Below are 56,354 nucleotides of genomic sequence, written 5' to 3'. Positions count from 1 at the left end.
GCCGCGAGCCCGCTCGGCATCGACGTGTCGGCCGCCCCGGAACCCACCGCCGCGCTGGTGGAGGCGCGCCGCACCGGGCAGCCCACGGTGTCCGCCGCGTACGTGCTGCTGCGGGACCGGGCCATCCCGGCGGCCCGGCAGCAGCTGTCGTTCCTGTTCGTCTCGCCGATCTTCGCCGTGGCCGCGGCTCCCGGCGCGACGCCGGTGTTCCGCGGCTGGCTCGCCCTCGGACTGCACGGCAGGGACTTCCTCGGCGGCGTGCTCAGCACCGCCAGCCAGGGGCTCATCGACGGCGAGCTGTACGCGACCGACGGCACGGGCCGCCGCGTCGAGGTGGCCGCGTACGACGCCCGCGGCTCCCGGGAGCTGACCCGCCGCGCCACCTTCCCGGTCGCCGACCGCCAGTGGACGCTGGTGACCGGGGCCGACTCGCGGTATCTGCCTGGGGCCCGTACGGCCACCCCCACCGCCGTGCTGATCGGCGGCATCGGCATCACGGTCATGCTGGCCCTGCTCGTGTGGGTGCTCGCCACCAGCCGCTCGCGGGCCCATGAGCAGGTGCTCGCCGCGACCGCCGGCCTGCGGACCGCCGAGGCGGAGAGCCGGCGCCAGGCGGGCCTGCTGAGCGCGATCATGGCCAGCCTCGGCGACGGCGTCGGCGTGGTCGACGAGAACGGCGCCTTCCTGCTGCACAACCCGGCGGCGAAGGCGCTGCTCGGGGTCGCCGACGACGTCGACGGGCCGGACGGCTGGCAGCAGCACTACGGGCTGTACCGCCCCGACGGGCAGACGCCGTTCCCGATCGACGAGATGCCGCTGGTGCGGGCGCTGCGCGGGGAAGCGTCCGACGGCGTGGAGATGGTCATCCGCAACGAGGGCCGCCCGGACGGGATCCTGGTCAGCGTCGACGGCCGGCCGCTCGACCCCAGCGCCGGCCAGCACGGCGCCGTCGCGGTCTTCCACGACATCACCGAGCTGCGCCGCTACGAGACGGACCTGGCGGTCTTCGCCGGCGTGGTCGCCCACGACCTGAAGGCGCCGCTGGCGGTGATCCGCGGGCACTGCGAGACCGCCGTCGACGAGCTCGAGGGCGTGCCCGGCGAGGCCGAGCTGGCCGAGGTGCGGGGGTCGCTGCACCGGATCGCCGGCGCGGTGGACCGGATGGCCGCCATGATCGACACGCTGCTGGCGTACACCACCGCCCGGGACGCGCCGCTCAAGCTGCGGCCGGTCCCGCTCGGTCCGCTGGTCGCGGACGTGATCGAGCAGCGTACGCAGCAGCCGCGCGCGCCCGGTGCGCCGCCGCCGGAGATCTACGTCGGCCCGCTGCCCGTGGTCCGGGCGGATCCCGCGATGCTGCGGCACGTGCTGGACAACCTCGTCGGCAACGCCCTGAAGTACGTCGCGTCGGGCCGGGCGGCCCGGATCGACGTCACCGCCGGGCCGGCCGAGGAGGGCTGGGCGCGGATCGAGGTCGCCGACCGGGGCATCGGCATCCCGGCCGACGACCAGCCGGTCATCTTCGAGTCGTTCCACCGGGCCCGGACCGCCGCCGGGTACGCCGGCACCGGCCTCGGCCTGGCCATCTGCCGCCGGATCGTGGAGCGGCACGGCGGCGCGATCGGCGTGTCCGACAACCCCGGGGGCGGCACCCGGTTCACCTTCACCCTGCCGCTGGCCACCGCCGAGCCGGACCCGGGCGGCCCGGGCCGGGAGGCCCTCGACCGGGAGGCCCTCGACCGGGCCCTGCTCGAGCGGGCGCTCGCCCGCCGGGCGGCGATCTCGCCGGACGGCGACGGGCACGCGGTCAGGCCGGCGGAGGCGGCATCAGCTCCGCCACGCAGGCCAGCAGCTGGGCCGGCAGGAACGGCTTGAGCAGCGTGGCGTTCGCGCCCACCTCGGCCGCCCGGGCGTCGCCGGGCAGCATCGACCCGCTGGCCAGCACCACCGGGATGTGCCGCAGGCCCTCGTCGGCGCGGATCGCCCGGCACAGCTCCAGCCCGCTCATCCGCGGCATGTCGACGTCGGTCACCACGACGTCCGGCCGGTGCTCGCGGACGGCCTCCAGCGCCGCGGCGCCGTCGGTGGTGGCGACGACCTGATGGCCTGCGCGCTCGAGGGCGCGCTGCAGCACGAACAGGATGTCCTCGTGGTCCTCTGCGACGACGATCATGCGTGCTCCGGATCTCTTCACTCGGCGATGTCGCAGGCATAAAGACCCGGACCGCCCGGCGGACACGGGCGGCGGGAAATTTGTTGCGGGGCGGCAATGATGTGGCCGGAGCAAGATGGAGGCATGACCCTTCCCTCCGTGTCCCTCGGCGGCCCGCTCGCCATGCCCCTGCTGGGCTTCGGCACCTGGCAACTGCGCGGTGACGCCGCGTACGAGGCCGTCCGGGAGGCCCTGGAAGCCGGCTACCGGCATCTCGACACCGCCACCATGTACGGCAACGAGGCCGAGGTCGGCCGGGCGATCGCCGACAGCGGTGTGCCCCGCGACGAGGTCTTCGTCACCACCAAGCTGCCGCCGGAGCGGGCCGGCCGGGAGCGGGAGACCCTCGACGCCAGCCTGGCCGCGCTCGGTCTCGACGCCGTCGACCTGTGGCTGATCCACTGGCCGCCGCGCCGGGGCGGATCGGTGGCCGTGTGGCGCGAGTTCCTGGTCGCCCGCGACGAGGGCCGCGCGCACGCTGTCGGCGTCAGCAACTACGACCTCGACGACCTCGACGAGCTGGTCGCCGCGACCGGCGAGAGGCCGGCCGTCAACCAGATCCGCTGGGGGCCGAAGCTGTACGACGCCAAGCTCGTCGCCGGGCACCGCGAGCGCGGCGTCGTGGTCGAGGGCTACTCGCCGTTCAAGACCACGAACCTGCACGACCCGGTGCTCACCCGGATCGCCACCGCGCACGGCGTCGATCCGGCCCGGGTGGTGCTGCGCTGGCACGTACAGCACGGGTTCGTCGTCATCCCCAAGAGCGGCACCCCCGAGCGCATCGCCCGCAACGCGCAGATCGGCGGCTTCGTGCTCTCGGACGAGGAGATGGGGCAGATCGACGGGCTCTCCCGCCTCGGCTGAGCCGGGGGCGGCGATAATCACCGGGCATTCCGGGCCGGGTGTGCCTATTGTTGACGCGCCATGTCTGTAACGCCCGTAAGCGAGGACCTCGTCGAGCTCCGCCGCAGAATGTCCGACCTGCTCCCTCGCGACGAGCGCCGGCTCCAGCGGCGGCTCGAGGGCACCCGCAAGATCCGCGACGAGGCCGCGCGGGCCGCGGTGCTCGCCGAGATCACCGGCGACGTGACCCGGGCCGAGGAGCGCCGCGACGCGCGGCTGGCGAGCGTGCCCCGGGTCTCCTATCCGCCGGAGCTGCCGGTCAGCGCCCGCAAGGACGACATCCTGGCCGCGATCCGCGACCACCAGGTGGTGATCGTCGCGGGCGAGACCGGCTCCGGCAAGACCACGCAGATCCCCAAGATCTGCGTGGAGCTGGGGCGCGGCGTGCGCGGCCAGATCGGGCACACCCAGCCGCGGCGGATCGCCGCCCGCACGGTGGCCGAGCGGATCGCCGAGGAGCTCGGCACCCCGCTGGGCGCGACGGTCGGCTACAAGGTCCGCTTCACCGACCAGGTGTCCGACCAGACCATGATCAAGGTGATGACGGACGGCATCCTGCTGGCGGAGATCCAGCACGACCGGATGCTGCGCCGCTACGACACCCTGATCATCGACGAGGCGCACGAGCGCAGCCTCAACATCGACTTCATCCTCGGCTACCTGAAGCAGCTGCTGCCGCAGCGCCCCGACCTCAAGCTCATCATCACCTCGGCGACCATCGAGACGCAGCGTTTCGCCGAGCACTTCGCGCAGTTCGTAGTTCCGGGTTCTCCGCGCCGTCCGGAGGACCAGGCGTCGGAAGCGGCCCAGCCCGCGCCGGTGATCGAGGTGTCGGGGCGGACCTATCCGGTCGAGGTGCGCTACCGGCCGCTGGTCGAGGAGACCGAGGAGGAGCGCGAGGAACCGGTCGACCTGATCGACGGCATCGCCGCCGCGGTCGACGAGCTCGGCCGCGAGAGCCGCGGCGACATCCTGGTGTTCCTCAGCGGCGAGCGGGAGATCCGCGACGCCGCCGACGCGCTGAACCGCCGCGACCTGCGTGACACCGAGATCGTCCCGCTGTACGGCCGGCTCTCCGCCGCCGAGCAGCACCGGGTCTTCGAGCGGCACACCGGCCGGCGGGTCGTGCTCGCCACCAACGTCGCCGAGACCTCGCTGACCGTGCCCGGCATCCGCTACGTCATCGACCCCGGCACCGCGCGCATCTCCCGGTACAGCAACCGGCTCAAGGTGCAGCGGCTGCCCATCGAGCCGGTCTCGCAGGCCAGCGCCAACCAGCGCAAGGGCCGCTGCGGGCGGACCAGCGACGGCATCTGCATCCGGCTGTACTCCGAGGAGGACTTCGAGGGCCGCCCCGAGTTCACCGAGCCGGAGATCCTGCGGACCAACCTCGCCTCGGTCATCCTCCAGATGACCAACATCGGGCTGGGCGACCTGGCCGCCTTCCCGTTCATCGACCCGCCGGACCGGCGCAACGTCACCGACGGCATCAAGCTCCTCGAGGAGCTGGGCGCGCTCGGCAACCGCAAGCTGACCCCGATGGGCCGCCAGCTCGCGCAGCTTCCGGTCGACCCGCGGCTGGCCCGGATGGTGATCGAGGCCGGGCGGCAGGACTGCGTGGCCGAGGTCATGGTGGTCGCCGCGGCGCTGTCGATCCAGGACCCGCGCGAGCGCCCCTCCGACCGGCAGCAGCAGGCGGACGAGAAGCACGCCCGGTTCACCGACAAGGAATCGGACTTCTTCAGCTACCTCAACCTGTGGCGCTACCTGCGGGAGAAGCAGCGCGAGCTCTCCGGCAACCAGTTCCGCCGGCTGTGCCGCGCGGAGTTCCTCAACTACCTGCGCGTCCGCGAATGGCAGGACATCTACGCCCAGCTGCGGCAGGTCGCCCGCAACCTCGGCCTGGAGTTCACCGAGGACGACGAGCGGATACCGGACGGCCAGCGCTTCCACACCGCCCTGCTGGCCGGCCTGCTCAGCCACATCGGACTGAAGGACGTCGACAAGCGGGAGTACCTCGGCGCGCGCGGGGCCAAGTTCGCGCTGTTCCCGGGCTCGGCGTTGTTCAAGAAGCAGCCGCGGTGGGTCATGTCGGCCGAGCTGGTGGAGACCTCGCGGCTGTGGGCCCGGGTCAACGCGCGGATCGAGCCCGAGTGGGCCGAGAAGCTGGCGCCGCACCTGGTCAAACGCAGCTACAGCGAGCCGCACTGGGAGAAGAAGCAGGGCGCCGTCATGGCGTACGAGAAGGTGACCCTCTACGGGCTGCCGATCGTGCCCCGGCGCAAGACCGGCTACGCGAAGGTCGACCCGGAGCTGTGCCGCGAGCTGTTCATCCGCAGCGCGCTCGTCGAGGGCGACTGGGACACCCACCACGGCTTCCTCGCCGAGAACGCGCGCCTGCTCGAGCGGATCGAGGAGATCGAGAACCGGGCCCGGCGGCGCGACATCAAGGTCGACGACGAGACGGTCTTCGCCCTGTACGACGCGCGCATCCCCGCCGACGTCGTCTCCGCCCGGCACTTCGACGCCTGGTGGAAGAAGGAGCGCCGGGAGAACCCGCAGCTGCTCACCTTCACCCGGGAGATGCTGGTCAACGCGGATCGCGACGCGGTCGACCCGGCCGCGTACCCGGACGCGTGGCTGGCCGGCGGCGTACGCCTCCCGCTCTCGTACCAGTTCGAACCCGGCACCGCCGCCGACGGGGTGACCGTCCGCGTGCCCCTGGCGCTGCTCAACAAGATCGACGCGGACGACTTCGGCTGGAACGTTCCCGGCCTGCGGCGCGACATCGTCGTGGCGCTGATCCGGGCGCTGCCCAAGCACCTGCGGACGAGCTTCGTGCCGGTGCCCGACTGGGCCGACGCCGTGCTGGCCCGCGTGCCGGTGCGCCGCGGTGCGCTCAGCGACGCGGTCGGCGACGAGCTGCGCCGGCTGACCGGCACGGTGGTGCCGCGCGACGCCTGGCGGCCCGGCCAGGTCCCCGACCACCTGCGGATGAACTTCCAGGTGATCAACGAGGACGGCGACGTGGTGGGCGAGGGCCGCGACCTCGAGGTGCTGCGCACCGCCCTGGCCCCGAAGGTCCAGGCCACGATCTCCGCGGCGGCCGGCGACATCGAGCGGCGCGGCCTCACCACCAACGACTTCGGTACGCTGCCCCGCACGATCCAGCAGGTCCGCGGCGGCTACGAGGTCACCGTCCACCCGGCCCTGGCCGACGACGGCGACAGCGTGGCGGTCCGCGTGTTCGAGACCGAGGCGGAGCAGCGGGAGGCGATGCGCGCCGGCACCCGCAGGCTGCTGTTGCTGACGCTCCCGCCGGCCGCGCGCTACCTTCAGGGGCGGCTGGACAACCGGGCGAAGCTGGAGTTGTCGCGGGGCAACCCGTACCGCTCGATCGCCGACCTGCTGGACGACTGCGCGGGCGCGGCCGTGGACCGGCTGGTGCAGGACGCGGGCGGGCCGGTCTGGTCGACGGAGGAGTTCACCCGGCTGCGCGAGGAGGTCCGGGCCGACCTGGTCGACGCCACCGCCACGGTGGTCACCCAGGTGCGGGCGGTGCTCGCGACCGCGTACGAGATCGGCCAGCGGCTGGGCACCACCCGCGACCCGGCGATGGTGCCGGCCCTCGCCGACATCCGGGCGCAGCTCAAGGCGCTGGTGTATCCGGGCTTCGTGACCGACACGGGCTGGCGCCAGCTGCACCACCTGCCCCGCTACCTGAAGGGGATCGCGTACCGCCTCGACCGCCTCGGCGGCAACCTGGCGCGGGATCGGCAGCTGATGGCGCAGCTCCAGGAGATCGAGGGCGAGTACAGGGAGCTGCGCGACGAACTGCCGCGGGGCGGCCCGGCCGACGAGGGCCTGCGCGAGATCCGCTGGATGATCGAGGAGCTGCGGATCAACTTCTTCGCGCAGTCTCTGGGTACGGCGTACCCGGTCTCCGACAAGCGCATCTACCGCGCCATGGACCAGCTGCCGGCCTGACCGGGCGGCCGGGCGCACCCGGCGGCATCTGCCGGCTGCGGGCGACACCGGTCGGCGTCGGGTGGGCACCGGTCGGCTTCGGCGGGCACCGGCCGGCCCCGGGCGGCGGCCGGCCCCGGGCATCGGCCGGCTCTGGGCGGCGGCCGGTGGTGTCGGCGGTGGCGGAGGTGCGCTGTGGGGAGCGGTCGGGTGCCGTTCGGTTACCCGCCTGTCGGCGGCGGCCCGGAGGCCCTAGCGTCCTTCCCATGACGAACGAATTCCTCGCCTTCGCCCCGATTTCCGCCGCTCCCGCCGTCGACCCGGCCCGCGCGCTGCTGGACGAGATGATGGCGCGGGTGGGCGTCGACGGCCTCGCCGCGGCCCTCGGCGACGCCGGCCTGCTCGCCCAGGTCGACCAGCACGCCGCCGCAGTGCGCGACGCCCTGCACCACGCCGGCCGCGAGGTCGACGCCGAGGGGCTGGCCGCGTACGCCAAGTCCGTCGCCGCCGCCGCCCAGCGGATGGGCCGGCCGTTGCCGCAGCCCGGCCACGCGTACCTGTCGGGTTCCGCCTGGCTCGCCGCCGAGTGGCACCTGATGCGCCTGGTGGCCGTCTGCATGATTGCGGAGTCGGCCGGTCTGCTCTGAGCCCCGGCCGGTCTGCCGCCGAGCCTCGGCCGGTCTGCCGTGAGCGTCGGCCGGTCTGCTCCGAGGCCTGCCCGAAACACCGAGTTCGGGCACTTCGCGGTGTTTCGTGCTGAAAGTACCTTCTGCTCATGCACCTCTCCGTCAGAATCGCCACGACTGTCCTGACTCTGCCCCTCCTGACCGCGGGCCTCGCCGCCACCGCCGCCCCCGCGAGCGCCGCTGCCCCCTCCGCGAGCGCCGCCACCGCCGCCAGCGCCTTCTCCGCGAGGGCCGCCGCGGGAGCACCCGCGCCGGTCACCGTCGCGCGGTACACCTTCGACACGGGAACCGTCGCGGGCGGCCGGGTCGCCGATCGTTCCGGGCGTGGCAGCGCGCTCACCGTCCGCACCGCCGACCGGGGACGGATCAACTTCAACGGCACCACCGCCGACAAGTACGCCGCCTTCCCCGTACCCTGCGCCGCGAAGGCCTCCGCCTGCCCGCGCGCCCTGCTGGAGGGGACCGACGACCCCGACCTCGACCCGGGCACCCGCCTGTTCCGCTGGGGCGCCACCCTGCGCCTCACCAAGGCCCAGGTGACCGGCTCCTCGAACGTCGTGCAGAAGGGCGTCGTCGACACCGAGAGCCAGTGGAAGCTGCAGATCGGCGCCAACCAGGCCAAGGCGCACTGCGTCGTCGTCGGCCAGGGCTCGGCAACCCCCTACCTGGTCCGCTCGAAGGCCGGGGTGGCCGACAACAAGTGGCACGACGTCATGTGCCAGCGCTCGGGCACCCGGCTCACCGTCTACGTCGACGGCAGGGACAGCGGCAGCATCGCGATCCCGGCCGAGCTGTCCATCGGCAACAACCTGCCGCTGCGCATCGGGGGCCCGAACTTCAACACCCGCAGCGACATGTACCACGGGCTGCTCGACGACGTGTACGCGCGCCTCGGCTGAGCCCCGGACCGCCGCCGTCCACTCATCGGCCCGGCCCGGCGGAGGTCCGGACAACGGAAGGCCGGGACCCCGGCAAGGGTCCCGGCCTTCCAACCCGATCTATCCCGATCAGCCGCGCCGATCAGCCGCGCCGATGCGCCGTGCCGTTCAGCCGCGCCGATGCGCCGGTCCGTCGTGAGGCCGGCAGCGTCGATCAGCGGTGCCGATCGCTGTGCGGATCAGCGGTGCCGGACGGTCGCGTCCGATCAGCGGTGCCGCTTGGCCGGGCCGGACGGTCGCGGCGGATCGGCGGGGCCGGTCAGCTGCGGCGGAAGGCGTAGGAACGGCCGGTGCCGGCCGCCGCGGCGCGGCCGGAGCGGGCCCGGCCGGAGCGTTCCCGGGCGGCCTGGCGGTCGTCGCCGGCGCCGTGCCGGGCCGCGCGGCCGGGGCGGGTGTCCGTGCGGCCGGTGGCCGGTGGCACGTCCACCGCCGCGGTCAGGTCGGCGCGGGCGAGATCGTCCGGATCGACGTGGACGGAGAAGGGCTGGGCAGGCATGGTGGTGCCTCCTCGCAATGTCGAGGGGGAGTGCCGTGGAGAGAAAGAGCGCGATGAGCCCCGGGCGCCGGTTGCGGCGGACCCACGGCGGACGTACGCCGCCGGAACTACCCGGTGCCGGAATGCGGCAGAGGCAGCGTCTCAGGAGATCATGCGCCCCACGGTAGTCCGGCCCCGCGCGTCGCGCCAGCCGTTTATCCGGCGATCCGGGTCAGCCCCGCGTCGAGGGTGGCCGTCGCCGCCGGGAAGTCGCGGAGCTGGTCGCGTACCAGCCGGAGGCCGGCCACCAGGGCGGTCGCCGGCACGCCGCGGGCCTCGAGCACCGCGGCCGTCCAGGCGGCGAAGTCGGTGAACACCTCCGGGTCGCCGACGTACAGCGCGGCGGCGAGGAAGTCCACCACGTGGCCCAGGTCCTCCAGCGTCGAGTCGAGCCGGCGCTGGTCGTACGCGGCGACCGGCGGGTACTCGGCCACGAGCCGCGCCATCGCGCCGTGCACCAGATCGCCGCGGTGGCGCGCCACGTACGTGTACTCGTCGTCGCCGAGGAAGCCGTTGCCGTACGGGTCCCCGACCACCGGCGGCCAGTCCCGCGCCAGCCGGACCACCGCCTCCTGCGCGCCGGCGGCCCACGCGTCCGCGCCGAGCCGGTGCGCCCAGCGCCCGTCGGGGCCGAACCCGCGCCCGCCCGCGATCACCGGGACCCCGGCCGAGCGGCACGCCGTGATCGCCGCGTGCGCCCGCGGCAACCGGGTCGCGATCATGCAGCTGAGCGCCACCGCGTCCGGGCCGGTCTGGTGCAGGTGGGTGACCAGGTGCGGGCCCGGCACGCTGGCCCCGAGGAAGTCGACCCGCCAGCCGTCCAGCCGCAGCATCTCGCCGAGGATCCGTACGGGCAGGGCATGCCATTCGCCGTCGACGCAGGCCACCGTCACCCGGCCGCGGGTGGGCCGGGCGGCCGACCGGGCGGACACCGCCGCCAGGGCGCGCTCGCTGATCGCGGTCGCCGCGTGCTCGCGGGCGATCGACCACTCGTTGGCCGCCCACAGCTCGCCGACCCGGCCCTGGGTGGGCGCGATGAGGTCGAGCATGATCCGCGGGGCCGGCACGCCCGCGTCGAGCAGGCCGTTGACGACCTCGATCGCGCCGTACTCGTCGCCGTCGCCGACCAGGCGCAGATATTCCGCGGCGACCTCCGGGTCGTCGAGCGAGCCCGGGGGAGTGCTGGTGAAGGCGGTCATCAGCGGGCGCGGTTCCTCCGCTCGCCCCGGCGGGCGTCGATCGCGAACGGCGACCCGGCCGGGCCCGTGTCCATCAGGCTGAGCTTGGTCCGGGCCGGCGCGCGCACGGCCAGCATGGCGATGTCGTCGCGCACCCCGCCGTGCACCCAGTCGGAGACGAGCTGCCGGATCCGCTCGACGGCCGCGTCGACGGGCATGCCGCGGCAGCTCGCCAGGGCGTCGTGCAGCCGGGCCTCGCCGTACTGTTCCTGGCCGGAGGGGCCGCCACGCGCCTCGGTGAGGCCGTCGCTGTAGAGCAGGCACAGCTCGCCCGGTGCCAGCTCGACCGTGCCGGGGTGCACGGAGATCTCGGGGACGACGCCGACCAGGGTGCCCCGGATCGGGGCCGCCTCGACCGTGCCGTCGGCGCGCAGCACGAGCGGCACCGGATGCCCGCCGGTGGCCAGGTCGATCCGGACCCGGCCGTGCTCGGCGCGGGTGATCGTGCCGACGACCAGCGTGACGAACCGGTGCTGGCGCCCGGCGCTGAGCAGGGCCCGGTTCAGCACCCGGACCATGACGGCGGGGTCGCGTTCGACCAGGGACAACGCCCGCAGCGTCTGCCGGATCTTGCCGGTCAGCACGGCCGCCTCCGGCCCCTTGCCGCACACGTCGCCGAGCGCGATCACCGTCTCGCCGCCCGGGCCCGCCTCCGGACCCCCGGCCTGGCCGGCTGTCGTGGTGGGCCCGCCGAAGCCGCCGGCCTGACCGGCCGTCGTGGTGGGCCCGCCGAAGCCGCCGGCCGGGGCGGTCTCGAAGACGTCGAAGAAGTCGCCGCCGATCCGCAGCGCGTCGCGGGCGGCCTGGTACGAGCCGGCCAGCTCGACGCCGTCCGGCCGGGGCAGCTGGGGTGGCAGCAGGTCCGCCTGGAGGATCGCCGTCGTGTCGACCTGCTCGCGGTAGAGCGCGGCCGCCGAGATCGCCGCGCCTGCGCGGGCGGCGAAGATGCGCGCGAGCATCTCGTCGTCGGGGGCGAACGTCGCGCCGGCGCCGCGCCGGGCGAGGATCAGCGCGCCGGCCGGCTCCGCGTTGCCGGGCAGCGGCGTCACGAGCAGCGCGCCGACCGGTCCGAAGTCGCCGGGCAGCAGCCAGCCGGGCACCTGGGAGGCGTCCAGCCAGCGGCTGGGGATGGGCGGGAAGCCGGCGAGCGCGTCCTCGAGGCTCGGCACCTCGGCGAGCACCTGCTCCCGCAGCGTGCCCTCCTCCACCCGGCCGCCGGTGACCAGCCGGACCCACTCGCTCTGCCGGCGGTCGGCGGGCAGCACGACCACGGCGGCGTCGGCCAGGTGCGACACCGCCAGCTCGACCGTCGTACGCAGGCAGCGCCGCCGATGCAGCGACGCGGACAACCGCCGCCCCGCCTCGGCGAGGAACTCCGTGCGCGCCCGCTCGGCCCGCGACTGCTCGGCCCGGAGCAACTCCTCGGTGCAGTCGCGCAGATACCACGCGTAGTGATCCTCGTCGAGCGGACGCCGGCGGCCGTGGACCTGCCGGCCCGCGACGACGTCGGTGAACGTCTCGGCGCCCGGGGCGAGGGTCGCGCGGGAGCCGGGCGCCAGCGCCGGGACGAGCTCGGCGGCGGCCGCGTTGACCAGCACGACCGTGTCGTCCGCGGCGGCGCACACGACGATCGCCTCGGCCGAGGCGTCGAGGACCGCGCGGAGCAGGGCGGGGGGCGCGAGGGACGGACCGCTCGCGTGCCGGTCGCCCTGCAGCGGAAGCTGGGCTGTCATCGCGGTCCCTCCTCTCGGTCGCGTCCACCCACCCTACGCGCCGGGTAGGCGCTGGTCGCGGGCGCCGAAGCCGGACTGCGGATCGGTGTCGACCACGATCGGCGCGTGATCGGAGGGTCCCTTGCCCTTGCGGGCCTCCCGGTCGACCACGGCGTCGCGGACCGCCGCGGCCACGTCCGCGGTGGCGTACACGAGATCGATGCGCATGCCCTTGTTCTGGTGGAACATCCCGGCCCGGTAGTCCCAGTAGGTGTACGGCCGGTCGCCCTTCAGCGGGCGCGGGACGACATCGGTGAACCCCAGGTCCCGAAGGGCGGCGAGGGCGTCGCGCTCGGGCGGGGTGACGTGCGTGGAACCGGCGAAGACCCGGACGTCCCACACGTCCTCGTCGGCCGGCGCGACGTTGAAGTCGCCCGCCAGCACGGCCGGGCCCTTCTGCTCGGCGAGGGCGGACCGCAGGGCGGCGAACCAGGCCAGCTTGTACGCATAGTGCGGGTCGTCCGGCGTACGGCCGTTGGGCACGTAGAGCGAGGTGAAGCGGATCCCGCCGCAGGTGGCGCTGATCGCGCGTGCCTCGGGCTCGGGGTACCCGGGTTCGCCGTCGAAGCCGCGCCGGACGTCGTCGAGGCCGACGCGGGAGAGCAGGGCGACGCCGTTCCAGCGGCCCTGGCCGTACGCCGCGGTCTCGTAACCCAGCTCGGCCACCTCGGCGGCCGGGAAGGCGTCGGCGCCGACCTTGGTCTCCTGCAGGCACAGCACGTCGGGCCGGGTCCCGTCCAGCCAGTCCAGCAGGCGCGGGAGGCGGGCCTTGACGGAGTTCACGTTCCAGGTGGCGAAGCGCATGCCCCCAGCCTGCCGCATCAGGCGGCGGGGTGCCGGTCAGCGCTCCGGCGAGCGGTGCTCGACGCGCATCGGGGTGCCGTTGGCGCGGCTGGCGGCCAGCAGGGCGGCGGCCAGTCCGGAGGCCAGCACCACCAGCACGGCCACGAGCCAGATCACCGAACCGTCGGCCTCGAGCAAAGTCGTCATGAATGTCGCCTCCCTGTCCCGTTAGCGGCAGCTGACCCGTTGATCGGCAGCGCGGGTCCCGATGCGAGAAACCCGGGCGAGCGAATAATGCCCGACTCGCCCGTGGTGCGCCAGTGGGAGGGGAGACGTTTGTCACGTCCCGGGAATAAACCAGCCGTCAGGGGTTCCCGGCCGCCAGCGGTGCCGGGCCGGGTGCGTGCCGGTCCGCGGCCCAGTGCAGCGCGAAGTCCTCGGGTGCCACGCCGGGACCCCAGAGCCAGCCCTGCGCCTGGGTGACGCCGACGGCGGCGAGCGCGTCGCGCTGGACCCGGGTCTCCACCCCCTCGGCGACGATGCTCAGCCCCAGCGCCCGGCTCATCGCCACCACGGCCCGGACGATCTCCTCGTCCTCGGCGCTCTCCCCGAGCCCGGAGACGAACGACCGGTCGATCTTCACCCCGGTCACCGGGAACCGGCGCAGGTAGCCCAGCGCCGAGAAGCCGGTGCCGAAGTCGTCGACGAGCAGGCGCAGGCCCAGCTGGCGCAGCTCGTACAGGACCCGGGCGGCGATGCCGCCGCCGTCGGCCATCACCGACTCGGTCATCTCGACCGCCACGGCCGAGGCCGGCACGCCGTACCGGCGCAGCTCCCCGGCGACGATCACCGGCAGCCGGGGATCCTCGAGCTGGCGCGGCGAGGCGTTGATCGACAGGTAGAAGTCGCCGTCCACGGTGCCGTCGGCACGCCAGCGGGCCAGCTGGCTCAGCGCCTCGTTGCGCACCCAGGTGCCGAGGGCGTCGATCAGCCCGGCGTCCTCGGCGACCGGGATGAACGTCATCGGCGGGATCGGGCCGCGCTCGGGGTGGGTCCAGCGCACCAGCGCCTCCGCGCCGGTGGGCCGGCCGCTGTCGAGCCGCACGATCGGCTGGTAGACGACGGTCAGCCTGTTCTCGGCGAGCGCCGTACGCAGCGCGCCCTCCAGCTCGATGCGCTCGCGCACCCGGTCGTGCATCGACGCGTCGAAGATCGTGCTCCGGCCGGGCCCCTCGCCCTTGGAGCGGTACATGGCCGTGTCCGCGTCGCGCAGCAGGGCCTCGGCGACCGCCGCCGCGTCGCCGCCGCCCGGCGCGTGGGCCAGGCCGATCGACGCGCTGATCACGACCTCGGTGTCGCGGACGGGCACCGGCGTGGCGAAGCAGCCCTGGATGTCGTCGACGAGCCGCAGCGCCCCGGTCTCCTCACCGACGTACGCGACCAGGAACTCGTCCCCGCCGACCCGGGCGAGCAGGGTCCCGGACGGCACCGCGGCGCGCAGCCGGGCGGCCACCTCGATGACGAGCTGGTCGCCGGTGTCGTGCCCCCACGAGTCGTTGACCCACTTGAAGCCGTCGAGGTCGAGCAGGCCTGCCCAGACCCGGGCCGGACCCGGCGGCAGGCCCGCGACCAGCCGTTCCACCTCGGCGGTGATCATCCTGCGGTTGGGCAGGCCGGTCAGCGGGTCGTGCATCGACTGGTACTCCGAGTGCAGCTGCGCGGCCACGTGGGCCTGCACGGCGGACACGGCGCGCAGCATGAGCAGGGCCACGATCGCCAGGCCGCAGGCGCCGATCAGCGCGCGGTACTCGGACGAGCGGTCGCCGACGGTCATCAGCAGCACGAACGGGGTGGCGACCGCGGGCACCAGCAGCGTCATGCGCTGCCACGACCACGCCTGCACCGGGTGCCGGTCGGCACGGCCCAGCTCCGCCACCGAGGGGTGCAGGGCACTGACCCCGAGCAGCGTGTACGAGAGCAGGAACGGCACGTCCAGCAGGGGCGACGCGTAGGTGCGCCCGGACACCCCGATGATCGCGTACGCGAGGTCGCCGACCACCATCAGCCCGGTGCCGGTGACCAGGGCGATGAGGCTCGGCGGCCACGTACGCGCGGTGAAGGTCAGGTTGATGCCCAGCGCGAGCAGCACCACGTCGAACAGCGGGTAGAGCCCGGCGAGCACGGAGACGACCAGCGGGCGGTCGGTGATGGCGGCGGCCGGCGCGGCGAGCAGCAGGGCGCTGGCCAGCCCGCCGGCCAGGCAGACGATCAGCCCGTCGAGGATCGCGTGCCGCTCGACGCTGCCCCGGGCCCGCAGCAGGACCGCGAAGAAGATGGCGAGCAGCACGTACCCGGGGACGGTCGCGGCGTCGGCCAGCAGCGGCTGGGCGGTGACCGACGGCCGGACGATCAGGCCGATCAGGAACAGCACGGCGGCGGCGCCCATGAACGGCCACGCGTACCGGGAGCGGGCGGTGAACCGGCGCGGCGCGGAGAAGCACGCGGCGATGGTGCCGACGGCGATGGCGATGAAGCAGGCGGAGTTGACCGCGGCGGACAGGTCGAGCGAATACACCACCGTCGCGGCCACGCCGGCCACGCCGAACACCTGCCACCAGCGGCGCACAGGGCGGCGCCCAGCCGTGGATCGCACGCCGCATCGCCCCCTGGCCGTCAGCTCGTCAGCGCCCCCGCCGTTCGCACCGTACCGTTCCCGGGGCCCTTCCCGGCAGCCGTCCGGTTTCCCGGACCGGCGGCCGTACCGTCTCCCGGGCCCTGCCCGGCGGTCGTGCCGTGGACGAACAGGGTCGGGCAGGCGCAGTGACGCAGCAGCTCGCCCGCCACGACGCCCAGCAGGGAGCTGCCGTCGGTGCCACGTGGGCCCACGATCATCATGCGCGCCCGGCGGGAAGCGCGTACGAGAGTTGGCGCAGGATCTCCCACCAGCAGCCGGGTCCGCGCCCCGGTGAGTCCGGGCACCCCGGCGATCGCGTTCTCCAGCAGCCGCCGCCCGGCCGGCTCCTGCTCGGGCCGGCCGACCACGTGGGCCACCTCCAGGGCCAGCTCGCGCCGGCCGGCCTCGCCCGCGGCCAGCCGCAGCGCCTGCAACGAGGCGGGGGAGCCGTCGACGGCGACCAGCAGCGGCCCGGACGGCGGGCGGACGCCGCGGGCGACCACCACCGGGCAGCGGGCGCGGGCGACCGCCTGGACCGCGACCGAGTCCGGCGGCAGCCCCGGGGCGGTGGTGAGGTCGTCGTCGCCGAGCACGAGCAGCTCGGCCGTGCGGCTGCGACGCAGCAGCTCACGCACCGGCTGGCCGTCGACCAGCACGCCCTCGACCCGGACACCGGGCACCGAACGGCTCGCGGTGGCCACGGCCTCGCGCACGATGAGATCGGCTTCCCGCCGCGCCGAGCAATAATCAGGAGGATCATCGGAGTAGTGCCGGCCGGGCCAGGCGAAGACGTGCACGATCCGCAGCGGTCTCCCGCGCGCCATCGCCTCGCGGGCGCCGAGCCGCGTGGCGGCCAGGCCGGCGGCCGTTCCGCTGACGCCCACGACGACAGGAGCAGGTGCCGGAATCTGCATCGGTTCACCACCTCCGCACCGCGCCGACGCGGTCCACCGACCATTATCTATGGTTGAGGCGGGATCGGCAGTCGTGATCAATGCCTCAGCGGTCGACCGACTGATGACCCGTTCAGCTTGAGGGTTTACGGTGAACGGCAGGTTATTGGCGACATCTGCCGGTGAAGTGAGGGAAATACATGACGGATGTCAAGCTCGACCACCCCGGTGGCCAGTTGTCCCTGCCGGTTCGCCCGGCGGTCGAGGGCCCGGGCGGGATCGAGATCAGCGCCCTCCTCAAGGAGACCGGCTACGTGACCCTGGACCAGGGTTTCGTCAACACGGCCTCGTGCGCGTCGGCGATCACCTACATCGACGGCGACGCGGGCATCCTGCGTTACCGGGGCTTCCCGATCGAACAGCTCGCGGGCAAGGCCTCCTTCCTGGAGGTCTCCTACCTGCTGATCCACGATGCCCTGCCGACGCCGGCACAGCTCGCGGAGTTCGCGGACAAGATCCGCGTGCACACGCTGCTGCAGGAGGAGATGCGCACCTTCTTCTCCGGCTTCCCGCGTGACGCGCACCCGATGGCGGTGCTGTCCTCGGCGGTGACCGCCCTGTCGACGTTCTACCAGGACGCGCTGGACCCGACCGACCCCGAGCAGGTCGAGATCTCCGGCATCCGGCTGATGGCGAAACTGCCCACGATCGCGGCGTACGCGTACAAGAAGTCGATCGGGCACCCGCTGCCGTACCCGGACAACTCGCTCGACTACGTCGAGAACTTCCTGCGCATGACCTTCGGGCTGCCGACGGTCACGTACGAGATCGACCCGAAGATCGCCAAGATCCTCGACATGCTGTTCGTGCTGCACGCCGACCACGAGCAGAACTGTTCCACCTCCACGGTGCGCCTGGTCGGTTCCGCCCAGGCCAACCTGTTCGCCTCGGTGGCGGCGGGCATCAACGCGCTGTCCGGCCCGCTGCACGGCGGCGCCAACTCGGCGGTGCTGGAGATGCTCGAGCAGATCCGCGCCGACGGCGGCGACGTCCAGTCCTTCGTCCGCCGGGTCAAGGCGAAGGAGAAGGGCGTCAAGCTGATGGGCTTCGGCCACCGGGTCTACAAGAATTACGACCCGCGCGCCGCGATCGTCAAGAAGGCGGCCCAGGACGTGCTGGCCACGCTGGACCGGCCCGACCCGCTGCTGGAGATCGCGTTCCAGCTCGAGGAGATCGCGCTGGCCGACGACTACTTCGTCTCCCGCAAGCTCTACCCCAACGTGGACTTCTACACGGGCCTGATCTACAAGGCCCTGGGCTTCCCCACGAAGATGTTCACGGTCCTCTTCGCGCTCGGCCGGCTCCCCGGCTGGATCGCGCAGTGGGCGGAGATGATGTCCGACCCGACCACGAAGATCGGCCGCCCGCGCCAGCTCTACACGGGCGAGGCCGAGCGGCAGTTCGTGCCGATCAGCGAGCGCTGACCCGCTTCCGCCTCCCGGCCGTCCCGGCTCTCCGGGGCGGCCGGCGGCGTCTCCGCCGCGCGCTGCCCGGCTTCTCGCGCACGGCCCGGCTTCCCGCACACGGCCCGGCTTCCCGCACACGGCCCGGCTTCCCGCACACGGCCCGGCTTCCCGCACACGGCCCGGCTTCCCCCACACGGCCCGGCTTCCCGCGTGCTGCCCGGCTTCTTCCGGGCACGGGCGAGGGCGATCGTCGCCGTCACGTCGTGCGGGGTCAGGGCCCGGCCGTCGTGCGGGGTGGGGGCCCGGCCGTCGTCCGGGGCGAGGGCCCGGCGCCGGGCCGGGCCGCTGTCGCCCGGCGGGCCGCTGTCGCCCGGCTGGCGGCTTCTCCGAGTTCCGCGAGCCACTCGATGATCCGGGCGGCGCCGTCCTCGCGCGCCAGGTCCGCGGCGAGGGCGGCGGCTCGTGCGCGCATCCGGGGGTCCGTCGTGGCCTCGGTCAGCGCCGCCGCGAGCCGGTCCGCGGTCAGCCGGGAGAACGGGAGCGGCCGCGGGCTCACCCCCAGGGCGTGCAGCCGCCAAGCCCAGAACGGCTGATCCGCGAGCACCGGCACGGCCACCGCCGGCACCCCCGCCCGCAGCCCCGCCGCCGTCGTCCCGGCCCCCGCATGGTGCACAACTGCCGCCATCCGCGGAAACAGCCAGTCGTGCGGCAGGGCGCCCACGCTCAGCACGCCGGGCTCGTCGCCGGCCCGCAGCCCCGACCAGCCGGCCTGCACCACCGCGCGGACCCCGGCGGCCCGCACCGCCGCCAGCACCGGCCCGGCCAGGCGCCCGCCGTGCCCGGGCGCCATGCTGCCGAACCCCACGAAGACCGGCGGCGGCCCGGCCGCGAGAAACGCCTCGACCTCGGCGACCGGCGTCCCGGATCCGGAAAGCGCCGGCGGCCCGGCGACCGGCGCCCCGGGTCCGGGGACCGGTTGCGGATCGGCCGGCGGCGGGGCCACGGGCGTCCCGGACTGGGGAAGCGGTTGCGGACCGACCGGCGGCGCGGTGGCTGGCGGCACGGTGGCCGGCGGCGCGGCGACCGGCGGCCCGGCGACCGGCGGCGCGGTGGCCGGCGGCGCGGTGGCCGGGGTCCCGGGTCCGGGGAGCGTGTGCCGATCGGGCGGCGACGGCCGGCCGGGTGGGTGGGCGGGCCACCAGTAGCCGACGATCTCCTGGGACGCCGGCCAGTCCGTGGGGCGGGGCACCACCGACGGGCTGAAGCCGTGGAAGGTGGGCCAGCGGTGCTGCTGCTCGCGCTGGAGGCGCCGGGTGCCGACCCGGGGGAGGCCCAGCTCCGCGCGCAGGCCGCGGATCGGCGCGCGGTAGAGCGGGCGGGCGGCGGCCTCGGTGATCCGGCCCATCAGGCGGTTGGCGGTGCGGCCCGCCGAGCGGCCGCCCACCAGCACCGGTCCGAAGTCGCCGGTCGGGTACAGCGGCTGGAGGAACACCCCGGCCCAGGGGATGCCCGCGGCCTCGGCGACCTGATAGCCGAGCGGCGCGACCAGCGTGGACAGCAGCAGAACCTCGGGGTGGGTCTCGCGTACGGCGGCAGCCACGCCCCCGGCCAGCTCGGCGATCAGCGGGCGGGCGATGCGCCGCAGGCGGGCGAGGGCCCACGGGCTCGTCCCCGAACCCGTGCCGTCCTGCCCGCGCGCCCGGGGCAGGATCCGGCGCAGGTCGCCGGGGAGCGGCACGAACGGCAGCGCGATCCGGTCGCGGAACGGCTCGTGGGTGGCGAGGGTGACGTCGTGGCCGGCGGCCCGGAGCCGTTCGCCGAGGCCCGTGTACGGCGCCACGTCGCCGGTGGATCCGGAGGTCACGATCAGCACCCGCACCCGGCCATCATCGCACCGCTTTCATGCCTTGACGGTTATATAACCCGAGTGGAATAGTCGCTCGCGTGCCCGTCGATGCCATCTCCGTGCTGGCCGAGCCCACCCGGCGCCGCATCCTCGACGAGTTGCGGCTCGCCGAACGCAGCGTCGGTGACCTGGTCGGCGTCCTCGCCCTGAGCCAGCCCGCGGTGTCCAAGCACCTCAAGGTGCTGCGCGAGGCGGGGTTCGTGTCGAGCCGCACCGCCGCCCAGCAACGGATCTACCGCCTCGAGCCCGGGCCGTTCCGTGCGCTCGAGGCGTGGCTCACGCCGTACCGGAGGATCTGGTCGGGTTAGGGTTTCGGCAGGCCGCTCGCGGCCGCCGCTTGAGCGGGCGCCGCAGCGGGCATGTTCGTCGCCGGGTGCCGGGTGCCGGCCGCGAACTCGGGAGGGTGCATGGACGTCGTCATCGGGATCGACACCGGAACCACCGCCACCAAGGCGATCGCCGCGGGGCTCGACGGCGAGGTGCGCGCGATGACCAGCGTGCACTACCCGCTGTCCGTGCCCGGTCCGGGGCGGGCCGAGCTCGACCCCGTCCGGCTGCGCGACGCCGCCACCGAGGCGCTGGTCACCGTCGCGCGGGAGTGCCGGGAGCGCGGTGACCGGGTGCTCGCCGTCAGCCTCAGCGCGTTCCTGCACGGCCTGGTGCCGATGGACGCCGGCGGCAACCCCACCGGCCCGCTCATCACCTGGGCGGACAACCGGTCCTCGGCGCAGAGCGACGAGCTCGCCGCCGCCGGCCGGGCCAAGCCGCTCCAGGCGCGGACCGGCACCCCGGTGCACCCGATGGCACCACTCGCCAAGCTCGCCTGGTGGCGCGCCGAGGACCCGGCGATGCTGCGTGACACGCCGCGCTGGGGCGGCGTCAAGGAGGTCGTGCTCAGCGGGCTCGCCCGGGACGCCTTCGTGGTCGATCTCTCCGTCGCCTCCGGCACCGGGTTGTACGACATCCACGAGCGCCGCTGGGACCCCGAGGCGCTCGACATCGCCGGCATCGACGCGGGGCGGCTCGCGGAGGTCGTGCCGACCACCACCGCGCTCAAGCTGCACGCCGAGGTGGCCGCGGCGGCGGGACTGCCGGCGGACACCCCGCTGATCATCGGCGCGGCCGACGGACCGCTCGCCAACCTCGGCGTCGGCGCCACGCCGGCCGGCGTGGCCGCGGTGTCCCTGGGCACCAGCGGCGCGCTGCGCACGGTGGTGAACGCGCCGATCGCGGACAAGGCCGGCCGGCTGTTCTGCTACGCGCTGACCGAGGACCGGTGGGTGCTCGGCGGCGCCGTCAACAACGCCGGCTCGGTGGTGCGCTGGGCCGGGCAGACCATGGCCGAGGGCTTCGACCGCCCGCCCGCCGAGGGGGAGGACGCCGACGTCCGCGACGCCGCGCTGCTGGTCGAGGCGGCCACGGTCGCGGCCGGCAGCGACGGGCTGATCTGCCTACCGTACCTGCTGGGCGAGCGGGCGCCCTGGTGGCGCGGCGGGATGCGCGGTGCGTACCTCGGGCTCCGGCGCGAGCACGGCCGGGCGCATCTGGTCCGGGCGGCGGTCGAGGGGGTGTGCCAGCAGCTGGCGCTGGTGCGGGACACCTTCGCCGCCGAGGGCGTGCCGATGACCGAGGTGCGCGCCACCGGCGGGGCGGTCGCGTCGGAGCTGTGGGTCGGGGTGCTGGCGTCGGCGCTGGACCTGCCGGTGGCGATCGCGAACACGCCCGAGGGGACGGCGCTCGGCGCGTGCCTGCTCGGGCTGCACGCGATCGGCGAGCTGCCCGACCTGGACCGGGCCGCGGCGCTGGTGGAGATCACCGCGCACACCCGGCCGGACGAGGCGGACGCCGCGCTCTACAAGCGGTTGCGGCCGCTGGTGGAGAAGTCGGCGCTCGCGGTCACCGACGTGCTGACCGAGTTGGACAGGCTGGCGCCGTCGCCGCTGCCCGGCACGGAGAAGGCGGTCGGGACCCCGGTTCGCGGGTGAGGATGGCCACGGCGGTCCGCGTTGACGGGGTGGGCGGCGGTGCGACAGAGTGACCCGCGAGCGGTAAGCGGAGGAACCCGGTGCGAATCCGGGACGGTCCCGCCACTGTGACCGGGCGGCCGGCGGCTGCCCGGGAGTCAGGAGACTCCGGCCGCTCGCTCCCTCTGCACGCGGGCGTGGACACCCGCGGAAAGGACCGTGGCGTGACGCCGTATCCGTTCTCCGCCGTCGTCGGCCTTGACGATCTGCGCCTCGCCCTCCTGCTCACGGCGGTGTCACCGGCCGTCGGCGGGGTGCTCGTCCGGGGGGAGAAGGGCACCGCCAAGAGCACCGTGGTGCGCGCCCTCGCCACCCTGCTGCCCGAGGTCGACGTGGTGCGCGGCTGCCGCTTCGCGTGCGATCCCGGCGCGCCCGACCCCGGTTGCCCCGACGGCCCGCACGAGCCCGGCGCGCCGCACGGGCACCGGCCGGCCACGCTGGTCGAGCTGCCGGTCGGCGCCACCGAGGACCGGGTCGTCGGCACCCTCGACATCCAGCGGGCGCTCGCCGACGGCGTGAAGGCGTACGAGCCGGGCCTGCTGGCGGCGGCCCACCGCGGCGCGCTGTACGTCGACGAGGTCAACCTGCTGCCCGACCACCTCGTCGACCTGCTGCTGGACGCGGCGGCGATGGGGCGCGCGCACGTGGAACGCGACGGCGTCTCGGTCAAGCACGCGGCCCGCTTCCTGCTGGTCGGCACGATGAACCCCGAGGAGGGCGAGCCGCGGCCCCAGCTCGTCGACCGGTTCGGGCTGGTGGTGACGGTGTCCGCGCCGCGGGAGGCGGTGCAGCGGGCCGAGGTGGTGCGGCGGCGGCTCGCGTACGAGGCGGACCCGGACGGTTTCGCGGCCCGGTTCGCCGCCGCCGAGACCTCGCTGGCCGCCCGGATCGCGACGGCCCGGGCCGCGGTGCCGGCGGTCCTGCTGCCGGACGCGGAGCTGGACCGGATCGCCCGGATCTGCCTGGCGTACGGGGTGGACGGCATGCGCGCCGACCTCGTGGTGGCGAGGTGCGCGGTGGCGCTGGCCGCCTGGCACGGCCGGGAGCGGGTGACGGCGGGGGACGTGCGCGACGCGGCGCGGCTGGCGTTGCCGCACCGGCGCCGCAAGGACCCGCTGGATCCGCCCGGCACCGACGAGCAGCGGCTCGAGGAGGCGCTGCGGGAGGCGGGCGGCGACGACCCGGACGAGCCGCCACCGCCGCCGGACGCGGGCGGGCCCGGCCCCGGCGACACCGGTCCGGACACCGGGGATCCGGGCAGCAGCGGATCGGACAGCAACGGACCGGGCAGCGGCGGGCCGGACGGCACCGGGCCGGGCAGCGGCGGGCCGGGCAGCAGCGGGTGGGACAGCGGCGCGCCGGACAGCGGCGGTCCGGACGGTGGGGGGCCGGGCGGGCCGGGAGGCGGCAGTGACGGCTCGGAGGAGCGGGGAACCGCTTCGCACGAAGCCGGTCCGGAAGAGGGCGGCGGCCGGAACGGCCCGGCGGGGCGGAAGGGCGCGGCGGCCGGGGCGGCGTACCGGCCGCGGACGCTGCGGATCGCCGCGCGGGGCGAGGGCGGGCATGCCGGGCGCCGGTCGCCTGCCTTCGCGCGGCGGGGGCGGGTCGTCGGATCGCGGGTGCCACGCGGCAGGCTCAGCGGCGCGCCGCACCTTCCGGCGACCCTGCGGGCGGCGCTGCACCGCGGCGGGGCCGGGGTCCGGCCCGGTGACCTGCGCGAGTCCGTGCACGTCGGCCGGGAGGCCAACCTCGTGCTGTTCGTCGTGGACGCGTCCGGGTCGATGGCGGCCCGCAAGCGGATGACCGTGGTGAAGACCGCGGTGCTGTCGCTGCTGCGCGACGCCTACCAGCGGCGGGACCGGATCGGCATGATCACGTTCCGGGGGTCGTCGGCCGAGCAGGTGCTGCCCCCCACCTCCAGCCACGAGGTCGGCGTGCTGCGGCTCGCGAGCCTGCGCACCGGCGGGCGCACCCCGCTGGCGGCCGGCCTGCGGGCCGCCGCCGCCACGATCGCCACCGAGCGCCGCCGTGACCCGCGCCGCCGCCCGCTGCTGGTCGTGGTCACCGACGGGCGCGCGACCAGCGGCGCCGACCCGGTGCTGCTGGCCCCGGTGCTGGCCGGCGTCGCCACGGTCGTCGTCGACTGCGAGTCCGGGCCGGTGCGGCTCGGCCTCGCCCGGCGGCTCGCGACCGCGCTGGACGCCGACGTCCTGCCGCTGGAGGCCCTGGCCGCCGACGGAGCGACCCACCACCGGCCGGGACCGGCCGGCGTGCACCCCGGGAGGGCTGCCTGATGCCGCAGGGACAGGTCACCAGCGTGCCCGACGACGGGCTCACCACGCGGCAGCGCCGCCGCCAGGCCGTGCTCGCCGTCCACACCGGACACGGCAAGGGGAAGTCGACCGCCGCCTTCGGGATGGCGTTGCGGGCCTGGAACGCGGGGTGGCCCGTCGGCGTGTTCCAGTTCGTCAAGAGCGAGAAGTGGCGGGTCGGCGAGGAGGCCGCGCTCAAGGCGCTCGGCCAGGTGCCCGGCGGGGCGCCCGTCGCCTGGCACAAGATGGGCGAGGGCTGGTCGTGGATCCAGCGGGCCGGCACCGAGCGGGACCACGCCGCCGAGGCCGCCGAGGGGTGGGCGCAGATCAAGCGGGATCTCGCCGCCGAGACGCACACCTTCTACGTGCTCGACGAGTTCACCTACCCGATGAAGTGGGGGTGGGTGGACGTCGCGGACGTGGTGGCCACCCTGCGGGAGCGGCCCGGGGTGCAACACGTCGTCATCACCGGGCGCGACGCCCACCCCGAGCTGCTGGCCGCCGCGGACCTGGTCACCGAGATGACCAAGGTGAAGCACCCGATGGACGCGGGCCGCAAGGGACAGCGGGGCATCGAGTGGTGAGCATCCCGCGGATCGTCATCGCCGCGCCGGCGTCCGGGCACGGCAAGACCACCGTGGCGACGGGCCTGCTGGCGGCGTGCGCGGGAAGGGGTCTGTCGGTCTCGCCCTTCAAGGTGGGGCCGGACTACATCGATCCGGGCTATCACGCGCTCGCCGCCGGGCGGCCGGGGCGCAACCTCGACCCGGTCATGGTCGGCGAGGAGCTGATCGGGCCGCTCTTCGCGCACGGCTCGGCGGGCACCGACCTGGCCGTCGTCGAGGGTGTCATGGGGCTCTACGACGGCCGGACCGGCGCCGGTGACACCGGCTCGACCGCGCACGTGGCGGCCCTGCTCGACGCGCCGGTGGTGCTGGTCGTGAACGCGGCCGCGCAGGGGCGGTCCGTCGCCGCGCTGGTGCACGGCTTCCGCAGCTTCGGCACGGTGCGGCTGGGCGGGGTGATCCTCAACCAGGTCGGCTCGGACCGGCACGAGGCGCTGCTGCGGGAGGCGTGCGAGGAGGTGGGCACGCCGGTGCTCGGGGCGCTGCGCCGGGCCGCCGCCGTGGAGGCGCCGTCGCGGCATCTCGGCCTGGTGCCGGCCGCCGAGCGCCGGGCCGAGGCGCTGGCCTCCGTCGACGCCCTGGCCACGCTCGTGGAGTCGGCGGTGGACCTCGACGCGGTCCTGGCGCTGGCCCGCTCCGCACCCCCGCTGACGGCGACGCCCTGGAGCCCGGCCACCGCCGAGCCGGTGCCGGGCCGTCCCGTGGTCGCGCTCGCCGGCGGCCCGGCCTTCACCTTCGCGTACGCCGAGACGGCCGAACTTCTCACCGGCGCGGGCGCCGACGTCGTGGTGGTCGACCCGCTGCGGGACGAGACCCTGCCCGAGGGCACCCGCGCGCTGGTCGTCGGCGGCGGCTTTCCCGAGGTGTACGCCTCCGAGCTGTCCGCCAACGAACCCCTGCGCCTGGCCGTGGCGTCGATGGCGGCCGTACGCATGCCGATCGTCGCCGAATGCGCGGGCCTGCTCTGGCTCTGCCGCACCCTCGACGGCGCCCCGATGTGCGGCGTCCTCGACGCGGACGCGGCGATGACCCCGTCGCTGACCCTCGGCTACCGCGACGCGGTGGCGCTGGCGGACAGCCCCCTGCTGCCGGCGGGCTCGCGCATCACCGGCCACGAGTTCCACCGGACCACCGTCCACCCCCGCTCGGGCCTGCTGCTCGAACCCGCCGGGGGAGCGGCCTGGGCGTGGCGCGGCGCGGACCCGGAGGGTTTCGCGGCCCCCGCCCTGCACGCGTCCTACCTGCACCTGCACTGGGCGGCCGACCCGGCGATGGCCCGCCGCGTGGTGACGGCCGCGGCGGCCGTGCCCGCCCCGGCATGAGCCTGACGCTCGGCGTCGGGGTCCGCGCCGCGGTGACGCCCGGACAGCTCGGCGCGGCCGTGGACGCCTCGCTCTCCCGGGCGGGCGTGCCCGGCTCGGCCGTCTCCGCGGTCGCGACCCTCGATCGTCGCGCCCCGGTCCTCGCACCCTTCGCGCGGGCCCGGGGATGGCCGCTCGTGCCGGTGCCGCCGGAGCTGCTCGCGGCCGTCGTGCCGGCCCGGCCCTCGCCGCGGGTCGCCGCCCTGGCCGGGGTGCCGAGCGTCGCCGAGGCGGCCGCCCTGGCCGCCGCCGGTCCCGGAGCCGCGCTGATCCTGCCGAAACAGGTCTTCCCCGGCGTCACCGTGGCGATCGCGCGGGCGGCCTGACCACGTCCCAGCAAAAGCGGCCCGGGCGGCCCGTCAGTTCAGCGGCCACTCGTGGACCGGGACGTTCTCGTGCATCGGCGGCAGGTAGCGGCGCAGCATCTCGTGCAGGGCCGCCTGCCGGTCCAGGCCGTCGCCCTCCAGGGCGTGCAGCGTCTCCACCTGCCACGTCGCGCCGTTGCGGCCGGTCAGGCAGCGTTGCTCGATGATGCCGAGCAGGCGGTCGCGTTCGCCGCGGGACACGCCCCACTTCGCCAGGCCCTCGTGGGCCAGCGGGAGCAGGCGGCGCAGCACCAGCTCGGTGACGGGCACGTAGCCGAGGCCGGGCCAGAAGACCGACGCCGCCAGCCCGTGCCGGGCGCACGAGTGGAAATTCTCCTCGGCGGCGCTGAACGACATCTGGGTCCAGATCGGCCGCTCGGCCTCGGCGAGCATCCGGACCAGGCCGTAGTAGAAGGCGCCGTTGGCCACCGTGTCCACGACGGTCGGGCCGGCCGGCAGCACCCTGTTCTCCACTCGCAGGTGGGGGCGGTCCCTGACCACCGCGTAGATCGGGCGGTTCCAGCGGTAGACGGTGCCGTTGTGCAGCCGCAGCTCGCTCAGCTGCGGGATGTCGCCGCTCTCCAGGATCTGCTCGGGGTCCTCGTCGTCGCAGATCGGCAGCAGCGCCGGGAAGTAGCGGACGTTCTCCTCGAACAGGTCGAAGACCGAGGTGATCCAGCGCTCGCCGAACCATACCCGCGGGCGTACGCCCTGGGCCCGGATCTCCTCCGACCGGGTGTCGGTCGCCTGCTCGAACAGGGGGATCCGGGTCTCGCGCCACAGCTCCCGGCCGAAGAGCAGCGGCGAGTTCGCCCCGAGCGCCACCTGCACGCCCGCGATCACCTGGGCGGCGTTCCAGTACGCGGCGAACTGCGCGGGACTCACCTGAAGGTGGAACTGGGTGCTGGTGCAGGCCGCCTCGGGCGCGATGCTGTCGGTGGTGACGGCGAGCCGGTCGATGCCGTCGATGCGGATGTCGAGGTCCTCGCCACGGGCCGCGAAGATCTGCTCGTTGAGCAGCGCGTACCGGGGGTTGGTGGAGAGCGCGTCGGTGGTCAGGTGCTCCTTGCGCAGCGTCGGCAGGATGCCGATCATCACCATGTGCGCGCCGGCCTGGCGGGCGTGCTCCTCGGCGTTGTTGAGGCTGGCCCGCAGCTCGCGTTCCAGGTCGGCGTTCTCCTCGCCGGCCAGCCGCCGCGGCGCCACGTTGATCTCGATGTTGAACTGGCCGAGCTCGGTCTGGTAGTCGGGGTCCTCCAGCGCCGCGAGCACCTCGGCGTTGCGCATCGCCGGGTCGGCGTTGCCGTCGACCAGGTTCAGCTCGATCTCCATGCCGGTCAGCGGGCGCTCGAACTCGAAGCGCGCCTCGCGCAGCATCGAGGCGAACACGTCGAGACTGCGGCGGATCTTGTGCCGGTACTTCGTCCGGTCCTCGCGGCTGAATTCCCGACGCTCGACCTCTTCGCCCACCGCGCACCGCCCTTCCCGAGAGCCAACCCCTATGATCTGCCAGTCCGCCCTCCGGCGCACCATCCCACGCGCCGGACATTCCGTTGGAGGCTCCGGCGTGCGCCGCATACCTGCCCTTTTCGTGGCCGTCGCAATCGCGGAGGCGGTGAGCTGGGCGCTGCTCCTGACCGGAATGTTCTTCAAGTACGTGGTCGTGCACGACGAGATCGGGGTGAAGATCGCCGGTCCGCTGCACGGCGCGCTGTTCATGGCGTACCTGGCGGTGACCGTGGTGCAGGCCCGGGCCGCCGGCTGGCGGTGGTGGGTGACGCTGGTGGCGCTGGCCTGCTCGGTGCCGCCGTTCGCGACCGTCGTCTTCGAGCGGTGGGCGCGGTCGCGCGGTCTGGTCGGCGACGGCGCGTCCCGGCCTTTACAGATGACGGGTACGCATCGAGACTGATCGTTGTCCTGAACCCGGCTGGGGAGGCAACGATGCGCAGGATCACCCGGATCGCGGCAGTGTCCACGCTGCTGCTGGCCATGGTCGCGGCCCCGGCCGAGGCGGAGCGGCGCGGGCCCGCGTGGACCACGGCGTGGGCGACCGCGCCGGCCGCGGCGGTCTCCGGCGTGGAGCAGGGCTACGCCGGCTTCACCATCCGCAACGTCGTGCACACCACGACCGGCGGCAGCACCGTACGGATCCACCTCTCCAACCGTTTCGGCACCCAGCCGGTGCTGATGGGCCACGTGACCGTCGCGATCTCGGCGCACACCGGTGGCCGCCGCGACGGCACCGTCGACCGCAGTGACGGCTCGGCCCGGCCCGGCACCGTCCGCGACGTGCTCTTCGCCGGGCGCGCGTCGATCACCGTCCCGGCGCGGGCCGAGGTCGTCAGCGATCCCGTACGCCTCTCCGTGCCGGCCGATCAGGACCTGCTGGTGAGCACCTGGACGCCGCAGCCGTCCGGCACCGTGACCTACCACCCGGCGGCGATGCAGGACTCCTTCTTCAGCCGGGGTCCCGCCGACCACGCGGGTGAGGAGGCCTCCACCGCGTTCGGCGAGACGACCCGGGTGTGGCACTACGTCAACGGCGTCGACGTCTCGGGCGGGCCGGGCACGGTGGTGGCCCTCGGCGACTCCATCACCGACGGCGTCACGTCGACCTGGGGTGCCAACCGGCGCTGGACGGACTATCTCGCGGCGCGGCTCGCGAGCAGCCCCGTGCCCGACTACGGGATCGCCAACTCCGGGATCAGCGGCAACCGCGTCCTGCTGGACAGCAACGCGCCGAATTACACGATCTACGACACCTTCGGCCCGAGCGCGCTGACCCGGTTGAACTGGGACGTCCTCGAGCGGGCGGGTGCCCGTACGGTGATCGTGTTCGAGGGGATCAACGACATTCAGCAGACGCCGCACCAGGCCGACCCGGAGCAGATCATTGCGGGCCTGGCGCAGATCGCCGCGCAGGCGCGGGCCCGCGGCCTGCGGGTCGTCGGCGCGACGATCATGGCGTGGAAGGGCTGGGGCTCGTGGACGCCGGAGCTGGAGCGGACCCGGGTCGCCGTCAACGAGTGGATCCGCGCGGGCGGCGACGGCGCGCTGGACGGGCTCGCCGACTTCGACGCCGCCACCCGCGACCCGGCGGACCCGCAGCGGATGCTGCCCGCCTTCGACAGCGGTGACCACCTTCACCCGAACGACGCCGGCGACCGTGCGATGGCCGCGGTGGTCCCGCTGGCCCGCCTCTGAGCGCCTCAGCTGATCCAGGCCACGGCGAGCGCGCCGGCCACGAGCAGGCCGAGCACGGCCTGGATCAGCAGGCCCGGACCCAGGTGCGACCACATCGTCGGGATCCGTGGCGTGTACGGCTGCAGCGTCTCCAGATTCAGCACCTGGTGCAGCTTCACGGGCAGGTCGGGGTCCTTCTGCGGCACGGTGCGCACCTGCACGAGGTCGCCGCGGTGCAGCGCCGACTGGGGGAGCTGCCCGTGCATCTCGACCTCGTACGTCTGCCCGAGGTCGTCGCGCAGCCGGACCGGCGTGACCAGGTACTCGGGGCCCTTCTTGAGATCCTTGAACCGTCGCCGGGCGCCTCCGCCGGAGCGGATGAGGGCCAGCAGCGCCTGGGCGATGGACGCCGTCACGAAGACGACGATGAGCAGCGGCTGCCCGACCCGGACCTCGCGGGTGTACGAGGTCCGGAAGCCGAGGAACCGCCCGGTGATGACCGGACCGGCATGCCGGAGGATCCGCTCGCGGTACAGCTCGGTGTCATCCATGGGGATCACCTCCTGGGGGTTCCCTCATGGTACGGAGAGCGATGTTTCGACCACAGTGAGTGAATTGGCAACTCACGTAGCTCGTGCGGAAGGCGCGAAACAAGGCGTGATCGTTTGGGGGAGGGCGGACCGGGAACTCCTCCGTTCCGTTCTCCTGCGTCAGGAAGTCGCCCCATGAAGCTTCCCTCGTCCCGCGGCCCCGTGTCGGACGCCGTCATCACCGCGCTCTCCCAGGGCCCGCACGACTTCACCGCCGGCGACCCCGACTCGGACGACGACCTGCACCTCGCCCTGTTCGTCCTCTACGAACTGCACTACCGCGGCTGGGACGGGGTCGACGACACGTGGGAGTGGCACCCGGGCCTGCTCGGCCTGCGGGCCCGGCTGGAGGCGGCGTTCGAGGCGGAGCTGCGGCGGCTGCCCGTACCCGGGGACACCGGTGACGTGCCCCACCAGCTGATCGCGATGACCCGGGAGCCGGGCGGGCCGTCGCTCTCCGGCTATCTGCGCGGGCGGGCCGGCTACGAGCAGTTCCGCGAGTTCGCCACCCACCGGTCCGTCTACCACCTGCGCGAGGCGGACCCGCACACCTTCGCGATCCCCCGGCTGAGCGGTGCGGCCAAGGCCGCCCTCATCGAGGTCCAGATCGACGAGTACGGCGGAGGCACCGCGGCCCGCATGCACCAGGAGATGTTCAAGGAGACGATGACGGCGCTCGGGCTCGACACCACGTACGGGGCGTACGTGGAGGTGGTGCCGTGGCAGACCCTCGCCAACAACAACCTCATGTCGCTGTTCGGGCTGCACCGCCGGCTGCGGGGGGCGTTGCTGGGGCATCTGGCCGCGTACGAGATGACGTCGACCGGGCCGAACCGGGCGTACGGCAACGGGCTGCGCCGGCTCGGCGGCGACGAGAACGCCACCCGCTTCTACGACGAGCACGTCGAGGCGGACGCGGTGCACGAGCAGATCGCGGCGTTCGACATGTGCGGGTCGTTCTGCGCGGCCGAGCCGGAGCTGGCGGCGGACGTGCTGTTCGGGGCCCGCTGCGTGCTGACCCTGGAGGACCGCTGGGCCGGGTACGTGCTGTCCCGCTGGGAGCAGGGCGAGTCCTCGCTGCGGATCTAGCGTCGGGCCGCGGGTCCGCTCAGCCGGGCGTGGGTCCGCTGCCGCTGTCGCGGGGTGCCGCACTGTCGCCGGATGCCGTGGTCTCTCGGGGTGCCGTGGTCTCGCGGGTTGCCGTGATCTCGCGGGGTGCCGGGGTGTCGCGGCCGGTGCCGGCGCGGAAGCCGATGGCCTTGTGCGTACCGTCGCAGAAGGGTTTGATCGCCGATTTCCCGCACCGGCAGAGCGCGACCGTGCCCCGCCCCGGCTCGATGATCTCGCCGTCCGGGGTGCGCAGGGTGAACCGGCCGCGCAGCAGCAGCGGCCCGTCCTCGTACGGGACCACGACCGCGCCCTGCTCGTCCGCCTGACCGCTCATGCCGCAGCGATGCCCGCGGTCCACCCCGGGGAAACCCGCGCGGACCCGTCCGTCTACCGATTGTGCGAAAGCGGCCCGGAGCTGCGCCGTTCACGGTGAACTTGACCGTGAACGCCTGTCACGGGCGAGCTACGGGGGTAGAACACATGGCGAGCGGGACGAACTACGTCAACCCGGACAGCATTCTGGCGCGTACGGCCTGGGAGATGGTCCGGTCCCACGCGGGCGGTGTCGGCCCGCACGAGGGCATGACGACCTGCCCGGCCTGCGGTGAACCCCTGCCGTGCCCGGTCGGCCGCGCCGCTGCGGAGGTCGTCCAGGCGGCGGGCCTGGCGGAGTCGTCCGGCCTGATCGAGGCGGCCCGCGGAGGTCTCGGGGCCTCGCCGCTCGGCCTGCCCACCACGGCCACCCAGCAGGCGACCGTCCCGCTGCCGGCGCCGGCCTCCGCACCCGTCTCCCCGCCGGCGTCGCCGCTGACCTTCTCCGCCCCGTTCGAATCCGCCCCGCCGGAATCCGCCGCGTGGGAATCCGCTCCGCCCGCCTCCGGGCCGGCCGCTCCGACGCCTTCCTTCTCCGTGGCCCCTCCGGCGGCGCCGACGTCCTGGCCGCCGATGTCCGGCCCGGCCTCGCCGATGTCCGGTCCCACCGCGCCGATGCCGGGTCCGGCCTCGCCCGCCGCGGAGCCGCGGCCGGAGCCGGCATCCACGATCGACCCGGTCCCGGTGGCCCCGCCGTCCTTCGACATCCCGCGCGAACCGATCGCCCCGCCCACGTTCCAGGAGTCCCGCGACCGCCCGGAGCCCGCCTCCTTACCGGACGGCCCCCCGTCCCCGGCCGGCGCCTCCCCGGCGTTTCCTGCCCCGGAGTTTCCGTCCCGGGCCCTGCCGTCCCAGGTCTCACCTTCCGCGGGTGGCCCGCCTGCCCCGGACGCGCCGCCCGCCTTCGCCGGATTCGGAACCTCGCCGGCGGAACACCCACCCGCAGAAGCGCAGGCCGCGCCGGAACCCCAGGCCCCGCCTGCCCCGCCTGCCTCGCCTACCTCGCCTGCCTCGCCTGCGCCGCCGCCCGCCCGCGAGATGCCGGACGTCGACCCGCTGCTGCTCGGCCCGCCGGTGTTCACCCAGCAGAACCGCCCCCTGGACGCGCCACGCTTCACCCCGTCGGCCCGCCCGTCGGAGCCGCTCGTCTCGCCCTACCACCCGGGCGAGGCGCCGCCCGTCACCCCGTTCGAGCCGATGAGCCTGGACGCCCCGCCCCGGACGCCCGAACCGCCCGCGGCCGAGCCCACGCCCGAGCCCGGCGCTCCGGCCGCGCCGCTCGGCGACACCCTGCAATCCGCCTTCGCCGACCGGGCCGCCAAGCCGGGCCCCGCGTCCCCGAACGGCACACACCCGCCGGCCACCGCCGTGCAGCCACCCTCGGGCCTGACCGCACCGCCGGCACCCGCCACGCCGTCCGGCCTCACGCCCCCGCAACCACCGGCCCCGACCCCGCCGCCGCAGGGCGCCTCCCCGGCCGCCACGCCGCAGGCCCCGGCACTCACCCCGCCCGCGCAGCCTCCGGCGCCCGGCGCCGCACCGCAGGCCCCGGCACTCACCCCGCCCGGGCAGACTCCGGCGTCGGGCGCCGCGCCGCAGGCCCCGGCCGGCCCGGCGAGCGCCGACAGCGCGTTCCGCCCGGTCGACCCAGCGTCGCGGATGACCCGGCCGCCGCTGGAACCGCCGCGGATGGGCCAGCTGAACCCGCAGCCCGGCGGCGGCAACCCGTCCGCCCTCCAGGACGCACCGCAGGCCATCGCCCAGCCCGCCGGCCCCACCCTGCCCGGCCTGAGCCAGCCGGGCCTGAGCCAGCCGGGCCTGAACCAGCCGGGCGCGGACTCCCCGTTCGCGCGTCCCCAGCCGCCCGCGGACGCACCCTTCGGGCCCGCAGCGGAAAGCCCGTTCGCCCGTCCGCAGCAGGAGCCGCAGCCGCAGGCCCCCGGCGCCCAGCCGGCCCCGGGCGAGCCGTCCGCCTACCCGGCACCCTCGGCGTTCGCGCAGCCCGCCGCCCCGGAGGCCCGGCAGCAGCCCTCGGCGTTTGCGCAGCCCGCGACCCCGGAGGCCCGGCAGCAGCCCTCGGCGTTCGCGCAGCCCGCCGCCCCGGAGGCCCGGCAGCAGCCCTCGGCGTTCGCGCAGTCCGCCGTCCCGGAGGCCCGGCAGCAGCCGCCGGCGCCCCGGCCGAACCGCCCGCCGCTCGAGCCGCCGCAGATGGGCCAGCTCAACCGGCCGCTGGAGCCCGCGCCGGGTGACGCCGGAGCGCCGTCCGGTCTGCCGCAGCGCCCGTCGCCCGCCGCGCAGCCGCCCCGGCCGGCCCAGTCGTGGGACGCGCCGGAGGACGACGGTGAGGCGCCGAGCGGGCTTCCTCGGCGGCCTCCGCAGTAGAGCATCGGGAGTCATTGTTCCGATCGGTGCGTTTCAGCCGTATCCGCACGGGGCAGTAGCGTCGGCGACGAGTATTCCGGCGGGCAGGGCCACCCGTCCGGACCAGATGGGGTTCCGGTGCGGGGATGGCCGATCCGGACCGGTCGAGGGGGGAGCGGTATGCCCGCTCAGGACGACACGCACACGCGTGTACTGGAGGACCTCGACACCGCCGCCGTCGAGTACGCGACCAGGATGGCGGAGGCCTCGGCCCCGGAGCGTGCCGTGCTCCGGGACGAGCTGACCCGTACGTGCCTGCCCTTCGCGGGTCGCATGGCGCGCCGTTACCGGGGCCGTGGCGAGACGCTGGAGGACCTCGAGCAGGTCGCGCGCCTCGGGCTGGTGAAGGCCATCGACCGGTACGACCCCGAGCGCGGTTCCTTCACGGCGTACGCGGTCATCACGATCTCCGGTGAGATCAAGCGGCACTTCCGCGACCGGACCTGGGGTGTGCACGTCCCCCGCCGCATCCAGGACCTGAGCCTCGAGGTCGGGCACGCGTCGATGGTGCTGACCACCGAGCTGTCCCGCACGCCCACGGCCGCCGAGCTGGCCGCCCGGCTGCGGGTGACCGAGGCGGCCGTGCGGGAGGCGCTGGAGTCCGCGGCCGGTTACTCACCGTCGTCGTTGAACGCGCCGGCCGGCGGGGACGGCGCGGCGGAGTTCGGGGACCTGCTCGGCGATCCGGACGCCGACCTGGAGATGATCGACGACCGGCTGACCGTCGCGGGGCTGCTGCTGCGCCTGCCCGCGCGGGAGCGGCAGATGCTGGCCCTGCGGTTCTACGGCAACCGCACCCAGGCGGAGATCGCCGCCGAGCTGGGCATCTCGCAGATGCACGTGTCGCGGCTGCTCAGCCGGTCCCTGGCCTGGCTCAGGGAGGCGATGCTCAGCGACTCCCTGCCGCGCTGGGAGGGTGCGAACGGGCCGTCCGACGTCCACGGCATGCAGATCTCGGTGCACCGGTCCGGAGGCGATCTCACCGTACGGGTGCGGGGCGAGGTCGACCGCGACACCGCCGAGCGGCTGCGCACGGCGCTGCGCCACGCCGTCTCGACCGCGGACGCCGACCGGCTGGTGATCGACCTGGCCGGGGTGCCGCTGGTCGACGCCGCCGGGGTGGCCGTGCTGCTGGACGCGGCGTCCGCCGCCGCGGTCGCGGGGACCGGCCTGTCCCTGACCGGCGCCCAGCCCTACGTCGCGCGGATCCTGGCCGTCTCGGGCCTGCAGAACCTGATGGGCGGGTAGCGGGCGGTCGTCACCGCGTCGACAGCGACGCCCAGACGACCTTGCCGCCCTCACACGGCAGCCAGCCCCAGGCGTGCGCGGACGCGTCGACCAGCATGAGCCCTCGCCCGCTGGACGCGTCGGGCGAGGCGCCGGAGCGCAGCGCGGGCTCCGCGGACGATCCGTCGCGGACGGAGATGTGCAGGTAGTGGCGGCGCAGCGTGAGCCGCAGGGTCATCATCGTGCTCGCGTGGTCCACCACGTTGCTGACGAGCTCGCTGGCGATCAGGCTGGCCGGCGCCACCAGCCGGTCGAGCCCCCAGCGCAGGCAGGCGTCGGTGGCGACGTTGCGTGCCTGCCGGGCCGCGCCCCGCAGGGGCAGCAACTCGTCGCTGAGGTCGGGCTGCACCTGCCGGTCGTCGTCGAGCGCGGCGAGGGCGGCGTCCACCGACGGGAAGACCGGCAGCCGCTTGTACGCCGCGAGCGTCAGCGTCCGCCGGGCGTCGGGCCGTGGCGCGCACATCAGCACCGGGATGCCGGGCCACCGTGCCGCCTGCCGGGACAGCGTGGAGAACACCGCGAGGGCCAGCGGCTCGCGGACAGTCAGGTTCGAGAGGTCGATCAGCAACGCGTCGGGCTGCTCGGCCAGGCTCTTCAGCAGCCGGGCCCGCAGCGACGCCACCTCGGGGAGGCCGAGGTCGCCGCAGAGGGCGACGGACAGCCGTCCCCCCGTGACCTCCCGCACCAGCGCATCGACGCCCACTGCTCGTCCTCCCTGGCTGGTGAGAAAGCGGGATACCCGCAGTGGGGCGGCCGAAACGTCAGACGTCGTCCGCCTCCATCACGATGATGGCACCCTCCGTCCCGCGGGAGGCCTCCTGACCCCGGAGCGGGGCGCACGCCACCCGGACCACGACGGCGCGGCCGCGCCGGTTGACGGCGTCCACCGACACCTCACCGGAGCTGCCGTCCTCGCCCAGCGACCCGCGCAGCATCGGCCGGAGCTGCTCGAACGGCAGCCCGATGTCCAGGTTGAGGAAGTGCTGGCCGACCACCTCGCCCGACCGTACGCCCCACAGGTCCTCCGCCCGGCGGTTCCACATCCGGATCCGCAGGTCCCGGTCGACGACCGCGACGCCCGCCCGCAGGCTGGTCAGCACCGTCTCCAGGAAGGAGTTGGCCTCGTCGAGCTGGGCGGTGCTGACCCGGAGCTGGTCGTTGATGCTCTGGAGCTCGTCGTTGGTGGACTGGAGCTCCTCGTTCATCGTCTCCAGTTCCTCGTTGGTGGACTGGAGTTCCTCGTTGGTGGTCTCGAGCTCCTCGACCGTCGACTGGAGTTCCTCGTTGGTGGTCTCGAGCTCCTCGTTGGTGGTCTCGAGCTCCTCGTTGGTGGACTGGAGTTCCTCGTACGCGGCCTCGAGCTGCTGGTTGGCGTGCTCCAGATCGTCCTGCAGCCGCCGGGCGGCGGTGACGTCGTGGAAGATCAGGTTGACGCCCAGCAGGCTGCCGTCTTTGCCGGTGAGCGGGCTGACCTGGACCTCGAGGTGGGTGACGTCGCCGTTGCGGCCGTATTCCACGTCCGCGACGCGCAGGGTGCGCCGCTCCAGCTGGGCCTGCTCGATGTAGCGGCGCAGCTCGACCGGCCTGTACGACAGGTCGAGGTCGCGGAACGGCCGCCCGATGTCCCGCGACGACACCCCGAACAGCTTCTCCAGGCGCCGGTTGGTGAGGGCGACCAGCCCGTCGGAGGTGAGACCGAGCTGGGCGAGGGAGCTGGCGGCGAACGCCTCGTTGCGCAGCTCGTCGAGGCCCACGACCCCGCCGGTGCCGGCCGGGATCGGCTCGGCGAAGACGGCGCCGGCGATCGGCATCACCCGCGGCACGCGCCGGAACACCCGCCGCTTGAGGTCGATGGGGGTGAAGAGGTTGCCGTGGCTCAGCAGCATCTCGGCCTTGCCGAGGAAGAGCACCCCGCCGTCGGACAGCGCGAAGTGGAACCGGGACAGGATCTTCGCCTGGGTCTCGGCGTTGAAGTACATCAGGGCGTTGCGGCAGGTCAGCAGGTCTATCCGGGAGATCGGCGCGTCCTGCACCAGGTCATTGCGGCCGAAGATCACCGAGCGGCGCAGGTCCTTGCGGAAGACGAACCGGTTGCCGACAGGCTCGAAGTACTTGGCCGCCAGCTCGGGCGGCACCGCCTGCATCTCGCGCTCGCCGTAGCTCGCCTGCCGGGCCTCGGCCAGCTGCTCCTCGTCCACGTCGGTCGCGTAGATCTTGACCCGTTCCCGGAACGCCTCCAGGCCGAGCGTCTCGGCGAGCACCATCGCCAGCGTGTACGCCTCCTCGCCCGAGGCGCACCCCGCGGACCAGACGCGGATCGGCGCGTCGGAGGACTTGGCGGACACCAGCGCCCCCAGCACGTCGGCGCGCAGGTAGTCCCAGGCGTCGGCGTCGCGGAAGAAGCCCGTGACGTTGATCAGGATGGTGTTGAACAGGGCCGTGAACTCGTCCGGGTGAACCTGGAGGAAGTCGAGGTACTCCGGGTAGTCCGCCGCCTCGACCTGGGACATGCGGCGGTTGACCCGGCGCATCAGGCTCGACCGCTTGTAGCCGGTGAAGTCGAACCCGCGCGACTCCTTGAGGTAGACGAGCAGGGCCTCGAAGTCGGGGTCGATCGCGTTCACGCCGGAACCGTATCGCAGGCGGGTGGCGAGGTCAGGACGACGGTGTCGTGTCGTCCGCGTGCGGCGCGGAGCCGAGCCGGGCGATCAGCCGCCGCAGGGTGGCTCCCGCCACCTCGGCGTCGCGGGCCATGTCGTTGAAGCGGTCGGCGGACGCGGACTGCCGGTGCGCACCCGCGGTGGCCATCCGGCGGCTCAGCGCCGACTTCTCCTCCAGCGCGCGCAGGGCCATCCAGAGCGCCCCTTCGAGGGCGACCGCCTGCTCGTCGAGAAGGCTCTCCGGGGACCAGGCGTGTCCCACCCGGCAGCGATAGCGCGGCACCGGGCCGCCGCCGACCTGGAACAGGCTCCCGCCGCAGCTCGGGCAGCCGAAGCCGGCGGGCGGGGTGTCGAGCTCGTCGGTGGTGAGGGGGCCCAGTTCGGAGATGGCGACCTCGGCATCCAGAAGTTTGTCGTCGTGAGCGGGGCGGCGCTCGGGGAGATCCATGGCGGTGATCCCGGCGATCAGGCCGCCGAGCTTGGCGGCGGGCAGGACGTGGTCCGTGTCACGTGGGCGATGGCCGCGCGGGGCATCCAGGGATAGAGCGCGTCGGCCGGGTCCTGCACCACGGTGGTGCCGCCGCGGGCCGCGATGCTCGTCAGGCCGGCGGCGCCGTCGTCGCGTGAGCCGGAGAGCACGACGCCGACGGCGCGCTCCGCGTAGCTGCGGGCGACCGAGCGGAACAGCGGATCCACGGCGGGGCGGTGGCCGTTCTCGGCCGGGCCCCGGGTCAGCCGGATCCGGCCCTCCAAGGCCAGCAGGTGGTGGTCGTTGGGGGCGACGTAGATGCGGCCGTGCCGCAGCTCCTCGCCGTCGACGGCGGTGGCGGCCGGCAGCGGGCCGCTGCGGGTCAGGATGGCGGGCAGCGCGCTGGGGGAATCCCGGGGCACGTGCAGCACCACGAGGACGGCGCCGGGGTAACCGTCCGGCAGGCCGGCGACCAGGGCGCGCAACGCCTCCACACCCCCGGCGGACGCGCCGACGGCAACCACGTCGCGGTGCTCGGCCGTCACGCCGCTCCCGTCGTCAGTTTCGTCCAGACCACCTTACCGCCGGGCACGGGCAGCACACCCCAGGCGTCGGTGAGTTCCCGTACGAGGTGCAGCCCGCGACCGCCCGCCTCGGAGACGCCCGGGTCCCTGGGCCGGGGAAGCTTGCGGCTGCCGTCGCGTACGGTCAGGCACAGCAGCCCGTCGCGCAGCCCCAGGGTGAACTCCATGGTGGTGTGCGCGTGCCGCACGACGTTGGCCACGAGTTCGGTGGCGACCAGCCCCACGGTGGCGGCGAGGTCCCTGACCTGCCACGCGGTGCACGCCTGCGTCACCACGTGCCGGACCTGGCGGCAGGCGTCGGGCACGGGACGCAGGCGTAACCGGATGCGGTGCGGCTCCGGCTCCTCCCATCCGTGCGCGGCAAGCGCCTTCGCGCAGCTGTCCTCGGTGGTCACCCCGTCGCAGCCGAGCCGGTCCCGCAGGGTGCGCGCGGTCGCCGGCTCCGCGCCGCAGAGCACCAGCGGCACGGCGGGCCACTCGGCCGTACGGCAGACGATCGAGCTGAGCACGTCGAGGGCGACCGGATCGGCGACCTCGAGCTCGCTGACGTCGACGAGCAGGGACTCCGGCTGGGTGGCGAGGCTGCGCGTGACGGCCCGGTCCAGGGCGTCGCCGGTGACCGTGTCCAGCACCCCGCTGACCCGCAGCACAGCGACCGGGAGGTCCTGCTCCGGGCGGCAGACCAGCTGGCTCGACATACGTACCCTTCGTCAGCCGTCGCGTCGTGTCCGTCGCGTCGTCCGGACCATGTGCCCGCCGGGAACCCGGGGCAAACGCAAACGGCCCGGGGTGTCCGGCGACACCCGTGGCCGGGCGCGCGGGGCGGATACGCTCTCCGGCATGGACGCCAGGAGGGTGGGACTGCCGGCGCTCCTGCCGTACCTGCGTGAGCATGCCCGCACCCTGGCCGCCGTCGCCGCCCTGTCGCTGGTGGGCGCCGCCGCCGCGCTGGCCCAGCCGGTCCTGGTGCGCACGGTGCTCGACGACATCTCGGCCGGCCACCCGGCCGCCGCCGGGGTCGCACTGCTCGTCGCCCTGCTGATCACCGGCGCCGCGATCGGCGGCATCCGCGACTTCCTGCTCCAGCGCACCGCCGAGGGCGTGGTCCTGACCACCCGCCGAAGGCTCGCCGGCCACCTGCTGCGGCTGCCCATCGCCGAGTACGACGCCCGGCGCACCGGCGACCTGCTCTCCCGGGTCGGCGCGGACACCACCCTGCTGCGCGCGGTCGTCACGTCCGGGCTCCTCGAGATCGTCACCGGCGTCGTGATGGTGACCGGCGCGACGATTGCGATGGCCGTGCTCGACCCGCTGCTGCTCGGCGTGGCCGCGGCCGGCCTGGCGGTCGGGATGAGCGTGGCGATCACCGCGTCCCGGCGGGTGCGGGCCCTGTCCCAGCGGGCGCAGGAGCGGCTCGGCGAGATGACCTCGGCGGTGGAGCGGTCGATCTCCGCCGTCCGCACCATCCGGGCGGCGGGCGCCGAGGAGCGTGAGGCGCGGACGGTGGGGCGCAGCGCGGCGGAGGCGTACGACGCCGGCATGCGCGTGGCCCGGCTCGAGGTGCTGATCGGGCCGGCGGCGACGGCGGCCACGCAGGGAGCGTTCCTGCTGGTGCTGGGCGTCGGCGGGGCCCGGGCGGCGTCCGGCGCGATCACGGTCGGCGAGCTGGTCGCGTTCATCATGTTCCTGTTCTTCCTGGTGCTGCCGCTGGGGCAGGCGCTGAGCGCGTACACCCGGCTGCAGACCGGCCTGGGCGCGCTGCAGCGCATCGAGGAGATCCTGGACCTGCCGGCGGAGTCGGCGGGTGACGTGGCGGCGGTTCCGGACGCCGCCGGCGCGGCCGACGCGGTCGCCTTCGAGCACGTGTCGTTCGCCTACCCGGGCGGCGGCGAGGTGCTGCACGACGTCAGCTTCACCGTCCCGCGCGGCTCCCGGGTGGCGCTGGTCGGCCCCTCCGGCGCCGGCAAGTCCACCACCCTCGCCCTGATCGAGCGCTTCTACGAGGTGAGCGACGGCACGATCCGGGTGGACGGCACCGACATCCGGCAGGTGCCGCGGGCCGGCCTGCGCGCGAAGCTCGGCTACGTCGAGCAGGAGGCGCCCGTCCTGGCCGGCACCCTGCGCGACAACCTTCTGCTCACCGCCCCCGGCGCGGACGACGCCCGGCTGCTGGCGGCGCTCGGCGAGGTGAATCTCGGCGGGCTCGTCGCCCGGGCCCCGGAGGGCCTGGACGTGCAGGTGGGCGAGGGCGGGGTGCTGCTGTCCGGCGGGGAGCGGCAGCGGCTGGCCATCGCGCGGGCGCTGCTCGCCGGCTCGCCGATCCTGCTGCTGGACGAGCCGACCAGCAACCTCGACGCCCGCAACGAGGCCGCGCTGCGCGAGGCCATCGCGACCGCGTCGGTCCGCCGTACGCTCGTCGTCGTGGCCCACCGGCTCTCCACCGTGATCGACAGCGACCGCATCATCGTGCTCGAGGGCGGCCGGGTCGTCGCCCAGGGCACCCACCGTGAGCTGCTCGACCTCAGCCCGCTCTACCGGGAGCTGGCCGCGCACCAACTGCTGGTTCCGTGACGGGCGCGGGAGTCGGCACCCCGCTCGCAGGAAAGTGAAGTACCGTAACGCGCCATGGGTGTGTCTCAGCGGCTGAAGAGCCGGTTCCGCAAGTTCCTGCAGCGTCCGGGCACCACTGTCGATCTGGGGCCGTTGGAGAAGCGGTTGCCGGCCATCGAGGCCCGTGAGGACGCGCTGAAGGAGCTCGACGACGAGGCGCTGACCGCCGCGGCCGGCGAGGCGACCAGTTACGAGGAGCTGTGTGCCATCGGCCGCGAGGCCGCCTGGCGCGCGATCGAGCAGCGGCCCTACGACGTCCAGCTGGTCGGCGCGATGGCGCTGCTGTCCGGCAAGGTCGCCGAGATGGCCACCGGTGAGGGCAAGACGCTCACCGCGACGATCGCCGCGTACGGCCACGTCCGCCTCGGCAACGGCCCGGTGCACGTGCTGACCGTCAACGACTATCTCGCCCGCCGCGACGCCACCTGGATGGAGCCGGTCTACAAGCTCCTCGGCCTGACCGTCGGCTGGGTCACCGAGGCGTCCACGCCTCAGGAGCGCCGGGCGGCGTACGCGGCGGACGTCACGTACGTCTCGGTCAGCGAGGGCGGCTTCGACTACCTGCGCGACCAGCTCGTCACGTCGGTCGACGACCGGGTGCAGCGCGCGCCGGCCACCGCGATCGTCGACGAGGCCGACTCGATCCTCATCGACGAGGCCCGCGTGCCGATGGTGCTGGCCGGCAGCACCCTCGGCGAGAGCGACCCGGTGCACGAGGCCGCCGAGCTGGTCCGGGACCTGCGCGCGGGCAAGCACTTCGAGGTCGCCGAGGACGGCCGCAGCGTCGCCTTCACCGACGCGGGTCTCAAGGCCCTCGAGGAGAAGATGGGCATCGACCTGTACGCGGACGAGCACGTCGCCCAGCTCTCGGCGGTCAACGTGGCGCTGCACGCCCGCGCCCTGCTGCGCCGCGACGTGGACTACATCGTGCGCGACGGCACGGTCGAGCTGATCGACGAGATGCGCGGCCGGGTCGCCCAGCGCCGCCGCTGGCCCGACGGCCTCCAGGCGGCCGTGGAGGCGAAGGAGGGGCTGCACGCCACCGCCGAGGGCGAGGTGCTCGACACGATCACCGTGCAGGCGTACATCGCGCTCTACAAGACGGTGTGCGGCATGACGGCCACCGCCGTGCACGTCGGCGAGCAGCTGCGGGAGTACTTCAAGCTCGAGGTCGCGGTCATCCCGTCGAACACCCCGAACATCCGCGAGGACGAGCCGGACCGCATCTACTCGGCGCACGACATGCGCGACGAGGCGCTGGTCGAGGAGATCAAGATCGCCCACGACAAGGGCCGGCCGGTGCTCATCGGCACCCTCGACGTGAAGGCGTCCGAGCTGCTCGCCAAGCAGCTGGCCGCGGCCGGCGTGCCGTCGGTGGTGCTGAACGCGAAGAACGACGACGAGGAAGCGGCGATCATCGCGGAGGCGGGCGCGCTCGGCGCGGTCACCGTCTCCACCCAGATGGCCGGCCGCGGCGTCGACATCCGCCTCGGCGGCAGCGACGAGAAGGACCGCGACAAGGTCGTCGAGCTCGGCGGCCTCTACGTCATCGGCAGCGGCCGGCACGACAGCCGCCGCGTCGACGACCAGCTCCGCGGCCGCGCCGGCCGCCAGGGCGACCCGGGCGGTTCGGTCTTCTTCGTCAGCCTCGAGGACGATCTGATCACCCGGCACGCCGGCGACATCCTGCCGTCGTCGCCGCGGATGGACATGGACGGCGTCGTCCACGACGACCAGGTCGAGTACGCGGTCGAGCACGCCCAGCGCGTCGCGGAGGGCGTCAACCACGAGATCCACCGCAACACCTGGCGCTACAGCGTCGTGATCGAGCAGCAGCGGCTGGCCCTGGCGGAGCGCCGCGAGCGCCTGCTGACCAGCGAGGTCGCCGCGATCATGCTGCTGGAGAAGACGCCGGAGAAGGCGAAGGAGATCGACGAGGACGTGCTGTCGGACGCGGCCCGCTCGATCGCGCTCTACCACCTCGACCGGCTGTGGGCCGAGCACCTGGCCGAGCTCTCCGAGGTGCGCGAGGGCGTGCACCTGCGGGCCCTGGGCAAGCTCGACCCGCTCGACGAGTTCCACCGCGCGGCGGTCCCGGCCTTCCAGAAGGTCTTCACCGAGATCGAGCGGCGCACCATCGAGACGTTCGAGGAGACCGACTTCACCGACGGGTGGCAGCCGGAGAACGCCGAGCTGGTCCGCCCCAGCGCGACGTGGACGTACCTGGTGCACGACAACCCGTTCGGCTCGGAGCTCGACCGCCTCATCGCGGCGGTCGGCCGGCGCCTCACCTCGGGCGCCTCCAGCTGATGCCGCCGCCGGCCGGGACCGCCATGGTCCCGGGCGGCGCGGTCCCGGCCGCCGCGGTCCCGGCCGGGGCGGTCAGGCAGTGTGGGACGGCCCCGCGTGGTGGGCGGCCAGGAGGTCGCCGCCGAATTCCCCGTGCGGGCGCCGCAGCACCGTGTGCGCGTGGTTCCCGTCGTCGGTGGTGTTGTCGAACTCGATGAGCAGATCCGGGCCCTGGACGCGGTAGTAGTGCCGGGTGCCGGGCTGCGGCGGCCCCTCCCACGCGAAGTGCAGCTCGCCGCCCGCGGGATCCAGCTGCGCCGCCAGCTCGTCCGGCAGCCGCCCCAGGTAGAGCGCCACCAGCTGGTCGAGCAGCGCACGCTCGCCGGGCCTCAGGTCCGCCCGGGCGATGCCGGCCGGTGCGATGGTCGCGCTGCGCGGATGGGTCCCGGTGCGGATATCGTACGGCGCCACGTCCCCCACGACCGCAATGCGGCGGGCCCCCGTCGACAGCGAGAGCAGCAGCTCGCGCCCGAGGTCCTCCTCGGCGCCCAGCGGGCGCAGCACGGGCCGGCCCAGGGCGTCCACCCGCGCCGGGTTCGCGCCGAGGAACACCGGCGCGGGGGAGACCCGGCGGCCGGCGATCGTCATGCTGACCGACAGGTGGTGGCCCTCGAAGCGCCACGCCCACGCGTCGCCGCCGGGCGTGCCGAAGACGATCACCCGGTAGTCCTCGCTGTGCCGGCCGCGGTGGCCGCCCTCGCGCCGGTCCAGCACCTCTTCGAGCGCGAGTACGGCCATGGCCTGCGCGAACGCGGCCGGGCTCAGCCCGGTGGCGAGCAGCCGGTGCACGATCTTGCGGGGCCCGGGTGCCAGGCCGGCCAGCGACACGCCCGGGCGCGGCCGGGGCCGGTATTCGATCCAGTGCCGCTGCGGGTCGTCGAAGCCGGCCCCGGCCTCCGGGCACCCGGCCAGCAGTTCCGCGGCGACCGCCGCCATCTCTCCGGCGAGGGTCATGTCAGGCGCCTCGCAGGAGTAGCTCGGTCATCTCGGGGAGGGCGAAGAACGCGGCCGTCTCGCGGGCGCTCGGCGCGCCGCCGTCCGGATCCGCGCCGGCGGCGAGCAGGGCCTCCACCGACTCGGCGCTCCTGCGGAACACGGCCGCGGCGAGGGCCGTCTGGCCCCGGTCGTTGACCCGCGCGGGGTCGGCGCCGTGGGCCAGCAGCGCGGCGACCACCGCGGGATGGTTGTGGTACGCCGCCAGGATCAGCAGCGTGTCGCCCTTGTCGTTGGTCAGGTCGGGGGTGAGCCCCTGCGCCAGGAAGCCGGTGAGCTCGGCGGTGCCGCCGGAGCGGGCGAGGTCGAACATCCGGTGCGCGAACGCGATCGTTTCGGCGTCCAATTCCGCGGCCATGTCGGCCAGCGTACGGTGCTAATCTGCCCTGCATTCCAGGAGGGGGTGGCGGTGACCGACGGGGTCTACGTGGGCCGTGCCGGCGCGGACGGGGTGCGCAACCAGGGGTGGTTGCTCGGCCATTTCATGCCTCCGGGCTCGCTGCTGCACAGCGACGCCGTCGAGGTGAAGTGGGGGGTGCACCCGCCCGGCGACCGCCGTGCCGCGTGGGCCGTCCGGGAGACCCGTACGGCGCTGCTGGTGCTGATCAGGGGCGCGTTCGACATCGAGCTGCGGGACCGCACGGTGGTGCTGCGCGAGCCGGGCGACTACGTGGTCTGGGGGCCCGGCCATGATCATTCCTGGCGGGCCGGCGACGTGGAGACGGTGGTCCTGACGGTGCGCTGGCCGTCGGTGCCGGGGTGGCGCCTGCCCGTTTATTCAGAACTGCAAGAAACGGATGCCCGCCGATAACGACCGTGACAGTAATCGCATTGTCTGTGCGGGAAAACACGCTGCATCGGCCAGTTATGGAACGAGATTCCCACAGTGTGGTTGCCGTCTTGACCCATCGGGCGGCGCACCGGAAATATCGACCGCGGTTTAAGCGTGCATTAATTCGATGACCGTTGTCATACGGGGCTCGTCATACCGGGCGGCTCTTGTCGTGCGCGGCGTTTCCATTCTTTGACGCGGGAGGCTTCATGCCGGTCACCGCCCTGCCGGGGCGTACGGGACGACATGCGACGGGGTCGGGCCGGGTGGCCGCGATCCGGCGCACCGCCGCGGCCCCACCGCCGCCGGCCGCCGCCCTGACGGTGACGCTCAACATCCCGCTCACCGGCGACACCCTGCCGCCGCAGGCGCACCGGCTGCTCGAGGCGCTGCGTGAGCTCGTCGAGGCGGGGCAGGGCTCGGTCGCGGTGGAATCGCCCGCGGGCCTGGCGGACCCGATCGCGCCGGAGCCGGTGCGCGAGGGCACGGTCGAGGTGCGCCTGCTCACCGCGTCGCGCCAGGTCCTGCTCGACGGCGTCCTGCTGCCGCTGACCCGCCTCGAGTTCGATCTGCTGCTGTTCCTGGCCGAGCACCCCCGCCGGGTGTTCAGCCGCACCCAGCTGCTCAACGCGGTCTGGGGCTACGAGCACACCGGCGAGCGTACGGTCGACGTCCACGTCCGCCGGCTGCGCGTCAAGATGGGCTCGCACCTGCCGCTGATCACGACGGTCTACGGGGTCGGCTACCGGCTCTCCGACGAGGCCCGGATCGTGGTCCTGCCGCACGACTGACCGCGGGCTAGGCTTCGGCGGGTGCGCGTGCGTCCCGTCTCGACCGAGGTCCTGATCGAGGAGCTGGCCGACCGGCTCGCCGGGCTGCGGCCGGCCGAGCGGCTGCGGGTGGCCGTCGACGGCCCGCCCGCCGTCCGCCCCGGTGACCTCGCCGGCGCCCTCGTCGACCCGCTGCGGGTCCGGGGCCGCCCGGCGGTGCACGTGTCCGCCGCCGACTTCCTGCGTCCCGCCTCGCTGCGCCTGGAGTTCGGGCGCACCAACCCCGACTCGTTCTACGCCGGCTGGGTCGACGAGGCCGGGCTGCGCCGCGAGGTCCTCGACCCGGCCGGTCCCGGCGGGAACGGGCGGATCGTCACCCGGCTCTGGGACGCCGCGGCCGACCGGGCCGCCCGGGAGCCGTACGTCACCCTCGCGCCCGACGCCGTGGTGATCGTGAGCGGCCCCCTGCTGCTCGGCGCCGGCCTGCCGTTCGATCTCTCGGTCCACCTCGCACTGTCGCCGGCCGCGCTGGCCCGGCGCACCGGCCCGGAGGAGCGCTGGACCCTGCCCGCCTTCGCGCGGTACGGCGCCGAGGTCGACCCCGCCGCATTCGCCGACGTCGTGGTGCGGCTGGACGACCCGAGGCGCCCGGCCATGGTCCTCGATCGTGAGTGAATCCCCGTTCACACCCCCTGTGACCTGCGACGCGAAAGCAGGTTCGCGCAGTCCGTGGCGGTAGCGAGCACTGACAGTTATGCTGCGGTTACTTTTTTGGCGGGGGTCGGGTTTCCGATCTTCGGCGGTGGGTATCAGGCGACCCCACGGTGCGACACGGGCCGTCTCGGGGGAGTCCACCGGCAGGGGCAGAGGGAAGGGCAGGGGGAGCACATGCTCGTCAACAGTGCGGTCATCACGGGTAAAGGTGCCGACACCGCCAAGGGGCGTTCGACGCAGGAGGTCGACCAGATCCGGACGCTGCTGCAGGCCCGGTTCGACGATCTGAACGCCGAGTACGAGGAGGCAGTGGCCGAGAACCAGCGGCTCAGGCTGGTGGAGATCGGCGACGCCGCCGGCGACGACCAGGCGGACAGCGGATCCAAGACCGCCGAGCGCGACGCGGCCACGTCGCTGCTCCGGACCCTGCTCGACCGGCGCACGCAGGCGGAGATCGCCATGCAGCGCCTCGACGAGGGCACGTACGGCAACTGCGAGAACTGCTCGAACCCGATCCCGGTGGAGCGGCTCGAGGTGTTCCCGTCGGCGACCACCTGCGTGCACTGCAAGGCCAACCGCGAGCGCCGCGCGGGCTGACCACGACGTCGCACCGGTCCGCCGTCCGCACCCGGGCGGCGGACCGGTCACATCGGGGCTAACTTGACCTGATGGGCGAGATCCAGGTGGGCACGGCGTCGTGGACGGACCGGACGCTGCTGGAGTCGGGGTGGTATCCGGCGACGGCCGACAACCCCGAGAAGCGCCTGGCGTACTACGCGAAGCAGTTCCCGGTGGTCGAGGTCGACGCCACCTACTACGGGCCGCCGGCCGAGCAGACCACGAAACTGTGGGCGGAGCGTACGCCGGACGGCTTCACCTTCAACATCAAGGCGTTCAGCCTGCTGACCGGCCACCCGACCAGGGTCTCGGCGATCTACAAGGATCTGCGCCCCGAGACCGGCAAGAAGAACGTGTACCCGGACGACCTTCCGGCGCAGTCGTACGAGGAGATCTGGACCCGTTTCCTGTCCGCCCTGGACCCGCTGGTGGCGGCGGGCAAGCTCGGGGCGCTGCTGTTCCAGTTCCCGCCGTGGTGGGGCATCCGCCGGTCGAACAAGGACTACCTGCGCGAGGTCGCGGCCCGCTGCAAGCCGCTGCGCCCGGTGTTCGAGTTCCGCAACGCCTCCTGGTTCGACGGCGACAACGCCGGGGAGACGCTGGACTTCCTGCGCAGGAACGAGCTGCCGCTGGTGTGCGTGGACATGCCGCAGGGCCACAGATCCTCGGTGCCGCCGGTGGTCGCCGCGACCGCCGACCTGGCCGTGGTCCGCTTCCACGGCCACAGCGACAAGTGGACCAGCAAGGACATCCACGAGAAGTTCGGCTACGACTACTCCCGCGCCGAGCTGAAGGAATGGGCACCGAAACTGCGCGCGCTGGCGGACGAGGCCGGCCGGACCCAGGTCTTCATGAACAACTGCTACTCGGACTACGCCCAGCGCAACGCGGCAACCCTGATGGAGTTGCTCTAGATCTAGAGCTCGTCGAGGGGCACTTCGGCCCACGTCTCGGCGAGCATCTTGACCAGCCGGTTGTCCGTGCACGGCACCTCGTCGAGGCTGGCGATGCCGCGTACGCCGTCCGCGCTGACCGCCGCCGCGCCCGGGAAGGCGGTCAGGTCCGCGGCGCTCACCGGGCGCAGCCCCCACGGCGCGCCGTTCATGGTCATCGCGATCTGCAGCAGCACCATGGTCACCCCGCGCAGGACCGGCGCCTGCGGCCACAGCACCTGGTCGCCGTCCCAGACTGCGAGATTCCAGGCCGTACCCTCGCGGATCCGGCCGTCGCGCCCCACGAACAGGCGGTCGTCGAAGCCGGCCAGCCGGGCCTCGCGGACGTGGTGGTCGAGCATGAACGTGCCGCGGTGCTTGTGCTCGGGCAGGTCGCGCTCGTAGGTGACGGTCTGGATCCGCAGCGGCGGGCCCGGCGGGTCCGGCACCGGGTCGGCCACCGACACGAGGACGTCGGGCGGGCCGTCGCCGCCGGGGCCGGGGACGAACGTCACCCGCACGGAGGCGTCGCGGACCCGGCCCAGCGCGTGCCGCACCAGCCCGAGCAGGCGGTGCTCCTCCTCGACGCCGATGCGGTGCCCGAACAGTTCCTCGGCGCCGTCGGCGAGCCGGGCCAGGTGCAGCGCGAGGCCCCGGACGCCGCCGTCGCGCACCTGGAAGGCCGTGTAGTGGCCGTAGTTCAGCTCGACCAGCCGGTGCAGCTCGGCGATGCCCGGCTCCCGGCCGTTCAGCTCGACGCGCATCCCGCCCACCCTACGGCGTGCGGGTGACCGGGCACCCGCGGCGGCGGGCCATCGCGGCCATGGCGGTGGCGTCGGTGACGGCCGCGCCGCCGGGATCGTTGTTGAAATACACATACGTCCGTACGGCGGGCAGCCGCTCCAGCCACGACGCCAGCGACGCGCGCCCGTAGTGCGGCCAAGGCTGGGCCCGCCCCTCGTGCATCCGCAGGTAGGCGAAGTCCGCGGTGAGCCACAGCGGGGTCATCGGGCGCCCCTTGCGGTCCGCCCAGGACAGCGCCGCGTTGTGCCGCTCGAGCACCTCGCGGACGTCGTCGGTCCACCAGCTGTCGTGCCGCGGCTCGACCGCGACCCGCACCTCCCGCGGGAACAGCGAGAGCGTCTCGTCCAGCGCCGCGACGTCCACCTTGAGCGTGGGCGGCAGCTGGATCAGCACCGGGCCCAGCTTGTCGCCGAGGGCGTCGGCGCGGCTCAGGAACCGGGCCACCGGCTCGGCCGGCTCCTTGAGCCGCTTGATGTGGGTCAGATAGCGGCTCATCTTCACCGCGAAGCAGAAGTCGTCGGGGGTTCGCGCCCGCCACCGGGCGAAGGTGTCGCGTTCCGGCAGCCGGTAGAAGGCGTTGTTGATCTCGACGGTGGCGAAGGCCCCGGCGAACCGCTCCAGCCAGAGCCGCTGCGGAAGACCCTCGGGATACAGGTACGGCCGGCTGTCGTCGCCGCCCTTCGGAGGACGCCAGTCCCGGTACTGCCAGCCCGAGGTACCCATCACCAGCACACCCCGGGTTCTCCCCCGGTTAGGGGTGATCGAAACGGGGTACCGCGGGAACTCCACCAACGGAGGGAAACGATCATGCGACTCAACGACGACGACATCACCGGCGGCAGCGGCGTCTCGGGCGAGGGCGTGGCCGACGGCGGCGCGAACCCCGCCGGTCACGACGGCGGCGCGGACGGCGGCGCGGGCGAGGGCCCGGCGGACGGCGGCGCGAACCCGGCCGGCCACGACGGCGGTGCGGACGGCGCGGCGTCGGGTGAGGGTCCGGCGGACGGCGGCGCGAACCCGGGTGGCGTCGACGGCGGTGCCGACGGTGGCGCGTCGGGCGAGGGCCCGGCGGACGGCGGCGCGAACCCGGGCGGCCACGACGGTGGCGCCGACGGCAGCGCCTCCTGAGGACCCGCGCGATGACGCACCCGACGCCGGACGGCACCGACGACCGTCCGGCCCTGTCCCGGGTGATCGCCGCCGACCCGGCCAAGTTCGCCGAGGCGTACTGGGGGAGGCAGCCGCTGCTCACCCGCGCCGACGAGCTGGCCGGCCCGGACGGCTTCCTCGACCTGCTCTCCCCGGACGCCGTCGACGAGCTGCTCTCCGAGCGCGGGCTGCGGACGCCGTTCCTGCGCGTCGCCGACCGCGGCACCGTCCTGCCCGCGGCGCGCTTCACCGGCTCCGGCGGCGCCGGCGCGGAGATCGGCGACCAGGTCGTCGACGACAAGATCCTCCAGCTGTACGCGGACGGCGCGACCCTCGTGCTCCAGGGCCTGCACCGCCTCTGGCCACCGCTGATCCGGTACGCCGGCCGCCTCGGCGCCGAGCTGCGCCGGCCGCTGCAGGTGAACGCGTACCTGACGCCGGCCGGCAACAAGGGCTTCGCCACCCACTACGACACCCACGACGTGTTCGTCCTCCAGGTGGACGGGACCAAGCGCTGGCGCATCCACGAGCCGGTGCTGCCCGAGCCGCTCGAACGCCAGGCCTGGGGCGGCCGGGCCGACGAGGTCGGTGCCGTCGCCGAGGGCCCCGCCGCGCTCGACGTAGTGCTCGCCCCGGGCGACGCGCTCTACCTGCCGCGCGGGTGGCTGCACTCGGCCGAGGCGCAGGGGGAGCGGTCGCTGCACCTGACCTTCGGGATCCGCTCGCTGACCCGGTACGCCCTGGTCGAGGAGCTGCTCGGCCTCGCCGCCGCGGACCAGCGCCTGCGCGCCACCCTGCCGTACGGCCTGGACGTGGCCGACCCCGCCGAGGTCGAGCCGGAGCTGGCCGCGACGGTGGCGGCGCTGCGGGACTGGCTGCAGACCGCCGACCCGGCCGACGTCGCCGAACGCCTCCGGGCCCGCTCCTGGCCCGCCGCGCGCCCGGCACCGGTCCGCCCCCTCGCCCAGCTCGCGTACGCCGAGAACCTCACCCCGGACGACCGCGTCGCCGTCCGCGGCGGGCTCCGCTGGGACCTGCGCGACGACGGTCCGTCGCACGTGGTGCTGCGGCTCTCCGGGCGTACGCTGCGCTTCCCGTCCTTCTGCGCGGCCGCCGTCCGGGCGGCGCTGGACGGGCGCACCCACCGGGTGGGCGACCTGCCCGGCCTCGACGACGACGCGGACCGGCTGGTCCTGGCCCGCCGCCTGCTCCGCGAGGCGGTGCTGACCCCCGCCTGAGGGTCAGCCGCCCGCGGCGGCGGCGTTGTTGCGGACCATCACGAGGATCAGCCCGGCGGTGATCAGCGCCGCGATCAGCACCGTGGACACCGACGAGGCGTCCAGCGGCGTGCCGCTGCGGTCCGCCACCCGCTTGGCCGTCACCACCGCCAGGATCGGCCCGAGCAGCGCCACCACGAGCGCCACGACCGGCAGCCCGACGGCCAGGTCGCCGCCGCCCTCGCGGCCCGCCCAGCGCAGCAGCGACCAGGCCGCCAGCCCGACCGCGCCGCCGAGGGCGCCGATGCCCACGTAGAGCAGGGTGGCGCCCTTCAGCGGCTTCGGCGGGGTCTTGCGCGCGGCGGCCGCGGTCGCCTCCTCCAGGTACGCCTCCGCGTCCCTGTCCCGCTGGCGGGGCACCGCCGGCTCCAGCGCGGGGCCGAAGCGTTCCGCGGCCCGGCCGGCCCGGTGCGAGAATTCCGCCCAGACGCCGGCCACCCGCGCGTCGATCTCCTCCAGCTCGCGCTGCGCCTGCCGGACCGCCGTCTCGGCGCGGCGTACCCGGTCGTCGGCCGTGCGGACCGCCTCGTCCGCCTCCGCGGCCCGGGTGTCGTGCCAGGTCCGGGCCTCGGCGCGGTGGGCAGCCGCCTCCTCGTCGAGGTTGGTCAGCTTGCGGATCACGCCGCGGTAGTCGGGCGTGCGGCGCTCGAGCACGCCGTCGCTCTCAGGTGCCGTCATGATGGTCCATAGGGGATGATCACCTCGGCGCCACGGTGGACCGAGCGGTCGAAGTGCAGGGCACGCCACGGCCGCGGATACCAGACCGGCGCGCCGTGACCCGGGTAGTACGGCGACAGTTCGCTGCCGTGCACGTCCAGCGCGACCCAGGCGCCGATGACGTCGGTCCGCGTGCCCTGCCCGCCCAGCGTGTCGCGCAGCAGCGACGCCCCGCGCCACCAGCCGATCACGTGGATCCGCCGTTCGGGGCCCTGCCGCAGGATGCGCCGCAGCAGGTCGTTCGCGCGGCCCGGGGCGGCGTCCACCGCGTACAGGAAGAGGAAGAGCGGCCGGTCCTCGGCCGAGCCCGCGGCAGCCCGGTCGGCCGCGTCCTCCAGCAGGATCTCGACCGTGTCCCCGTCGAAATAGCCGGTCTCCGGCGGCAGGACGCCCCGCAGCGCCTCGACCGCGGCGGCAGCGTCGCTGTCCAGGCACGCGACGCGGAACTGGGCGGCGCCCGGGGTGAACTGCGCGGCCAGCGATCGGGCAGCGGTGTGCAGCACCGCGCACGCCTCGTCGACGCGCTGGCCCATCACCGCGATGTTGCGGCCCGGGGCCCGGCGCAGCACCGTGCGCGCGGACCGGGCCTCGACGTCGATGGTCTCGCCGAGCAGCACCTCGGGCGCGGCGACCGTCGCGGCCGGCGCGTACCCCCGGAAGTCGGGGCTGTCGTCCAGGCGCGGGATCGCGTCGCCGTCGAAGAGCCGGGGCGGCGGCAGCTCCTGCGGGCGCCGCCGCCAGAGCCGGTGCTGCAGGTCGCTCCACCGCTCCCGGTTGCCCGCGTCGGGCACCCGGACCACCCGGTTCGCCTCGGTCGCGCCGGAGTCGGCGTTGACCACGGCGTGGTATCGCGGCAGCACGTCGGCGGCCGTGTTGGTCTCGGCGAGCACCCGGCGGGCCCGGGGCAGGGCGATGCGCAGCGAGAACTGGGCGACCAGCGCCGGGCGGCCCCAGAGCGCCTCGATGCCGGAGACGTCCTGGCTGGCCAGCACCAGGTGGATGCCCTGCGACCGGCCCCGGCGGGCCAGGTCCTCGAGCAGGTCGACGGCCTCGGCGGCGACGGCGTCGCGGCCGGACAGCAGCACCTGGAACTCGTCGACGACCGCCACGATCCGGGGCCAGGAGCCCTCCGGGTCCTCGGCGCGCAGCTCCGCCAGGTTGGTCACCTCGTGCCGCTTGGCGGCGTCCGCCCGGCTGCGCAGCTCCGCGCCGAGGAACCGGAGCAGGGCCAGGCCGAACTCGCGGTCGGTGTTGACGTTGAGGCCGACCAGGCGCACGTGCGGCAGCCAGCTCGGGTCCCGGCGGCCCGGCGCGAACCGGGCGAAGGACACGCCCTCCTTGAAGTCGAGCAGGTAGAAGGCCAGCTCGGCGGGGGAGTAGCGGGCGGCGAGCGCCCCCATCCACGCGTAGATGAGGTTGGTCTTGCCGGTGCCGGAGGGCCCCGCGATGAGGGCGTGCGGCGGATAGTCGGAGAGGGTCACGTGCACCGGGGCGCCCTGCGGGCTGTCGCCGAGCGGGGCGGTCAGCGCCCGGGCGGAGCTCTCCTGCCATTCACGCTCCGGCAGCAGGCTGTCCAGGGCCACCGGCGCCGGGCCGGCCGCCACCGCGTCCGCGATCTGCCGGCAGGTCGCCGTGATGATCGCCGGCGGCGGCCCCGGGTCCAGGCGTACGGGCAGGTCGCCGGTGCCGCTGACGCGCGCCTCGTCGCCCGGCACCGCGTTCACGATCTCGATGCCCGGACCGGCCGGCACCGGCAGCCCCCGCACGATCAGGTGCACGCCGCACGCCGCCCCCGTGCGCAGCAGCCGGTCGAGCTGGCCCCGCTCGTGCCGGGACAGCTCGTCGGGGCGGCCGGCGCCGAGCAGGATCGCCACCCGCCACGGCTCCGGACGGCGCCCGGTCGCGGCGGCCAGCTCGCGCAGCGACGAGTGCTCGCCGGCCAGCACGGTCTCGTTGATCCGGCGCACGTGGTCGACGAGCTCGTCCAGCAGGGGGCCCAGGCCGCCCGGGCCGACGAACTGCAGCACCCCGGCCGGGGCGAGCGGGGCGAAACCGGCCAGCCCGCCGCCGAGCTGCTCGGGGTCGTACCCGGTCAGCGTGATCCGGCCCGGCTCGGCGCCGCCCAGCGCGCGCAGCAGCAGCCCGGCCACCACGTCGTCGCCGGTCCGCTCGTCGCCGCGGACCACCACGTGCCCCCGGTCGAGCAACGGCACGAGCGCGGGCACCTCCCCGTCGTACGGCAGCAGCAACCGCCCCACCCGCAGCTCGGGAGCGGGCACCGGGGTGCCGGCCGGGGTCGCACGCCACCGTGGCCAGCCGAGCCCGGCCGCGCCCGGTGCGGCGAGCCGCGCCGTCTCCGCCGCGGCCCCGGCCAGCTCGGCCAGGTCCCGCTCGTGGAACTCGTCGATCTGGCGCAGCCGCTTGTCCCGCTCGTGGGCGAGGCGCTTGCGGCGCTCGCGGGCGGCGGCGACGATCCGGGAGCGCCGGGTGGTCGCCGCGTCGAGCTCGTCCCGGGCGGCCCGGAGGGCGTCGGTGGCCACGCCGAGGGCGTGCGACAGCGCGGCCCGGACCTCCAGAACCTGCTGGGCGGTCGAGTCAGGCATCGGCACCACGGGGCGGTAGGGGCTCCGGCGCGTCCGGGTGCAGGGTGTCCGGGTCGCGGCCGAGGCGGGCCAGCAGGACGCCGGTCAGCACGCTGGCGGTGACCGCGGAATCGGCCGGGTGCGCGGGGGTCTCGGCCTTCGCCGGGGCGCGGCAGATGCGGGCGAGCAGCGTGTCGACCACCGCCGGCGAGGTGCCGGGCAGCAGGGAACGGACCCGGCCGGTGGCGGCCGTGCGCAGCCGCTCGAGGTCCTCCGGCCGCGGCTCGTGGCCGAGCAGGTCGCCGGCGAGCCGGTGCAGCACCGGGGTGCTCGCCGCGGACAGGCCCAGGCCGGTCGCGGCGTTCACCCGGTGCAGGTCGCGGCCGAGCTGGGCGCGGTCGCCGGAGCGGACCCCGGCGGCGACCCGGCGCAGCAGCTCGGCGGTGTCGCCGGAGCGGTCGGCGCCGTTCTCCTGCGGCGGGGGCGGCGCCTCGCCGGTCAGCGCGGCGACCCGCTCCTGCCACCACGGGCCGAGCTGCTCGGGCGGCGGCTGCTGCGCCTCCGGCCCGGCGGTCCGGTCCGGCGGTTGGAGCCCGGCCTTGTAGTCGGTGTCGGGCGGCGCGCCGCCGGCGCCGGCGAGACCGATCGCGGCCAGGTACGACGCGATGGCG

50 protein-coding genes and 1 riboswitch (2 of these 51 running past the window's edge) are annotated in these 56,354 nt (G+C 74.5%); of the genes, 26 read left to right on the top strand and 24 right to left on the bottom strand.

The features are described 5' to 3' along the window. Window positions 1–1,875: the 3' portion of an ATP-binding protein gene (locus tag CLV70_RS04220; RefSeq protein WP_245908002.1), read on the top strand. It extends 468 nt beyond the left edge of the window; only the last 1,875 of its 2,343 coding nucleotides appear in the window; the start codon falls outside the window, past its left edge; it ends in the stop codon at window positions 1,873–1,875. Here the strand turns inward: CLV70_RS04220 and CLV70_RS04215 are convergent. Further along, complete coding sequence (locus tag CLV70_RS04215) at window positions 1,808–2,173, bottom strand: response regulator (protein WP_106124941.1); 366 nt, start codon at window positions 2,171–2,173, stop codon at window positions 1,808–1,810. The genes CLV70_RS04220 and CLV70_RS04215 overlap by 68 nt on opposite strands. Before the next feature lie 123 nt (window positions 2,174–2,296). Here CLV70_RS04215 and CLV70_RS04210 point away from each other — a divergent pair, with 123 nt between their 5' ends. The 4 genes from CLV70_RS04210 to CLV70_RS04195 all read left to right on the top strand — a co-directional run bounded on the left by CLV70_RS04210 (window position 2,297) and on the right by CLV70_RS04195 (window position 8,666). Continuing rightward, window positions 2,297–3,076, top strand: a complete 780-nt coding sequence (locus CLV70_RS04210; RefSeq protein WP_170148564.1) for an aldo/keto reductase — start codon at window positions 2,297–2,299, stop codon at window positions 3,074–3,076. A 60-nt stretch (window positions 3,077–3,136) separates the two neighbouring features. After that, window positions 3,137–7,102 carry an ATP-dependent RNA helicase HrpA gene (gene hrpA / locus CLV70_RS04205; RefSeq protein ID WP_106124940.1) on the top strand — a complete coding sequence of 1,322 codons (3,966 nt, stop codon included), beginning with the start codon at window positions 3,137–3,139 and terminating at the stop codon, window positions 7,100–7,102. Window positions 7,103–7,347: 245 nt separating this feature from the next. Continuing rightward, window positions 7,348–7,728 (top strand): DUF6401 family natural product biosynthesis protein, encoded by a 381-nt coding sequence (locus CLV70_RS04200; protein ID WP_106124939.1) that lies wholly within the window; start codon window positions 7,348–7,350, stop codon window positions 7,726–7,728. A 128-nt stretch (window positions 7,729–7,856) separates the two neighbouring features. Next, complete coding sequence (locus CLV70_RS04195) at window positions 7,857–8,666, top strand: LamG-like jellyroll fold domain-containing protein (RefSeq protein ID WP_106124938.1); 810 nt, start codon at window positions 7,857–7,859, stop codon at window positions 8,664–8,666. A gap of 298 nt (window positions 8,667–8,964) precedes the next feature. Here the strand turns inward: CLV70_RS04195 and CLV70_RS38945 are convergent, their stop codons facing one another. From CLV70_RS38945 to CLV70_RS04165, 7 genes are all read right to left on the bottom strand, one after another. Beyond that, window positions 8,965–9,201, bottom strand: coding sequence for a hypothetical protein (locus CLV70_RS38945; RefSeq protein WP_146163946.1), 237 nt, complete (start codon window positions 9,199–9,201; stop codon window positions 8,965–8,967). A 194-nt stretch (window positions 9,202–9,395) separates the two neighbouring features. Further along, entirely contained in the window at window positions 9,396–10,439 is a 1,044-nt protein-coding gene (locus CLV70_RS04185) for a cobalamin-dependent protein (protein ID WP_106124936.1), read from the bottom strand. Further along, entirely contained in the window at window positions 10,439–12,211 is a 1,773-nt protein-coding gene (locus CLV70_RS04180) for a PP2C family protein-serine/threonine phosphatase (RefSeq protein ID WP_106124935.1), read from the bottom strand. Before CLV70_RS04180 ends, CLV70_RS04185 begins: the two co-directional genes overlap by 1 nt. 33 nt (window positions 12,212–12,244) lie before the next feature. Beyond that, window positions 12,245–13,054, bottom strand: a complete 810-nt coding sequence (locus tag CLV70_RS04175) for an exodeoxyribonuclease III (protein ID WP_106124934.1) — start codon at window positions 13,052–13,054, stop codon at window positions 12,245–12,247. 36 nt (window positions 13,055–13,090) lie between these two features. Further along, on the bottom strand, window positions 13,091–13,240 hold the full coding sequence (locus CLV70_RS39575; RefSeq protein ID WP_158277698.1) for a hypothetical protein: 150 nt from the start codon (window positions 13,238–13,240) through the stop codon (window positions 13,091–13,093). 157 nt (window positions 13,241–13,397) lie between these two features. Next, window positions 13,398–15,686 carry a putative bifunctional diguanylate cyclase/phosphodiesterase gene (locus CLV70_RS04170; RefSeq protein ID WP_245908001.1) on the bottom strand — a complete coding sequence of 763 codons (2,289 nt, stop codon included), beginning with the start codon at window positions 15,684–15,686 and terminating at the stop codon, window positions 13,398–13,400. Window positions 15,687–15,706: 20 nt separating this feature from the next. After that, window positions 15,707–16,621, bottom strand: a complete 915-nt coding sequence (locus CLV70_RS04165; RefSeq protein WP_106124932.1) for a universal stress protein — start codon at window positions 16,619–16,621, stop codon at window positions 15,707–15,709. Between the two features lie 179 nt (window positions 16,622–16,800). On the opposite strand from CLV70_RS04165, the gene CLV70_RS04160 reads away from it, so the two are divergent. Beyond that, window positions 16,801–18,084 carry a citrate synthase gene (locus CLV70_RS04160; RefSeq protein WP_106124931.1) on the top strand — a complete coding sequence of 428 codons (1,284 nt, stop codon included), beginning with the start codon at window positions 16,801–16,803 and terminating at the stop codon, window positions 18,082–18,084. Window positions 18,085–18,337: 253 nt separating this feature from the next. Here CLV70_RS04160 and CLV70_RS40775 read toward each other — a convergent pair whose 3' ends face one another. Next, the gene (locus CLV70_RS40775; RefSeq protein WP_245908000.1) at window positions 18,338–19,945 is read right to left on the bottom strand and encodes a glycosyltransferase; all 1,608 of its coding nucleotides are present in this window, start codon (window positions 19,943–19,945) and stop codon (window positions 18,338–18,340) included. 65 nt (window positions 19,946–20,010) lie between these two features. On the opposite strand from CLV70_RS40775, the gene CLV70_RS04145 reads away from it, so the two are divergent. The 6 genes from CLV70_RS04145 (at window position 20,011) to CLV70_RS04120 (ending at window position 26,621) form a co-directional block, all read left to right on the top strand. Then, on the top strand, window positions 20,011–20,280 hold the full coding sequence (locus CLV70_RS04145; RefSeq protein WP_106124930.1) for an ArsR/SmtB family transcription factor: 270 nt from the start codon (window positions 20,011–20,013) through the stop codon (window positions 20,278–20,280). Between the two features lie 99 nt (window positions 20,281–20,379). Next, window positions 20,380–21,957: a gluconokinase gene (locus CLV70_RS04140; RefSeq protein ID WP_106125046.1), complete on the top strand. Its 1,578-nt coding sequence runs from the start codon at window positions 20,380–20,382 to the stop codon at window positions 21,955–21,957. Window positions 21,958–22,027: 70 nt separating this feature from the next. After that, a riboswitch (cobalamin riboswitch) is annotated at window positions 22,028–22,105 on the top strand. A 55-nt stretch (window positions 22,106–22,160) separates the two neighbouring features. Further along, on the top strand, window positions 22,161–24,290 hold the full coding sequence (locus tag CLV70_RS04135) for a VWA domain-containing protein (RefSeq protein ID WP_106125045.1): 2,130 nt from the start codon (window positions 22,161–22,163) through the stop codon (window positions 24,288–24,290). Continuing rightward, a complete protein-coding gene (gene cobO / locus CLV70_RS04130) occupies window positions 24,290–24,892 on the top strand; it encodes a cob(I)yrinic acid a,c-diamide adenosyltransferase (RefSeq protein WP_106124929.1) in 603 nt (200 codons plus the stop codon). The genes CLV70_RS04135 and cobO overlap by 1 nt, the downstream gene beginning before the upstream one ends. Continuing rightward, on the top strand, window positions 24,886–26,256 hold the full coding sequence (locus CLV70_RS04125; RefSeq protein ID WP_106124928.1) for a cobyrinic acid a,c-diamide synthase CobB: 1,371 nt from the start codon (window positions 24,886–24,888) through the stop codon (window positions 26,254–26,256). The genes cobO and CLV70_RS04125 overlap by 7 nt, the downstream gene beginning before the upstream one ends. Next, window positions 26,253–26,621 (top strand): cobalamin biosynthesis protein, encoded by a 369-nt coding sequence (locus CLV70_RS04120; RefSeq protein WP_106124927.1) that lies wholly within the window; start codon window positions 26,253–26,255, stop codon window positions 26,619–26,621. Before CLV70_RS04125 ends, CLV70_RS04120 begins: the two co-directional genes overlap by 4 nt. A 33-nt stretch (window positions 26,622–26,654) precedes the next feature. Here the strand turns inward: CLV70_RS04120 and CLV70_RS04115 are convergent, their stop codons facing one another. Next, window positions 26,655–28,130: a glutamate-cysteine ligase family protein gene (locus tag CLV70_RS04115; RefSeq protein WP_106124926.1), complete on the bottom strand. Its 1,476-nt coding sequence runs from the start codon at window positions 28,128–28,130 to the stop codon at window positions 26,655–26,657. Window positions 28,131–28,251: 121 nt separating this feature from the next. On the opposite strand from CLV70_RS04115, the gene CLV70_RS04110 reads away from it, so the two are divergent. Continuing rightward, entirely contained in the window at window positions 28,252–28,569 is a 318-nt protein-coding gene (locus CLV70_RS04110) for a DUF3817 domain-containing protein (protein ID WP_245907999.1), read from the top strand. A gap of 32 nt (window positions 28,570–28,601) precedes the next feature. Next, a complete protein-coding gene (locus CLV70_RS04105) occupies window positions 28,602–29,864 on the top strand; it encodes an SGNH/GDSL hydrolase family protein (protein WP_106124924.1) in 1,263 nt (420 codons plus the stop codon). A 5-nt stretch (window positions 29,865–29,869) separates the two neighbouring features. Here CLV70_RS04105 and CLV70_RS04100 read toward each other — a convergent pair whose 3' ends face one another. Next, on the bottom strand, window positions 29,870–30,394 hold the full coding sequence (locus CLV70_RS04100; RefSeq protein ID WP_106124923.1) for a hypothetical protein: 525 nt from the start codon (window positions 30,392–30,394) through the stop codon (window positions 29,870–29,872). 174 nt (window positions 30,395–30,568) lie between these two features. On the opposite strand from CLV70_RS04100, the gene CLV70_RS04095 reads away from it, so the two are divergent. Next, the gene (locus CLV70_RS04095; RefSeq protein WP_106124922.1) at window positions 30,569–31,522 is read left to right on the top strand and encodes an iron-containing redox enzyme family protein; all 954 of its coding nucleotides are present in this window, start codon (window positions 30,569–30,571) and stop codon (window positions 31,520–31,522) included. 19 nt (window positions 31,523–31,541) lie between these two features. On the opposite strand, the gene CLV70_RS04090 is transcribed toward CLV70_RS04095, so the two are convergent. Then, window positions 31,542–31,877: a CDGSH iron-sulfur domain-containing protein gene (locus CLV70_RS04090; RefSeq protein ID WP_106124921.1), complete on the bottom strand. Its 336-nt coding sequence runs from the start codon at window positions 31,875–31,877 to the stop codon at window positions 31,542–31,544. Window positions 31,878–32,023: 146 nt separating this feature from the next. On the opposite strand from CLV70_RS04090, the gene CLV70_RS41655 reads away from it, so the two are divergent. Together CLV70_RS41655 and CLV70_RS04075 are read left to right on the top strand one after the other, a co-directional pair. After that, the gene (locus tag CLV70_RS41655; RefSeq protein ID WP_158277697.1) at window positions 32,024–34,297 is read left to right on the top strand and encodes a hypothetical protein; all 2,274 of its coding nucleotides are present in this window, start codon (window positions 32,024–32,026) and stop codon (window positions 34,295–34,297) included. Window positions 34,298–34,456: 159 nt separating this feature from the next. Then, window positions 34,457–35,584, top strand: coding sequence for a SigB/SigF/SigG family RNA polymerase sigma factor (locus CLV70_RS04075; RefSeq protein ID WP_106124918.1), 1,128 nt, complete (start codon window positions 34,457–34,459; stop codon window positions 35,582–35,584). 10 nt (window positions 35,585–35,594) lie between these two features. Here the strand turns inward: CLV70_RS04075 and CLV70_RS04070 are convergent, their stop codons facing one another. The 5 genes from CLV70_RS04070 to CLV70_RS04055 are packed head-to-tail and all read right to left on the bottom strand — an operon-like array spanning window position 35,595 to window position 40,034. Then, window positions 35,595–36,326 carry an ATP-binding protein gene (locus CLV70_RS04070; RefSeq protein ID WP_106124917.1) on the bottom strand — a complete coding sequence of 244 codons (732 nt, stop codon included), beginning with the start codon at window positions 36,324–36,326 and terminating at the stop codon, window positions 35,595–35,597. Between the two features lie 58 nt (window positions 36,327–36,384). Further along, window positions 36,385–38,247, bottom strand: coding sequence for a CheR family methyltransferase (locus tag CLV70_RS04065; protein ID WP_106124916.1), 1,863 nt, complete (start codon window positions 38,245–38,247; stop codon window positions 36,385–36,387). Window positions 38,248–38,278: 31 nt separating this feature from the next. After that, window positions 38,279–38,731: a hypothetical protein gene (locus CLV70_RS40760; protein ID WP_245907998.1), complete on the bottom strand. Its 453-nt coding sequence runs from the start codon at window positions 38,729–38,731 to the stop codon at window positions 38,279–38,281. A 17-nt stretch (window positions 38,732–38,748) separates the two neighbouring features. After that, window positions 38,749–39,297, bottom strand: coding sequence for a chemotaxis protein CheB (locus CLV70_RS40755; protein WP_245907997.1), 549 nt, complete (start codon window positions 39,295–39,297; stop codon window positions 38,749–38,751). Beyond that, window positions 39,294–40,034, bottom strand: coding sequence for an ATP-binding protein (locus tag CLV70_RS04055; protein WP_106124915.1), 741 nt, complete (start codon window positions 40,032–40,034; stop codon window positions 39,294–39,296). The genes CLV70_RS40755 and CLV70_RS04055 overlap by 4 nt, the downstream gene beginning before the upstream one ends. A 142-nt stretch (window positions 40,035–40,176) precedes the next feature. Here CLV70_RS04055 and CLV70_RS04050 point away from each other — a divergent pair, with 142 nt between their 5' ends. Then, window positions 40,177–41,907: an ABC transporter ATP-binding protein gene (locus CLV70_RS04050; protein ID WP_106124914.1), complete on the top strand. Its 1,731-nt coding sequence runs from the start codon at window positions 40,177–40,179 to the stop codon at window positions 41,905–41,907. Window positions 41,908–41,961: 54 nt separating this feature from the next. After that, the gene (gene secA2, locus CLV70_RS04045; RefSeq protein ID WP_106124913.1) at window positions 41,962–44,256 is read left to right on the top strand and encodes an accessory Sec system translocase SecA2; all 2,295 of its coding nucleotides are present in this window, start codon (window positions 41,962–41,964) and stop codon (window positions 44,254–44,256) included. 72 nt (window positions 44,257–44,328) lie between these two features. Here the strand turns inward: secA2 and CLV70_RS04040 are convergent, their stop codons facing one another. Both CLV70_RS04040 and CLV70_RS04035 read right to left on the bottom strand, forming a co-directional pair. Further along, entirely contained in the window at window positions 44,329–45,249 is a 921-nt protein-coding gene (locus CLV70_RS04040; protein WP_106124912.1) for a DUF3500 domain-containing protein, read from the bottom strand. 1 nt (window position 45,250) lies between these two features. After that, complete coding sequence (locus CLV70_RS04035) at window positions 45,251–45,646, bottom strand: ankyrin repeat domain-containing protein (RefSeq protein ID WP_106124911.1); 396 nt, start codon at window positions 45,644–45,646, stop codon at window positions 45,251–45,253. A 51-nt stretch (window positions 45,647–45,697) separates the two neighbouring features. On the opposite strand from CLV70_RS04035, the gene CLV70_RS04030 reads away from it, so the two are divergent. The 5 genes from CLV70_RS04030 to CLV70_RS04010 all read left to right on the top strand — a co-directional run bounded on the left by CLV70_RS04030 (window position 45,698) and on the right by CLV70_RS04010 (window position 49,136). Then, window positions 45,698–46,099, top strand: coding sequence for a cupin domain-containing protein (locus tag CLV70_RS04030; RefSeq protein WP_106125044.1), 402 nt, complete (start codon window positions 45,698–45,700; stop codon window positions 46,097–46,099). A gap of 230 nt (window positions 46,100–46,329) precedes the next feature. Further along, window positions 46,330–46,911, top strand: coding sequence for a winged helix-turn-helix domain-containing protein (locus CLV70_RS04025; RefSeq protein ID WP_106124910.1), 582 nt, complete (start codon window positions 46,330–46,332; stop codon window positions 46,909–46,911). 21 nt (window positions 46,912–46,932) lie between these two features. Continuing rightward, window positions 46,933–47,565 (top strand): nucleoside/nucleotide kinase family protein, encoded by a 633-nt coding sequence (locus tag CLV70_RS04020; protein WP_106124909.1) that lies wholly within the window; start codon window positions 46,933–46,935, stop codon window positions 47,563–47,565. 213 nt (window positions 47,566–47,778) lie between these two features. Next, the gene (locus CLV70_RS04015; RefSeq protein WP_106124908.1) at window positions 47,779–48,201 is read left to right on the top strand and encodes a TraR/DksA family transcriptional regulator; all 423 of its coding nucleotides are present in this window, start codon (window positions 47,779–47,781) and stop codon (window positions 48,199–48,201) included. 71 nt (window positions 48,202–48,272) lie between these two features. Continuing rightward, on the top strand, window positions 48,273–49,136 hold the full coding sequence (locus CLV70_RS04010) for a DUF72 domain-containing protein (protein ID WP_106124907.1): 864 nt from the start codon (window positions 48,273–48,275) through the stop codon (window positions 49,134–49,136). A 2-nt stretch (window positions 49,137–49,138) separates the two neighbouring features. On the opposite strand, the gene CLV70_RS04005 is transcribed toward CLV70_RS04010, so the two are convergent. Both CLV70_RS04005 and CLV70_RS04000 read right to left on the bottom strand, forming a co-directional pair. Further along, window positions 49,139–49,918 carry an aminotransferase class IV gene (locus CLV70_RS04005; RefSeq protein WP_158277696.1) on the bottom strand — a complete coding sequence of 260 codons (780 nt, stop codon included), beginning with the start codon at window positions 49,916–49,918 and terminating at the stop codon, window positions 49,139–49,141. A gap of 10 nt (window positions 49,919–49,928) precedes the next feature. Beyond that, a complete protein-coding gene (locus CLV70_RS04000) occupies window positions 49,929–50,681 on the bottom strand; it encodes a DUF72 domain-containing protein (RefSeq protein WP_170148571.1) in 753 nt (250 codons plus the stop codon). A gap of 84 nt (window positions 50,682–50,765) precedes the next feature. Here CLV70_RS04000 and CLV70_RS03995 point away from each other — a divergent pair, with 84 nt between their 5' ends. Further along, window positions 50,766–51,086, top strand: coding sequence for a BatC protein (locus CLV70_RS03995; protein ID WP_106124904.1), 321 nt, complete (start codon window positions 50,766–50,768; stop codon window positions 51,084–51,086). Window positions 51,087–51,097: 11 nt separating this feature from the next. Next, window positions 51,098–52,345, top strand: a complete 1,248-nt coding sequence (locus CLV70_RS03990) for a cupin domain-containing protein (RefSeq protein WP_106124903.1) — start codon at window positions 51,098–51,100, stop codon at window positions 52,343–52,345. A gap of 3 nt (window positions 52,346–52,348) precedes the next feature. Here CLV70_RS03990 and CLV70_RS03985 read toward each other — a convergent pair whose 3' ends face one another. The 3 genes in view from CLV70_RS03985 to CLV70_RS03975 are tightly spaced (each overlapping or abutting the next) and all read right to left on the bottom strand, a layout consistent with a single transcriptional unit that may run on beyond the window. Then, complete coding sequence (locus tag CLV70_RS03985; protein ID WP_106124902.1) at window positions 52,349–53,062, bottom strand: hypothetical protein; 714 nt, start codon at window positions 53,060–53,062, stop codon at window positions 52,349–52,351. Beyond that, window positions 53,059–55,704: an FtsK/SpoIIIE domain-containing protein gene (locus CLV70_RS03980; RefSeq protein WP_106125043.1), complete on the bottom strand. Its 2,646-nt coding sequence runs from the start codon at window positions 55,702–55,704 to the stop codon at window positions 53,059–53,061. Before CLV70_RS03980 ends, CLV70_RS03985 begins: the two co-directional genes overlap by 4 nt. Beyond that, window positions 55,697–56,354, bottom strand: partial view of a hypothetical protein gene (locus tag CLV70_RS03975; RefSeq protein WP_106124901.1) — the 3' portion only. Its footprint extends 215 nt past the window's final position; 658 of the gene's 873 nt are visible here — the last part of the coding sequence; its start codon lies beyond the right edge, outside the window — the gene reads right to left on this strand; its stop codon occupies window positions 55,697–55,699. Before CLV70_RS03975 ends, CLV70_RS03980 begins: the two co-directional genes overlap by 8 nt.

Origin of the sequence: Pseudosporangium ferrugineum (assembly GCF_003002065.1) — a bacterium.
Lineage (GTDB): Bacteria > Actinomycetota > Actinomycetes > Mycobacteriales > Micromonosporaceae > Actinoplanes > Actinoplanes ferrugineus_A.
The sequence above is the reverse complement of the archived record's forward strand: the minus strand, read 5'-3'. Positions and strand labels throughout refer to the sequence as shown.

Coding starts and splice junctions, on each gene's coding strand:
- CLV70_RS04215 (WP_106124941.1), bottom strand. CDS start 2,173: ATGATCGTCGTCGCAGAGGACCACGAGGACATCCTGTTCGTGCTGCAG.
- CLV70_RS04210 (WP_170148564.1), top strand. CDS start 2,297: ATGACCCTTCCCTCCGTGTCCCTCGGCGGCCCGCTCGCCATGCCCCTG.
- hrpA (WP_106124940.1), top strand. CDS start 3,137: ATGTCTGTAACGCCCGTAAGCGAGGACCTCGTCGAGCTCCGCCGCAGA.
- CLV70_RS04200 (WP_106124939.1), top strand. CDS start 7,348: ATGACGAACGAATTCCTCGCCTTCGCCCCGATTTCCGCCGCTCCCGCC.
- CLV70_RS04195 (WP_106124938.1), top strand. CDS start 7,857: ATGCACCTCTCCGTCAGAATCGCCACGACTGTCCTGACTCTGCCCCTC.
- CLV70_RS38945 (WP_146163946.1), bottom strand. CDS start 9,201: ATGCCTGCCCAGCCCTTCTCCGTCCACGTCGATCCGGACGATCTCGCC.
- CLV70_RS04185 (WP_106124936.1), bottom strand. CDS start 10,439: ATGACCGCCTTCACCAGCACTCCCCCGGGCTCGCTCGACGACCCGGAG.
- CLV70_RS04180 (WP_106124935.1), bottom strand. CDS start 12,211: ATGACAGCCCAGCTTCCGCTGCAGGGCGACCGGCACGCGAGCGGTCCG.
- CLV70_RS04175 (WP_106124934.1), bottom strand. CDS start 13,054: ATGCGCTTCGCCACCTGGAACGTGAACTCCGTCAAGGCCCGCCTCCCG.
- CLV70_RS39575 (WP_158277698.1), bottom strand. CDS start 13,240: ATGACGACTTTGCTCGAGGCCGACGGTTCGGTGATCTGGCTCGTGGCC.
- CLV70_RS04165 (WP_106124932.1), bottom strand. CDS start 16,621: ATGCAGATTCCGGCACCTGCTCCTGTCGTCGTGGGCGTCAGCGGAACG.
- CLV70_RS04160 (WP_106124931.1), top strand. CDS start 16,801: ATGACGGATGTCAAGCTCGACCACCCCGGTGGCCAGTTGTCCCTGCCG.
- CLV70_RS04140 (WP_106125046.1), top strand. CDS start 20,380: ATGGACGTCGTCATCGGGATCGACACCGGAACCACCGCCACCAAGGCG.
- cobO (WP_106124929.1), top strand. CDS start 24,290: ATGCCGCAGGGACAGGTCACCAGCGTGCCCGACGACGGGCTCACCACG.
- CLV70_RS04120 (WP_106124927.1), top strand. CDS start 26,253: ATGAGCCTGACGCTCGGCGTCGGGGTCCGCGCCGCGGTGACGCCCGGA.
- CLV70_RS04105 (WP_106124924.1), top strand. CDS start 28,602: ATGCGCAGGATCACCCGGATCGCGGCAGTGTCCACGCTGCTGCTGGCC.
- CLV70_RS04100 (WP_106124923.1), bottom strand. CDS start 30,394: ATGGATGACACCGAGCTGTACCGCGAGCGGATCCTCCGGCATGCCGGT.
- CLV70_RS04095 (WP_106124922.1), top strand. CDS start 30,569: ATGAAGCTTCCCTCGTCCCGCGGCCCCGTGTCGGACGCCGTCATCACC.
- CLV70_RS04090 (WP_106124921.1), bottom strand. CDS start 31,877: ATGAGCGGTCAGGCGGACGAGCAGGGCGCGGTCGTGGTCCCGTACGAG.
- CLV70_RS41655 (WP_158277697.1), top strand. CDS start 32,024: ATGGCGAGCGGGACGAACTACGTCAACCCGGACAGCATTCTGGCGCGT.
- CLV70_RS04075 (WP_106124918.1), top strand. CDS start 34,457: ATGCCCGCTCAGGACGACACGCACACGCGTGTACTGGAGGACCTCGAC.
- CLV70_RS40760 (WP_245907998.1), bottom strand. CDS start 38,731: ATGGATCTCCCCGAGCGCCGCCCCGCTCACGACGACAAACTTCTGGAT.
- CLV70_RS04055 (WP_106124915.1), bottom strand. CDS start 40,034: ATGTCGAGCCAGCTGGTCTGCCGCCCGGAGCAGGACCTCCCGGTCGCT.
- CLV70_RS04050 (WP_106124914.1), top strand. CDS start 40,177: ATGGACGCCAGGAGGGTGGGACTGCCGGCGCTCCTGCCGTACCTGCGT.
- secA2 (WP_106124913.1), top strand. CDS start 41,962: ATGGGTGTGTCTCAGCGGCTGAAGAGCCGGTTCCGCAAGTTCCTGCAG.
- CLV70_RS04040 (WP_106124912.1), bottom strand. CDS start 45,249: ATGACCCTCGCCGGAGAGATGGCGGCGGTCGCCGCGGAACTGCTGGCC.
- CLV70_RS04035 (WP_106124911.1), bottom strand. CDS start 45,646: ATGGCCGCGGAATTGGACGCCGAAACGATCGCGTTCGCGCACCGGATG.
- CLV70_RS04025 (WP_106124910.1), top strand. CDS start 46,330: ATGCCGGTCACCGCCCTGCCGGGGCGTACGGGACGACATGCGACGGGG.
- CLV70_RS04015 (WP_106124908.1), top strand. CDS start 47,779: ATGCTCGTCAACAGTGCGGTCATCACGGGTAAAGGTGCCGACACCGCC.
- CLV70_RS04010 (WP_106124907.1), top strand. CDS start 48,273: ATGGGCGAGATCCAGGTGGGCACGGCGTCGTGGACGGACCGGACGCTG.
- CLV70_RS04005 (WP_158277696.1), bottom strand. CDS start 49,918: ATGCGCGTCGAGCTGAACGGCCGGGAGCCGGGCATCGCCGAGCTGCAC.
- CLV70_RS04000 (WP_170148571.1), bottom strand. CDS start 50,681: ATGGGTACCTCGGGCTGGCAGTACCGGGACTGGCGTCCTCCGAAGGGC.
- CLV70_RS03995 (WP_106124904.1), top strand. CDS start 50,766: ATGCGACTCAACGACGACGACATCACCGGCGGCAGCGGCGTCTCGGGC.
- CLV70_RS03990 (WP_106124903.1), top strand. CDS start 51,098: ATGACGCACCCGACGCCGGACGGCACCGACGACCGTCCGGCCCTGTCC.
- CLV70_RS03985 (WP_106124902.1), bottom strand. CDS start 53,062: ATGACGGCACCTGAGAGCGACGGCGTGCTCGAGCGCCGCACGCCCGAC.
- CLV70_RS03980 (WP_106125043.1), bottom strand. CDS start 55,704: ATGCCTGACTCGACCGCCCAGCAGGTTCTGGAGGTCCGGGCCGCGCTG.